Consider the following 56,096-nt stretch of genomic DNA (forward strand, 5'->3'; position numbering starts at 1 on the left):
TGCTGCTCTACGTGACGGCACTGGAGGACTACACGAGGCGCGAACCGCTGCCTTGGGCCGAGCTGTTCGCGGCGCGCGGCCGCGCGCTCGCGCACGTCCTGCAGGCGCCTGCAGACGAAGCGGTGCGATGCGAGCTTGGGCGCGTGCGAACCGTGCTGCTGCAGGCAGGCTTCACGCACTACCTGGCCGCGGTCGATGGAGCACTCGCCGCGTGAGGCGAGCGTCACGCCTGTGCCGTGTCTATCCGGCCGGCCGGATGAGGTCCGCGCGTTCGCTAGTCGCAGCGCCGAAGGGAACGATAGTGCTCGCGCGGAATCGTTTAATGGGGCGAACTTCAGCTTGGGTTGGTAGGCGCATCCGCTGCAGCGATCCGATGCTCGCGTCCACAAAGGTGCGAATGTCAGGAAAGGAACCCGTCGGCAAGTCTGATGCGTCTGGCCACGATGCCCGACATGAACGAGTATTGTCCCCTTGGAAGCTGCCCTTGATATGACGCCCGCGGCAGCCTTCTCCCGCCCGGAAAGCCAGCTCGCGAATGGCGGCTTCCACGCCCGACGCGGTCATTTGGTCCCACGCAGGTTCGCCGGCCGCGTTCACAGGTGAAGCGGCCATCCGTCTTACCGGCAGTGGGACCAGAAAAAACATGCGTCCGTATCACTGATTTTTGTATCCTCCTTACCGGAAAAAGGATTCCTTGTGGAGTCAGCAAGGCAGATTTCAGTCAAAAAGTCGATAACTCCATGAATGGCATCCAAGCCCGCCGAATAATAGATGAAGGTCCCTTTCCGGTTGCTGGATACAAGGTTCGCGCGTGACATGTCCTTTAGGTGGAAAGACAGGCTGGACGGAACAATTCCTAATTGCGCAGAAATCTCTCCCGCGGGCAACCCACTAGGCCCCACGGCAGCGAGCAGCCGAAAGATAGCCAATCGCGAGTGGTGTGCTATCACGCTCAAAGCAAGCAATCTGGTGTCTTCGTCCATTTCCGTAGCTCAGCTGTTGTCGAAGGTCGTTTGCTCTCGCAGACGCGCGCGGCGACAACGTGGGAACCGCGTGCGAATACTTTTGCGCCCGCACGCGCTCCGGACCGACGCGCACGTCTGCGAGCGAATCAAGCCTTCCAGCGTGCCAGCGAAAACGCCCGTCGGTTTCCTCAGGCAATCCATCCACCATCGACCGTCAGACTCTCGCCGGTCGTGTAGCCTGCTTCGGGGCTCGCGAGATAAGCTACAGCCGCGGCGATTTCCGCCGGTTTGCCGAAACGCCCCACGCTTGCGAGCTTTGTCATCGTTGCGTGGTCTTCTGTGCCAGGCTGCGGAGCCAGTTCTGTATCGATCGGGCCGGGCTGGACGGCATTCACGGTTACGCCATATTTGCCGAGTTCGCGCGATAGCCCGCGAGTGAAGCCTCTGAGGGCGAACTTCGATGCGATGTAGAGCGTCACACCAGGCAGTGGCGCGGCTTCGCCGAAGGCCGAGCCCACGTTGATAATGCGTCCCCAGCCGGCCGCCATCATTCGCGCCGCCGCGTCTTTTGCCAGTTCGATCGGCGCACGAACATTCAAGTTGAAGTGTGTGTCGTATGACGTCTCCGAAGAATCAAGGAAGGGTCCGTACTCCACCGTGCCAGCGTTGTTGACAAGAATGTCGAGCCGCCCCTCGAAGCGGCCACCGAACGCGCCGTTCAGCGCCTCAATGAGACTCTTGACGCCTTCTGGTTGCGACAGGTTGGCGCCGACAGCTTCAGCCTCGCCGCCGGCATCGCGGATCTCCTTGACAACTGCGTCGGCCCGCGCCGGACTCGACGCATAGTGAACGATCACCGATGCGCCGTCCCGCGCAAGACGTGCCGCGATAGCTGCACCGATTCCACGCGAAGCGCCCGTAACGAGAGCAAGTTTGCCTTTCAGAGCCTGGGTCATGTTTTCCTCAACAGATAGATTTCGAAGCGGTCCTCCGGGCTGAACAGCCGGAAGAGACCGCTGCATCGGAGCCAATGTTTCGTGCATTGGTTGATGCGTATCCTCCGCTCAGGTGGCGTCGCCTGGTAGTCGCGGGTGAGGAATAGCTCCTATTCCTACTGCGAAGAGGCAGCCCGGGGCATTGGCGCCCTGGTACGAAGCGGCTAGGCGATGAGGTTCTCGCTGGAGCGCTCATTGAGAAGGTGCTCGACAAACATGACGAAGGCACGCGCTTTCATGGTCGCCATGCGGCCGGACGGAAATACTGCCCACAGGTCAATCGGCGGCAACATCCAGTCAGTCAGGACGGCCTGAACCGCGCCGTTCGAGAGTTCAGGAGCGAACATCCATTCCGAAGCGACAGCAAGGCCCATGTGAGCGAGTACCGCCGTGCGCATGCCTTCAGCTGCGTTCACGCTTATTCGGCCGGACAAGGTTACGTTTGAGTCGGAACCGTCACTCCGGCTGAACAACCACGATTCACCGCCGCCTCGCACCGAGTAGACGACCGCCTGATGACGGCTAAGGTCGACAGGCGTTTGCGGAAACCCGGCCTCCGCGAAATATGAGGGTGTGCCGACGACGACCCGCCGCCCGGTGGAGATGCGACGCGCCGTCATGTTCGAATCGTCCAGGGCACCCATACGTAACGCAACATCGACACCCTCTTCGAGCAAATCGACGGACCGATCGTCAAGTACGATATCGATGCTCAGATTGGGGTGTTGATCCAGGAAAGACTTTAATGCTGGCAAGACGTGTAGCCGGGCGAAGGTGACGGCTGCGCCAATGCGCAGTCGCCCGGACAAGCCATCCGACGATTCACGTACTGCCTGTTCTGCCCGCTCCGCCTCATCAATGGCCCTGAGTGCGTGATCGTAGAACCGTTGACCGGCATCGGTCGGCGCCAGGCCACGTGTCGATCTCAATAGCAAACGGGCCCCCAGACGTTCCTCCAACTGTGCGACTGTCTTTGAGACGGCCGGTTGGCCCAGCTTTAACCGGCGTGCCGCGGCGGAAAATGAACCCGCATCGACAACAGTTATGAAAGTCTCCATCGCCACCATGCGGTCCATGTGCAGCCTCCTGCCAGGTTGTCAGCGAAAGTGCGCAGTGTAGCGAAACGACGAGCCTCTTCGGACAAGGCACGCGTTATAGGACGCCGACGGCCCGTAGCGCAATCAGATGCGGCGGACCACTTGTTGTTTCGTGACCGCCGACTGCTTTCGAATGGAACGCGGCCCCTTGACAACTCGATCTCAAAGGCTCGCGGACGTCACCTTATGGCCAAATACGGGCGGAAGCGATTGCGCCAAACCGACCCTGAACCGCCACTCGCGCTGCGCCGGCGGACGTCCGTAGCGCAATCACAAGGCAGACGCCCGCGCCTCGCGGCCGAGCATCCGATGCGGCCATTGCCGACAACCGCGCAAAAACGCTCTTGTGGTATCCAACGAGTTGCTAGGCGACCGAGGTCACATATCCGCCTTCGGGCGCGTCGTGCGGAAGGGACCAGCCGAAATAGACCTCTGCCTCGACGATTTTGCCACCGCGGACGGTTAGCCGCTCCGTATTGCGGAATCGTCTACTGCGAAAACTCGTTCCTTCATAAACGACGAAGACCTGTTCGTCATGAACAACGACATCGATGAACTGAAAGTCGGTGATCGTCTCGCTGTTGGGCCAACAACGCGTGAAGTAGGTGTTGCGATCCAGGCGGTTATCCAAAGGGCTGGTGAAATGGAAGTCTTCGCCAATCAGAGCCTCGATGGCGGCGCGGTCCTTATGTACATAGGCGAGATAACTCGCACGGGCGATGTCGGCAGGATCTTGCTGCATATACGTCGTCTCCATTGAATGTTTTGAGAAGCACCTAAACGGCTTGTTCCTGCACATGGACCTGCAGAAAATTCAGGTGCATCGCAAGCTTCTGGCCCTTGTCGACCGGCGCCACCTTCTTTGGCCCCTCATACGTCCACGATCACTTCAAACCCGCCGTAGATCAGCCGCTTGCCGTCGAAAGGCATCGGGTTCGTGTCAGGCTGCAGCCGTGGGTCGGCCATCACCGCTTTCATTCCGTCGTCTCGTGCCTGACGCGAAGGCCAGACAACCCACGAGAACACCACCGCCTCGTCATCCTGTCGTTTGACCGCCATCGAAAAAGACGTCACCTTCCCTTCCGGGACATCATCTCCCCAGCACTCGACCACCTTCAATGCGCCGTGCTCCTTGAAGACGGCCGCTGCCGATTCGGCATGCTTCCTGTACGTTTCACGATTCGCCGTGGGCACCGCGGCGACAAATCCATCTACGTAAGCCATGAACGACCTCCGTTCGCGTTAGTAATGAAAAGGGGCGCAAAAGCGACGTCGGGACCGCATTGCCGCAATCTTGCCGCCCTATACGCACGACGAACGACGCTTGAGGAAATCGACAAAGATCACGATATATTTCGAGGTCCCCCAAAACTTACACTTGCGGGGGAACGCATCTGACCATACTGAGGTGCGGAGCCGTACGTTCTGGCGGTCGTGGAGTCAACTACACAACACTCTTTAGCCTTCTGCTTGCTCATACATCGACCAGTGCAAACCCAGGCAAAGCCTCCGGGACGAGTAACGGAAGTTTTAGCAACCCGGCAGGCGACGCTCGCGGGACCATCCCTCCCAGTCGAAGGGCGGCTCACTTAGTAGTCGCTATTGGCATGATCAGCTATTTCGGGAAGTTGAGGGGGAACTGGCGGCTGCATCGGCGAAGGGCGCCCAGGACAGAGATTTACCGGTTTAATTCACGCCGGCTTCTCGCCATCGATCCGCGCACCTTCGAAATGCATCCCAACATTGCAGTGGCGATCGTCCGCTCCCAAGCGCGGCACGATCGATGACCCTCTTCCGGAAGTGTGTTCGCGAGTGAGGTCCGGACCGCTCCGGGTGATCCGGCATCCATCACGATGCACGTTTTGTCCGGGCGAACGTCGCCTCTGTCCGTTGAGTGCGACGCGGCTCAGGCTCTAAATTGGCGGCATTAAACCCAACGGGCGTTTGCGAGAAGCAACGTTACCTCGCGCGCCACCTCGTCCGAGCAAACCGCCAGCGCAGGGGAATGGTCGGGCGACTCTAGAGGAGACACCGCCATGGCCCATCAGATAACCTTCCGTTTTGAGGACGGAGTGACCCGCTTCATCGAGTGCAAGGAGGGCGAGCGTGTCACCGATGCAGCCATTCGCGCCAGGATCAATATTCCACTCGACTGCCGTGATGGTGTGTGTGGCACCTGCAAGGCGGTCTGCGAGTCTGGCGACTACGTACTAGGTGACTGCGTGGAAGATGCGCTCAGCCTCGAAGAGGCGAGCGCCCGCCAGGTCCTCACCTGCCAGATGAGCCCACGTTCCGACTGCGTGATTCTGCTCGCCACGGATTCCGATGTCTCCGGGACCGGCCCGTCCTCCCACCAAGGACGGGTCGTCGCCTGCGAACGAGTGTCGGACACCGCGATCGCCTTCTCGGTCGAGCTTGAGAACCGCGCAGATCTCAGCTTCCTTCCCGGGCAGTACGTCAACATTCGAGTGCCCGGCACCGATCAGAGCCGCTCTTACTCCTTCAGCTCGGGGCCGTCCGAGTCGCGTATGTCCTTCCTCGTGCGCAATGTGCCTCAAGGGGTGATGTCGAACTGGCTGTCCGAATCCGCCAAGGTAGGAGACAAAATCGAATTTCGCGGCCCGATGGGAAGCTTCTACCTGCGCCCCATTGAGCGGCCGGTGCTGTTTCTCGCGGGCGGTACGGGCCTCGCTCCGTTTCTCTCGATGCTCGACAAGATCGTCGCAGACGGCGGCAGTCCGTACCCGATCCACATGGTCCTCGGTGTGAACACCGACGAGGATCTGGTCGGCATCGACCGGCTCGAAGCCTATATGCGGCGCCTGCCGAACTTCACCTATGCCTGCACCGTCGCCAGTCAAGAGAGTACCTATCCCAACAAGGGCTATGTGACCCACCACATCAGCGCCCTCCATCTCAACGATGGGGACGCGGATGTCTACCTCTGCGGTCCGCCACCTATGGTCGATGCGGTGCGCGATTTTCTGTCGTCCGAAGGGCTAACGCCGCGCAACTTCTATTACGAGAAGTTCGCGGGCACCGGCCTCGTGGTTCAGACCGGCGAGGAGCGCATCGCTTCTGTCGATGTCGATGAAGCCTTCGACCTGCGCATGGCGCTCGAACTGGGAGCGGCTCAACTGACCATGGGCCGGCTGTCGAGCGAGCAATTGATCGTGTTCCGCCAGCTCGCCGAGGCGACGGCGCGCTTCGTGTCCGGGCGGCGTTTTACCGACGTTGCGCGCTATATCGAGGCCAACCACGCTTTCCACCTGTTCACCATCGAAGCTTCCGGCAACGCCCAGCTAATCGCGCTCTACCGTCAACTGGCCGTACAGGACTACATCGCTCGCGCGCTGACCGACCAGATCGAGATCGTGGGCGATATCGTCCAGCAGCACCGGGATATCGTTGCCGCCTTTGAACTGGGCGACCTGAACGCGGCACGGGACGTGATTGCGCTGCATGCGCTTCATTCCAGGGCCACGATGAGCCGCGCGCTGGAGCGTATGACCTTGGGCAAGATGGCCCCCATCGTCGCAGCGCCACCCGCATCATCTGCCGCGCCTGTCGTGCCACAAAGTGCGCCGCAGATCTGCCCGTTCACGGCAAAGACCCTTCCGCCCTATTCACACGAACTGGACTGGCCCGAGGGGCTGGAACCATTCAAGGTGGTCGATGACGGCTCGCAAGGCGACCCGTACGAGCACTATCGCTGGATGCGGGAGAACGCGCCGGTGCTGCGTTGCCAGTCGACGACTTCGGACGTGTGGTTCCTGTCGCGCTATGACGATGTCTACCAGGCGATTCGCAACCCGAAGTTGTTTTCCTCTGAAGTCGTCAGCCCACCACCGCTGACGTTCCTGACGCTGTTCGATGCGCCCGACCATTCGCGCTTGCGCAAGGTCGTCCAGCCGTCCTTCCTGCCGCTGGCGCTCGATCCCTTTATCGAGCAGATCGCGCAGAGGGCGGAGCACCTCCTCGACGCGATGATTGCCAAAGGCGGAGGTGATGTCGTCGACGATTTCGCTATCCCGCTCAGCATTTCGACCATCTCCACGATGATCGAGGTGCCAAACGAGGACGAGGAGAAGATGAAGTTCTGGTCGGACGAGACCTTCAGCTACTTCGGGCGCCTCGCGCGCAATGCGCCGGGGACCGGCACCGACGAGGAGAGCGCGCAGGCTTTCTTCGCTTACCTGAAGCAAGCGCTGGAGCGGCTTGCTCGCACCGACAGCCAGTCGATCGGCGGGCATATCGCGCGCATGTGGAAGGACGGGTTGCTTTCGGAAAAGGAAGCGAAGGAGCTGTGCGCCTTTGTTTTCATCGCCGGGCACGACACGACGACCATCCTCGTCGCCAACGCTTTTCGGATGTTCGCCGAACAGCCGGAATTGCTCGGACGGATCCGCGAAAACCTCACCGACGCAGACCGTTTCGTCGAGGAGGTGGCGCGCTATCGTGGTACGGTCCAGCGCGTGAGCCGCATCACCACTGAGGCGACCACTGTCGCGGGCGTTGATATTCCTAAGGGCGCAGTGGTGCGATTGCTGCTGTCGGCTGCGAACCGCGACAGCCGCAAGTTCGCCGAGGGTGAGACCTTCGACATCGACCGCGATTCCAGCGGCCACCTGGGGTTCGGCAACGGCATGCACAAATGCCTGGGTGCGCCGCTCGCCAAGCTTGAGACGCTGATCGCGACGAAGGCTCTGGCCAGCAAGGTCGGCGATATTGCGCTCGACCCGGCACGACCGATCCAGTATGTGCGAGGCAACAATCTGACCAACTCCGGACCGGAGCATCTGTTCGTGAAGCTGAGTGGGTTATCGCCCTCAACCAATGAGGAGGCGAGCTCGGGTCAGCCCGCTTGTCCCTTTTCCGGCGGCACGGATCGATCATGGGCCGCATAGCGGTATTCGGTGGGTCGCAGCCCGGTCTGCTTGCGGAAGAAGCGACCGAAATAGGCCTCGTCCTGAAAGCCCAGTTCACTGGCGATCTGCTTCACGCTGAGCGTCGAATAGCCGAGCAGCCGCTTGGCTTCATGGACCGAGCGCGCATCGATTGCCTCGATTGCCGAGACTCCGAAGGTCGCGCGGCAGATGCGCGAGAGCTGACCCGTGCTCACGCCCATCTCGTCGGCATAGCTGGCGACCGGGCGCCGCTCACGGCAATGGCGGTCGAGCAACGCGCGGAAACGCTCGATCCGTCCGGCCATGGTCCGTTGCTCGGAACTGGTTGAGAGCCGGGCGCTCTCGCTGAGGCGCCCGATCTTGACGAACAAGGCGATCGTCAGTGCCGCGCCGGCGGTGAACTGCCAGCGCTCCTGGATCTCCGCCTCGCGCCCGATCGACTCGAACAGGTTGCCTAGAGACGTGCCACGCTCGACCACGGGATCGACCGACAGCACTGTCGGTGCGCGGATGAATTCCAGCAGTTCCGGCGCGGCCGCCATCGCCAGCGATTCCAGTGCGGACTGCGCGGCAGTGATGACGTGACCGTCGACGTCGCTGCGAAAATGAAAACCGTGAACCGAGCGCGCTGGCACGACGATCAGGCATGGAGCTTCGACTACCCAGTTCTTGCCGTCGATGAACGTTTCTCCGCCCCCGGCGGTGACGTAGAGCACCTGGATCAGCGCGTCATGGACGTGCGGCTTGATGTCGAAGTCGAAACGGCCGGCACGCATCGGAATGCGTTCGTAATGGACCATGTCGACCCAGGATTGGTCAGCTTCCGCGCCGTAGAGCGAGAAATGCAGAACGGTCCGTCGGCGCTGTGTGTCATTGGCCATGATGCACGTTATGTCCTGCTCTATGTGATCTCTGTCCATTGTTCCATAGGTGCCGTGGGCGTTCAATGGCCATGCGGATTTCCGCTACCGAAATCGCATCGAAAATTTCAGAAAGGATAACTACATGAGACAGGAACTTGAAAATAGCGCCGCCGCGCCGGCCCCCTACTCGCTGACCGTGGACGGAAAGGTCTGCGTGATCACGGGCGCGGGCAGTGGCATCGGCGCCGGAATCGCGCGCGCGTTCGCCAAGGTTGGAGCACATGTGGCGCTCATGGATCGGAATCTCGCCGGTGCTGAAGCTGTCGCCGCCGAGCTTCGGGCGGCCGGTGCGGTGGCTCAGGCGTTCGGCTGCGACGTGTCGGACGAAGCCTCGGTTGCCGAGGCTGCCGGCTCGGTTCGTGCAGCGCTCGGCCCGGCCAGCGTGCTTGTCAACAACGCGGGGCTGCTGCGGGCCGGACCTCTCGACACGGTGTCGATCGCGGACTGGAACCAGGCCATCGCCGTGAACCTGACCGGCTATCTACTGTGTGCTCGAGAGTTCGGGTCCGACATGCTGGCCGCAGGGAAAGGCAGCATCGTTCACGTCGCCTCGATTGCGGCACTCAATCCGCAGACCAACAGCGGTTCGTATAGCCCAAGCAAGGCGGGCGTGCTACTGCTCTCGCGTCAGTTAGCGGCGGAATGGGGTCCTCGCGGGGTGCGCAGCAACTGCGTGCTGCCCGGCATGATCCGCACCGCGCTGTCCGCGAAGTTCTACGAGGAGCCCGGCTTCGAGGCGCGCCGCGCCGCCGCCACCGCGAGCCGCCGCATCGGCGAGCCGGAAGACCTCGCCGGTCCCGCCCTATTCCTCGCCTCCGATCTGGCTGCCTACGTCAATGGCGCGGAGGTGCTGGTCGACGGCGGTCTCGATTGCATGCTGATGGACATGGTGCCGCGACCCGGCTTCAACGCCGCGCCGGCGTCCGCGTGAGCACCATCACACCATAACGACAGGGAGAATGAATATGGCGAAGGAGATGACTTACGATCTGGTCGTGGTCGGATCGGGCGCAGCGGGCCTTGCTACTGCGATCACTGCAAAGAAGCGCGGCCTCGACGTCGTCGTGCTCGAAAAGGAGCCCGTGTTCGGAGGTACCACCGCGCTGTCGGGCGGCGTATTGTGGATTCCGCTGAGCAAGTATGGCCGGCAGCAGAACCCGGCCGACACCGTCGAGCGTGTGCGCGAATACATGATGAGCGAGACCGGCGGCAACTACGATGCGGCCGCGGTGGAATGCCTTATCGAGAACGGGCCGAAAATGGTCGAGTTCTTCGAGCGGGAAACCGAGATGAAGTTCGTGCCCACGCTCTATCCGGACTATCACCCGGATGCGCGTGGCGGCGTCGACATCGGCCGCTCGATCCTCGCCGCGCCCTATGACATTCGCGGGCTCGGCAAGGACATGCGCCGTCTCAAGCCGCCGCTCGAGACGATTACCTTCATGGGAATGATGTTCAATTCCTCGAACGCGGACCTCAAGCACTTCTTCCGCGCGACCAAGTCGATTGTTTCGTTTTTGTACGTAGCCAGGCGTCTGGCCACGCACGTCAAGGAACTGGCGCTTTACCGGCGAGGAATCAACGTGACGAGCGGCAACGCACTAGCCGCGAGGCTCGCGAAGTCAGCGCTGGCGCTCGACATTCCGATCCTTACTTCGACGCCCGTCAAGGAACTGCTGAACGAGCACGGCAAGGTGGTCGGCGTGCGGGCTACAGCAGCGGACGGCGAGTTGCGGATCACCGCACGGCACGGCGTCGTGCTGGCTTGCGGCGGCTTCCCGCATGATCTCAAGCGCATCGCGCAGGTCTATCCGCATGTGAAGCGTGGCGGGGAGCATCTCTCGCCTACTCCCGCGGCCAATACGGGCGACGGACTGAACATGGCGGAAAAGATCGGGGCGGCCGTGGCGCTCGGCTTCGCCGATGCGTCGGCCTGGATGCCGGTCTCGAAGGTGCCTTTCGGCAAGGGCCGCACAGGCGTGTTCCCGCACCTGCTCGACCGCTACAAACCCGGCGTGATCGGCGTGCTGAAGAACGGCCGGCGCTTCACGAACGAATCGAACTCCTACCACGACGTTGGCGCGGCGCTGATGCGTGCCTGCGAAGGTGAACGGGAGACGGCAATGTGGCTGATCTGCGATAAGGTCGCGCTCGGCAAGTATGGACTCGGCTATGCGAAGCCCGCGCCCATGCCGGTGGGGCCGTTGCTACGCAAAGGCTATCTCGTCAAGGGGGAGACGCTGGGCGACCTGGCGCGCAATTGCGGGATTGCTTCCGAGGCGCTCGAGAAGACGGTCTCTGCCTACAATCGCGACGCCGAACGCGGAGAAGACCCGTCGTTCCAGCGCGGCAGCACCTCGTTCAATCGCTATCTCGCCGATCCGGACCACAAGCCCAATCCTTGTGTTGCGCCGATCGCGACCGGCCCTTTCTATGCGGTGAAGGTCGTGATGGGCGATCTGGGCACGTTCGACGGTCTCAGGACCAGCGTCACCGGCGAGGTGCTGCGCGCCGACGGCAGCCAGATCGACGGTCTTTATGCGGTCGGCAACGACCGGCGCAGCGTAACGGGCGGCAACTATCCGGGCGCCGGCATCACTCATGGGCCCAACATGACATTCGGCTATGTCACCGGCAACGTCATTGCCTCCAAAGCGGTGACTCACAGAGAGAAAGAGTACGCATGAATACCCGTCCCTTGTTTCTGGCAAAGCCCTTGGTAGATTTCCGGGTCTACACCATCGCGCTGCGCAAGATGCCTGAATTTCTCGATGTGTTCGACACGCTCGCGATGCCGATCCTGCGCGAGACACTAGGACATCCGTTCGGATTTTGGACAAGTATGGTCGGGCCGCAAAACCAGTTCACCCACCTGTGGGGGTATGACAATCTGGCGGACTACGAACGCCGGTGCCTTGCACGCGATACGCATCCGGATTTCCCGGCCTATCTCAAGGCGTCGGGCCATCTGATCGTGGCGCAGGAGACACGGCTCATCCGTGCCGCCGCGCTGGCCAGCGCCGCGGAGTAAGCCGATGCCTGAAGGTTTTGTTGTTATCCGAAGCCCAGAATCGTATTGCGCCGGTCTTTGATTGTCACAGAAATTCGAGTGATAGTGCGTCGGACATGGTGAGCAGACGGACAACGATTGCGGATCCGTTTCGACGGGGGCGGCGCGCGGTTGTTGACGATCTGGGCCGCACAGTCGACCGTATCTTCTTGGCCGATCGGTGCCTCGTGCAGATGCATGAGGTGGCCCGGTCAGCGGTCGGCGGGACGCGACCCGTGACCGTGCTTCGCGGACTTTCTCTAGACGTTTCTATCTTGGTGCAAAGCGCCCGTACCGGCTCGTTCCCGTAAATTCCACCAGAGACGCTCGTCAGCACCGATCTGCCCGATCTGCACTCCAGTCGAAAGTGCTAGCGTTGGTGTGGTGGGTCTTTACAGATGTCGGGAGCTACACGAGGTAGTCGAACGGTGAAGTCCGTTTCCGATTCGTCGGACCGTGCGGCTATTTCGCCGCCGCGAGCATGGGCAATTTCTCTTGCAATATAGAGCCCCAGGCCGAGGCTGTCCTCCGAGCCCGGCCGCGTTTCAGCGCCCGGACCGCGCTCAAGAGGTTCAAACACGCGACATAGGAAGGACGGCGATATGGCCGGCCCGCAGTTCCTGACGGCGATGATATCTCCCGGTCTCCTCCAGTGACAGTTACCTGCACGGCCCCCGCCGGCTCCCCGTACTTGATCGCGTTTGCCACGAGGTTGCCAAGCATCTGCTGGATGCGCCGGCCGTCGCACAGAGCCGCAGTGTCCCCAGTCACATCCAGTTCCACCCTCTGTGTCCCGTGCGTCACGCGCAGCTGCTCCAGTTCGTCGGCAACGAGCGGCGACGTCGACGGGCGCAGGCGCGACCACTGGAGCGCCGAGCGGCTGGGTAACGCAATCGACGCCGTCGATCGCGGCGCCAAGCTCGCATCCCAGCTGCTTGCCTTCGGTCGTCAGCAACCTCTCGCCCGGTCGTCATCAATCCCGCACGTCAGCTTCGCGCACTTGACGATCTTCTGCGACGGGCGCTGGTGAGACGATCGAGATCGAGTCGGTCGTTGCCGGGGGCTGTGGAATACCGCCGTCGATCCACATCAACTGGAAAACGTTATCCTGAGTCTGGCGATCAATGCGCGCGACCCAAATGCCCGACGGCGGCAAGCTCTCTCTTGAGCTATCGAATGCGACGCTCGACGACGAATATGTGCTGGCGTTTCCGGACGTCGCAGCTGGGCAATATGTGATGCGGCCGTGACGGACACCGGAGCCGGCATGAGCCCGAAAGTGATGGAGCGTGCGTTCGACCCGTTCTTCAGCACCAAGCCGGACGGTCAGGGCACGGGGCTAGGTCTGAGCATGGCCTACGGCTTTGTCAAGCAGAGCGGCGGCCATCCGCCTGTATAGCGAAATCGGCGATTGATCAACTGCGTGTTGCGCTGCAGCCCGCTGACAAGCGGCAGGCGAGCCGTCCCCGCCGGTGACAGCTAGTCCGTTACGACCGGCGCGACAAGCAAATGCACGCGGACCCGTTAGCGCGTCGCATCTACGGCTGAAATCCGCCGTTTGAATTTCCGAGGCAGCAACCAGGCGTATGACGGCCAGTGGCCGCACTGCGTCCTACGACCGAGCCCTAGAGCGCCTCTGCGCGCTTTCCGCCGATATGCAGGGCGATCACGCCGACCGCCATCGCGACGAGGGCGCGCGAGAACCAGATCCTAAACGGGCTCGGGAGATCGAAAACGTCGAATGCTTGAATCAGGCTGTAAAGTCCGAAACAGATCGACGCGATGCCCAGCGCGAGCAGGGAAACGACAAGCATCTCGGGCGCCGACCGACGACGCACATCATTTACTTCGTCTGAAGCCTTTGCTGTCGCAGATGGCTCGTGACGCGGCTTGCAAACCGGCTTCATATACTTAGCTTCCGCAACTGCGGGCCGCGACTGATAGGCGAACCGCTCGTGTCATCCGTACGCTTGCCGACCTGAACAAACTGTGCCATGAGGCACAGCACAAAGCAGAGAATCATGACGCACCGGACTGTCGAGAAGAATGCACTTTTCCCTGGCACGACGATGTTCACGACGGCTACCCTATTGTGGGCGACGACGCCTTGTGCGACGGTGGATCGTGAACTCGGCCCCTGCAGTGCGGCGGGAATGCCCTGGATGAAACGAGTGATGGCAAGCGCGCCGACGAATGCGCAAGCCACATGTAAATAGATCAACCAGGACGGCTGCGGATAATCCGGACTGTCGAGTACCAGGTTCAGGCATGCCACGATACCGGCACACGCTGCGCTCAAGGCGAACGCCAGCAGCCATGATTTGAATCGCTGGGTCATGAGTTTCGGCTTCAATGAAAGGACGCTCGACTTTAATATCGGCAAACAGTCGAAATTCTTGAGTGATCCACACGCTGCACGCGACGCTTCTGGCCGATGCACGACTAGTAGTTCAATCGTCGGACGTGGAGCGCGCGATCAACAACGCGTGCAAATCTCGCGCAATTTCGACTGGTCGTTAGCAATTTGGACAGCGAAGTCGAGCGTCCCAAATTGGCCGCGTGCTGTCCGATGCAACTGGCATATCGCGACCCTTCAAGAGCCCTCCGCTCTCCATAGTCGACATTGAGCGGTCAAAAAAGTGGGTGTGCAAGAATTGACACCTTTTTAAGGGCTACAAGCTATGAGTCGGAGTCGCCGCAACAATCTGAAAGTTCGACGGCTTACCCCAGCCGAATGGGCACAAGCATTTCCAGTCATTTCCCAGCTACGCTCCCTGGACGAAGCAGAGTTCTTGAGGCGAGTGCGGCAACAATCATATTCTGGTTACGAGCTCGTAGGCGCGTTTACGAACAGCGAGCTGATCGGCGTCATGGGCATTCGGCCGGTCCATACGCTAGCGCGGGGTGCGTATTTGCATATCGATGATATTGTCGTCACTGCGCAAGCTCGGGGAAGCGGTACGGGCCAAGCGTTGCTTGAATATGCAGAAGCCGACGCCCGTGCTCGTGACATGAGTACAGTGTTTCTCGACGCCAGACCCGAGGCCGTTTCATTTTACGAGCGTCAAAACTATGCGCTTCACCCCGCGCCCTCGATGAAGAAGACACTGTAGGTCAGCATGTCACATGCCGCAAAAGCTTGGATCTTCGAATTCTTCGCAAATAGGCGACCACACCGAACGATTCCAGCGTGCCGTCGCATTCCGCACGCAGCGGCTTACGGACTTGTCCGGGACATGCTGTCCCGAGTGGCGAATCTTTGCCACCAGTCGGTCAGTTTGCCGCACCCTTGCATCAGTAACGCGGCTTCAGGTGCCTGCATGAAGCATGCGAAGATTGGAGCGGCGTACAGATCCGCAAGTGTCACGCCATCGCCGATCAGAAACCCTCGGCTGTCCGATAGCCGGGTCAACTCGGATAAACATACAGCGGCACGTGGCAGCGCGGCGGCGATCTTGGCTTGATTTGCCAACCGGCCTTCGCGAACTGAAACCACGCTTTCAACATATATGTCCCAAACGAGCGTTCGGTATGCGTAGGCGTCCAGCATCCCAACGATCTGGTTTACCTTGGCGCGGGCTCTCGGATCTGTCGGCTGTAGTTTGCGTCCCGGAAAAGCGTCGTCGATATAGCGAACAATCGCGCCCGTCTCATAAAGACGGAAATCGCCATGTTCAAAAGCTGGAATACGGCCGAACGGGTGCCGTGTCAAATGCTCCTTTGGGACCCCCGTCTCTGCGAAGACATCCACTTCGACCAGGTCATATTTGACCTCCTTCTCTTCCAGCGCAAGCCGGGCGATCCGCACATAGACACTCCATGCGGCGCCGTATAGTTTCACCACTTCGATTGTCGGCATAGCATCGCCCCTGTCGCGCATGAGAGGCGCGGATACAACAGTCTATTTTAACGAAGCCTACGACCGCTGATTCGGTGCCCCCGATTCGCATTCGCAGGCGGCAGAATTGTCAACGGTCTACGGGCCGACACCCTTGGCTACGCGTCATACAAATCGCATCAGACTCATGTCGACCCTAAGTCGCCGTCCAATTCGCACGACCTGAACGGCTCCTTCGGAAGTGCACCTGCCATCCGCTCGTCCGGTGTGCCGAGCGAACGCTCTGCCGCCACCAGTTCAACAACAGCGAAATTTAACGCCGCGACCATGGCTCAGACGAACGGCCCGGTTTCATGCGCTCCAACCCAATCCATCGATCCTTCCGAACGCGCGCTCCAGACTTAAATCACCATGGGATCGTTTCCCCTTGCCAGCGAGTGAACGTCCCTGTGGGGCCGTCCGGACCCAGCAGCGCAACGCGCACCGCCTCGCGAGCGCCTTCCTCGACGGTCTCGGTGCCCGCATATCCGTTGAGGTTCGTCCTGGTAAAACCCGGGGAGACGGCATTGACCTTGATACCTTCTGGCTCAAGTTCGATGGCCATGGCAACCGTCAAAGCGTTGAGAGCCGTCTTGGACGCCGGGTAGACGGGGCCGAAGATCGCGCGGTAGGGGAAGGCCGAGTTCGAGTTCGTCGTCAACGACCCAAGGCCACTCGACACGTTAACGATGCGGGAGCCCGGCGTCTTGCGTAACAGTGGCAGCATTGCCTGGTACACAGCCAGCACGCCAAACACGTTGGTGTCCCACACCGCGCGCATTTCATCGAGATCCACGTTGCTGGGGCGCGTCGTCTTCGCATATTCCTCAACGGACTGACCGGGCTGCTTCCTCGTATTCGAAATGGCCGCGTTCTGGATAAGCACGTCAAGGCGGCCGAACTCGTTTCGAATGCGCTCTGCCGCAGATGTGACCGAAGCCCGGTCCGTCACGTCGAGTTGGAGCGCGACGGCACCCCGCCCGACTTCCGTGGCCGCAGCCTCGCCGCGTTCGAGGCTGCGCGACCCGACCAGCACAGTCAAACCGCGTGCCGCGAGATCCTTCGCAACCTGAAGACCGATTCCTTGATTCGCCCCGGTTACGAGGGCAACGGATTTGTCGTGCATAGCAATCTCCTGAATGTAATGCGCTCGCGCGAGTACAAGCCTTCTTCAATTCATGTCGCCGGGTCAGCGAGCCTCCGCCGCCCATGCTTCGGCATCTGCGCCGGCCGGGATGCGCATGGGCGACGACGGGTCTGTCGCCGCGCGCCAAACGGCCTCGGCGACGTCCTGCGCGCGGGTGATCGGCGAAGAGGTATTCTGCAGTCCTGCGATAACTTTGCGGGCGAGATCAGCGTACGCCTCATGGTCGAGACCATGCATCCGGGCGCGGGCGTTCTCGCCGAACCGGGTGTCGGGCGCGCGGCCCGGCAGCACCAGACGCACCTGCACGCCAAACTGCTCCAGTTCCAACGCCATTGACGCCGTGAATGCGTTCACCGCCGCCTTGCTGGCGCTGTACGCGGCAATTAGAGGCAGCGCCTTCAGCGTGACGCTCGACGTGACATTCACGACGACGCCGGCTTTGCGCTGCCGGAACTGAGGCAGCACGGCCTGCGTCACGGCGATCGTGCCGAAGGTGTTGGTCTCGAAGATATCGCGTACCGTCTCAAGTGCGACCAGTTCCGCCGGCGAAGCCGCGCCGAAGCCCGCGTTGTTGACGAGCACGTCGATCGGGCCGGCCGCCTCGACCGCTTTGCTGATACTTTCCGGATCTGTGACGTCGAGCGCCAGCACGCGCAAACGCTCTGAAGGCGCCAGCAGGTCGGTGCGCGGCGTGCGCATCGTCGCGACGACCTGCCAGTCGCGGGCCAGAAAATAGCGGGCAATCTCGAGGCCAAATCCGGACGAGCAGCCGGTGATCAGTACGGTTTTCATGGACACTCCGGTGTGAGGTGGTTTGCGTATGCCCTTACGATAGACGACCCTGACCGTACCTGCTACCATCTAAAATCCGAATTTCATTCGCAAGAGTCCAGCGATGATCGATCCCTTGGCCGAAGTCGTGACGTTGCTGCAGCCGGGCGCGCGATTTTCCAAGCTGGTTCTGGGTGCAGGCTCATGGCGCGTTCGCCGCTCGGATAGCGGGCAGCCGCTCTACTACGTGATCCTTGAGGGCGCATGCCGCATGGCGATCGAGGGACACGAGCCCATCGAGCTTGTCTCGGGAGACTTCGTGCTGATTCCCGCGGCCTACGGCGTGTCGATGTCCAGCCTCGTGCCGCCACCGCCTGGCGTTGAAACGCTCGCGCCACTCGTGCTTGGCAACAATGAATTCGGCATCGGCGATCCGGATGGTCCGGTCGATTTGCGCATGATGGTCGGCCACTGCAGCTTCGGTTCACCCGACGCATCGCTGCTGGTCTCTTTGCTACCGCAAATCGTGCATGTCCGCGGCGTCGATCGACTGGCCACCCTCGTGCAACTCGTACGGGACGAATCGCGCGCGCAGCGTCCAGCGCGTGAGGTCGTGCTGTCACGACTGCTGGAAGTGCTGCTTATCGAGGCGCTACGGTCGACGGCGGAAACGACAGCATCACCGGGGCTGGTTCGTGGACTGTCCGATGCCCGCCTTGCGGCCGCGATCCGGGTGATGCACGAACACCCTACACGCGCGTGGACGGTTGCTGACCTCGCGAAAGAGGCCGCCCTCTCGCGCTCGACCTTCTTTGAGCGCTTCAACCGCGCGGTGGGCGTAGCGCCCATGGAATATTTGCTCACCTGGCGCATGGCGCTCGCGAAGAACCTGCTACGTCGTAATGAAGGCCGTGTCGCCGAAGTGGCACAGCGCGTTGGCTACAGCTCCGCCAGCACCTTCAGCGTCGCCTTCACGCGGCACGTCGGGCGGCCACCTTCTCAATATGCGCGCGAGGAGCAGGTGTCCACCGACGACACGTGAGCCATCGGAAGCACGCTGTTTCCGGTGGCCGTAAGGCCGAGGAGATCAGTGGCTCAAAGCGATTCACCAATGACGGCTGTTTGAGCAAACAGTCATCTGAATGTTCGAGCGAGGGGATAAACGAGTGACGCTTCCTGGCCGGGACAGCATCCCATCGTCGCCCGGCGTTGACGCCTCACACCTCGGTCTGCTCCGCCATCTCCAGCGCATAGTCGACCTCGATGCCAAGGTACCGCACTGTGCTTTCAAGTTTGGTATGGCCAAGCAGCAGTTGAACGGCGCGGAGGTTCTTGATTCGCCGGTAGATCAGTGACGCTTTCGTACGGCGCATTGTGAGGGTGCCGTACGCACTGTCGTCAAGCCCGATTGACGCGATCCATTTATGTACGCCCGCAAGTACTGGCGTGTCGAGACGTGCGTTGATGCTCGGGGCCGGCTTGGGAGCAGAAAGTCACCCGACACCAGCGCTGCCGCCTTTATCCATGCTTCGACGCTGAATTGCGTCTGCTCGGTAATCTCAAACCGAACTGGCCGTTGCGTTTTCTGCTGCATTACCGTCGCCCGGCTAGCGACGTGTGGCCCGTGGCAAACATCGCAAAACCGAAGCTTTGTTCGATCGCAAGCGCGCAGTTTGCTATCGATCGCCAGATTGCACATGGCGAGGTCGCGAACTCTCGCCCAAAGCTGAAGACGGATGCGAATGGCCCAGATTTCCTTGAGCTTCAGTGGAAGCTTCTGTCCTGTTAGCTTGCCCTTGTTCCAAGGTATCCTGGCGCCGATTATTTCATCAGTCGCGTTCATGACCATCTCCTTTCAAGTGAATGGAGAATTAGTCTGGCTCGCCGTCAACGGGCGCTGCTCGCCCCCACACCGGACGGTCGAGTCCGCGGGAAGCGGACGTTCGCGAACTCGCCTGGCAACGTGTGGATGGCAATATGAAGCTTGCGGCTGTTCTGAGCCGCAAGCCACGTCGGCATCGGCGCCCGTTACACAAGCCCTTGAGCGGTCATCGCCAACAATAGTCTTTCAACGCCGATGCCGAAGCCGGCACCCTCTTGGTATGCGCCACCACCCACCACTTGCTGCTGTGCTCCGAGTTCAATACAGCGCATTTCGAAGCCCCGACCGTTCAGATAGTAGCTGAGGCCTCTACGGGCCGATCCGTCGATTTCATAGCGAAGGCCAAGCGAATCGAAAAAACCGGTCGCTATTTCCTGGCTACGTTTGACCGCCGATTTTGGATCGGGGCAGAGATACTCAAATCCCAGTTGGGAGAATTCACGGTAACGGCCGGCTTGAGGTCGTTCATAGCGGTAGCATCGAGCAATATAAAACAACATCCGTTCCCGTTGGCGGCCCCGCAGTTCGCTGCAACGCTCCTGAAAAAGTGCAGTCGCCTCTGGAATCAGGCAGCAAGCCCGTCCCTTCTTATCGGGAAAGGCCCACATCTGCCCGATGATCTCGCTACCACCGGCCTTTTGAATAAATGTATCTTGCGACCACAAGGTGGGGACAATCGCCTCCTCTGCTCCGACGTTAATGAAGATAGCTCCGATATTGGGTTTCCAGGGCGCGAATCTGAGCGGCTTCCTTGCCAACGATGAAACGTGTTCCGCGAATCATGGTCATGAGAATTCTCTTTGAAGTTGAAAATAAAAAAGGCGCCGGTGGCGCCTTGGTCATTTGTGCATGGAGAGGGAACTACGATCCCGTATTCCCTGCTATGGACGTAACGGACCACGGCGCGTTGGATGTCGACCGTGATGGTGATGGGGCAGATTTGGGACGTTACGAAGTTCCATGGCGTCGATATTGACACATAAACTGATGCCTGTGCAACGACGGCAATGCTTCCACCGTCCGATTAAGGCTGGCCGAACAGGCAGACGGCTTTCTCAGTTGTTTAGCTCAATACGATAGCGAAGAGTCTCAGCGAATCCGTAGGCCGCCGTCTTTCTGAAGCGCTCGATCAAGACGCCGCTGCACGCCGCGATAACCCCCTGCGAGGCAATATTTTCAGGATCAACCGTTAGCTCAACGTGGGGCAAGCCTTGTCGCCTCGCTTGGCCCAGCATCAAATTGAGCGCCTGCTTGGCGTAGCCGTTGCCCCTCTTCCACGGCACGACTGAGAAGCCGATATGTCCGAGTACATACGGCGGCAATTCGGCAGTTCCAGCCTGCCAACGAAATCCGATTGCCCCGCTAACATCACCGTCCCAAATCCATCGGACAACGCTTGGAAGACGGACGATGGTCGAGCCATCAGGTAGAGGAATCGGGCCGCCCGATGCGGTCGGGTCATCTAGGCCGTCGACAAATGCCTCTGCGTTCACTTCTATTGCGTGCAACTGTTCTCGCGCAGCGACCTCCTTACGAACGTTGTCAGGTGACCATCCCGCCTTGAGGGCCGAAATGTAGCTTGGCAGCAATGCGGTCGTGGGTCTCAGCAGTTCAATTGCGCTCATTTTGTTCGGTGTGTGCCACGGAGCAATGTCAATAGTTTAAGCGCTGCCGTCGAATGTCTCAAAATTGCCGAGTCCGGGCCGCCGACGAACGCACCAAACCGACCCGGACCGGTCACTCCCGCTTTCCGAAAGTGGACCTTCAAAGGCTGTAACGTCCGCTCCTGGTGACCGACGTTTGGATGCATTCTCAAGGAATATGCGGCCTCTCGTTGCGATTGAGCACAGTGGGCTTTGCGCGTTACTCCGCGGCGGATGTCGCTCGGGCAGTGGCACGCCGTATTGCTGGCTTCGTGGCCAGTTCATCCAGTGTGATGAAGAACTCGAAGCCCTTGTCATTCTCACTCGTCACCAGAAATCCAAGCCTGCGATGAAAAGCAACAGACAATCGGTTGGTCTTATAGACATGGCTTCGTAGCTCACCGATCCCTCGTTCGATCGCCAAGGTCGCGATCTTCGCGAACAGCTCATTTACCACGGTGTACGTTCGATGCAAGGGGTGCATACCAAAGGCACCAACGAACCAGCACGCTCCTGCTTCCGGGCGAAGCATGGCATAGGCCACGAGTTTCCCGTCCCGTCGCACAGAGCACACCTCATTAATCTCCATGGACTTGCACAATTTTCTCCGGTGCTCGTCTACGTCAAAGGCGTCGCCAGCTCGTTCTGTGTGCTCACGCAATGTAAGTACGTCAAGCGCGAGAAATTCATCGACAGAATGCGACATAAGGGAAGTTCAGGTAAGGGGGAGGCATGGAGAGGCACGCTGCAAGAGTACTTCAGAAAATAATTGCCGCCTGTTCGGACCACTTCAGTAGCAGACCGCGACTGGGCGCCTGCAACTGCATGCAGATCTAATAAGGTGACCCGTCCGCCTTCCGCTTGTTCGAGAATCAACCGTTCACGCGGCGCGGATTGCCTGGCCGTTCCTCACCGAATCAAACCGCGAGTCGAGCGATCAAGAAAATCGTAAAAAGGCTTAACCTCGGCATGGGCTGTTGCAATCTCAGCAATCTCCGGCTTCGCTTCGTCAAGCGTCTTCCCGCTACGGTAAAGCAGCTTGTAGGCATTCCGGATGGCTTGTATCGCCTCCTTGCTGAAGCCACGGCGTTGTAGCCCCGTGGTATTCACTCCGACAGGTGAAGCGTGATTGCCTTGCGCAATAACAAACGGCGGCACATCTTGCGCGACACCAGAACAGCCGCCCACCATAACGTGCGCTCCGATGACGCAGAATTGATGGACTGCGCACATACCGCCGATGATCACGTGATCATCCAGGATAACGTGACCGCCTAGCGTCGCATTGTTTGCCAGAATGCAATGGTCGCCAACGATGCAATCGTGGGCAACGTGCGCATTGACCATTAGAAGGTTGTCGTTTCCGACCTTGGTGATACCGCCTCCTTGGACCGTGCCGCGATGGATCGTGACACTTTCCCGGATTCTGTTGCGATCGCCCACTTCTACGACGGTTGGCTCTCCAGCGTATTTCAAGTCCTGGTTGTCTTCTCCGATCGTGGCGAAAGGGTAGATCGCGTTGTCTCGGCCAATGCGGGTGTGCCCGCTTACGACAACGTGCGACTTAAGGACGGTGCCTTCGCCAATCTCGACGTCACCGCCTATACAACAGTAGGGGCCAATGCGAACTCGAGCCCCAATGACGGCACCTTCTTCAATAACCGCAGTCGGGTGGATGACAGCCGTTTCGTCAATCACAAATTTAACCTCTCAGGAATGTCAGCATTGGACTCTAGCTCAAATTAAATCCTTGAGCAGCGCGGTGTGATTCGCTTTGCGGGCTGAATAAATAAATCTTCGATTTCGCTCGGCTATAGCTTTCAACTAGCTATCGACAACTGAAACCAGGAGAGATTGTTTACGATCATGGCGCATGCCCCGACCTCCGGAATTGGCCGGTTATCGAATTGTGCAAACTGCATGCACCGTGAATCTCGCGAGGTCGCGATCGATAGCGCGCGCCCGACAAGGGACGGTCGCATTGATTGAAAACCGGACTTCCAAACTAATGCAGCACGCAGAACTTCCCACCTGTGAGACCGTCATCAATACTTGACGCAGTAAGATTTGGAACGCCCGAAACCAGAGTGATGGAGCCCACCCGATGACAATAGCTGCAAGTCCGATTGATCCGATCACCGGTATTCTGGAAGCTTTCAAATCCAACGATGTCGTCGCGATTTGCGACGGCGGCCACGGATGTGAACAAGCTTATGCTTTTCGGATTTCGCTGATTCGGGACCCCAGATTTGCTTGCATCGTGAACGATATCGTAGTTGAAAGCGGAAATTCCCTTTACCAGGAGATGATGGACCGGTTCGTTGCGGGAGAAGACGTACCCGAAAATCAACTCCGCCAAGCGTGGCAAAACACTACGCAACCCCACGATGTGTGGGATCGTCCAGTCTTTGAGGGGCTTTTTCGTGAGGTGCGCGATGTGAATGCCTCGCTCCCTAAAGACCGTCAGATTCGTGTCTTGTTGGGCGATCTGCCGATCGATTGGTCGAAAATCAAAAACGCTGAGGAGTTCGATGAAGCTTCGAGGGCCGTAGGCGACCGCAACAGCTGTGCAGTAGAAATCATCCAACGTGAAGTGCTGGCCAGGCAGCGCCGCGCCTTGGTCGTCTACGGTGGCATGCACTTGTTGCGTAAAAACCTGTACTGGCAAACGACAAACCAAGAGAAGGCGGAACAACGATTCAATCCGCTACCGAATAGCATCGTTTCGTTGCTGGAAAGCCAAGGAGTCAAAGTCTATTCTGTTTGGGTTCCAGTGTTTGTTGATCCGGCGACCTTACAGCCCGACGTCAACTCCTGGCCGACCCCTAGCCTTGCGGACATTCGCCGCACCCCGCTCGGGGAGGCGAGTTTTCGCTCGTATTATCCGCACGCCATGTTTATCGAGCATGATGATGTCATTGTAGAGATCTACGTCGATCCTATTCGCTCTCCGGTGATGCAGGAGCAGTTCGACGCCATCCTTTATCTTGGGTCGCCTTCGGGGCTGACCTGGAGTCAACTCTCTCCCGCGTTGTCCTCAGATCCGGAATACATCAAAATGCGCTCGGACAGGCTAGCATGGGCCAGCTTCGGTGGAGGCCGCTAACTCGTTCACGTCCGTCCGATTGGATTCCGGAAGAACTGCATCACGCTGCTCGTCAGTTGCCAGCGAGCCACGAGGGGAATTTTGTCGACGAGTTGGGTGGCACCGTCGAACGTCCCAAATTGGCCGAACGCCGCTTAATGCGCTACGCATAAGCCGGGCAAGACGGAAAGTCAAATTCTTCAAAGGTGGTGATTGCGGTCGGCGGTCGACGAATGGGCGGCCGTCCGAGCGACTGGCGAAAATCTTGGTGCCAGACGATATCCCCGTCCCTACACGTTGAGCCACGTATGCCTAAAACCGACCGCAACCCACAAGCGTCCCACTCGCATTTCCCCACCAACGATGAGATTCTTTCAATTCTTTCGGATCGCGTCGATGGGAGGAGGCAAAGCGTAGGAATCGTGGTCGGCATGATCGATGGTGGCAGGCGGCGTGTCGTGAGCTATGGCCGCCACAGCGCCGACAACACCAGCACTCCTGATGGCGACTCTGTGTTCGAGATAGGGTCAATCACAAAGGTCTACACGGCATTCCTACTCGCCGATATGGTCGGGAGAGGAGAAGCAACATTCGACGAGCCGGTTCAGGATCTGCTTCCAAGCGGCGTAGCGGTACCTGAGCGTAACGGCCGGAAAATAACGCTGCAGCAGCTATCAACACATTTGTCCGGCCTTCCCAGAATGCCCGACAACTTCAATGGCGACGATCCCGATCCTTATCGGCATTACACCGTTGACGCGCTCTACCAATTCCTCGCAGCGCACGAACTCACGCGCGATGTTGACACGGTTGAAGAATATTCCAATCTTGGTGTCGGCCTGTTGGGCCACGCGCTGACGTGCCGTGCCAACAAAGACTATGAGACCTTGATCCGCGAGCGCGTCACTGGTCCGCTGGGTATGCGTAGCACATCGATCGAGTTGTCAGATTCCATGAAAATCCGTCTTGTACCCGGACATGACGCCTCACTGCGGCCGGTACTAGGATGGAATCTCGGTCCTTCACCCTTTGCCGGAGCAGGCGCACTTCGCTCGACAGTAAACGACCAGCTGACCTTATTGGAGACCATCTTCGGGCAGCGTAAATCCAGCCTCGACCAGGCGATTGAAGAAACGATGACGCTGCGCCAACGCGTAGCGGATCAAGATATTGCACTCGGTTGGGGAGCGAAAGCACTAGGCGACGACGTACTGTACGGTCACGACGGTGGCACGGCGGGCTATCGCTCGATGATGTTGTTCTACCGCCGCGCGCGGACCGGCGTGGTATTAATGTCCAACGCAGCGGGTGACGTGGGCGACATTGCGCACCATCTTTTGAATCCGGCTAAGCCGTTGAACAAAGCACGGGTGATCGTCCCGGTTGATCAGGCAGTGCTGCAATCCTACACAGGTCGTTATGAACTGCGAGCGGACTTTGTGATCATTGTGACGGAAGCGGATCAACATCTGATTGCTCAGGCGACAGGTCAAGGCCCGTTCGGCATCTTTCCCGAAAACGCCCAGGAGTTCTTCGCGGACTTCGACCTAAATGTTCAGGTCATTTTTAATGTTGATTCTCATGGCGTCGTCGTTTCCATGACGCTGCGTCAGCATGGAAAGGACACTGAAATGTTGAAAATCGGATGAGTTAGAGCAACTTCGACATCGGCGCACAGTCTGGCGTCCGGCAGAAGGAATGAACGGGATGCGGTGTATTCGCCGATCGTCGACAATCTAAACGTTACTCGCGGATGTCTTAAATTGGCCGGACTGAGCCTGAAGCCGACTGGATCATGTTCAGACAGGTGATCGGCTCCCGAGACAAGCGATCTGAGCACCACCCGTCCGGCATTAATTCAGGGATCGTTAGCGCCCGCCCATCTTCCGCTCGCGCCATAGGCGAAGCAACTCTTCCTGCTCGCCGACACTTCCTTCAAAACTAGGAATGCCATCTGGAATCAGAAACCATGGCTGCTTGCTGCGGGTGAATATGTGCGCTATCGGGGAAAATTCGCTTTGGTTTTGCAGTGTGCCTGGTCTGAGTATCGCCAGATCGGGCTGATCGATGGGCTCGGCCCAAAGCCGCGTGTCACAGCCCGCGCATGCCTTGCTGCGCCGCTGCCGCCCGCGACCAAAATCAAACGTCAGCATGATCGGCTCACCTTCCAGGACATGTAAATCCCCTCGACGGACCCACATCACAGACAGCGCAGCCCCGCCTGTTCTTCGCTGACAGGTGGTGCAATGACAAACATAAAAAGTGAGTGGTTCGCGCCGGAGCTCAAACTTGATCCGACCGCAGAGGCAGCTACCGGCATAGGGTGCGGGCATACAAGGTTCCTAAATACCGCAGATTAAAAACGGTAAACTTTGTTAGCCCGGAACGTGCGTGAGCCAGCGAGAATTGTCGACGATCCGCCGACGATTGTCGAACGGCCGTTCCTGGCCGGACAGGCCCCGTCGCCGCCCGGCGTTGGCACTTCACATCTCGGTCTGTTCCGCCATCTCAAGCGCATCGTCGACCTCGATGCCGGGATACCGTACGGTGCTTTCGAGCTTGGTGTGTCCTGGCAGCAGCTGAACCGCCCGCAGATTCCTGGTGCGGCGGTATATCAGTGACGCCTTCGTTCGCCGCATCGTCGGATGCGTACCGTAAGCCGTATCGTCGAGCCCAATTGATCCGATCCAGCGATGGGCCAGTCGAGCGTACTGACGTGTCGAGAGATGCGGCGAGCCGTGAATCCCGCTCTGAAACAGATCGTCGCCCGACGAAAGTCCCGCCGCCTGGATCCAGGCTTCAGCACTCGCGCGAGTCTGCTCAGTGATTTCGAACAACGGACCTTCGCAAAGCGCAGTGTGATTTCCTGGCTCAACGTCCCTGGCTCGCTCGCATGATGCCGAGGAGGCTTCAACTGCGCACCGCCACTGTAACCACGACAAGAGCCGAGAAGATCAGCGCCGGGGCGAGATGCCGGAACGGCTCCCTGTTTCGTAGCAACGTGAAGAGCGCGCCGGTCATGATCACACCGGCCAGCGCTAGCCCCAGCACTCTGGTTTGTTGTCGAGAAAGAAGTGCTGCACTGAGCAACTCGAGAGCACCACAAAACAATCGGAACCATGCCGGGTAACCCCAGCGTGCAAAGTCGCGCGTCACCGTGCCGAGCCCTGCCAGATTAACCGCTCCGGCAATCGCAAACAGGACCGCTACAGTCGTCGCGAGGATCGATTCGAAAAATACCGTGGTGAGCACCATCGTCATGCTCCGGTGCTTTGCTGAAAGTGCTTCTGTGAAGAAAGGTCCGCAACCAGGCCGGGGCCGCAGGGCTCCCACCCAAGAACTCGCCGGGCGTGCTGGCCACTTGCCGACTGGTCTAGCGCCAATGCGTCGGCAAATGGTCCAAGCGATTTGCGCGCGTCGTCGAGCGGCCAGAATTCGACGCGGTCGGCGCCGATCGAGGCTCGAATCGCTTCGCCTATTTCGGCAACGGCAACGGCATCTTCCGCGACAACGTTGAAGATCTGTCCCGTGACTCGATCGTCCCCGCTTGCCGCCCGCTCCACCGCGCTCAGATAACCTGTGGCGAGATCATCGACATGCACGGCGGGCCAGTGATTACGACCATCCCCGACGACTCTTACACTGCCGGTCTGGCGGACCATGCCGGCAAGCATGCCGAAGACGCCGCCGCCGTGACCGTGCACCATCGCCGGCCGGAGGATCACTGCAGCAATCGAGCGGCGTGCCGCCAGCGTCTGCACGTGTTGCTCAACTGCGGGACGCCAGGCGACGAGTGGTGTCGGGTTCAACGCCGTTGCTTCAGTCGCGGCCGCGCCCTCCGTGTTGCCGTACACCCATGTGCCCGATGTATAGACGAACGACGCACCCGGATGCAAATGTGCAAGCATCGCATCAACCGCGGCCTTGTCAGCCGCAGCGGCGGAGGCATCGTTGGTCGACGCCATGTGCATCACGCCATGTGCGGCACCGGCAATCGCAGCGAAAGACTGAGGCCTGTGCAGGTCACCGCGATGCAGTTTCACGCCGAGATCTGCGAGCGCGCTGGCGGCCACCGATGTGTCGTTGCGCACCAGCGCCGTCACATGATGGCCCCGACTGATTGCCTTACGAGCGACCGCTTGCCCGATGTAGCCCGTGCCACCTGTAATAAATAATTCCATAGCGTTTTCCTCGACGGATTGCCTGCGAAGTTGACCGACCACGAAAACGAGACTAATGAGTCTCGTTTGACTTCAATGTAAACGAGACTGGTCAGTCTTGTCAACCGTGCGACGATCTGCTATTTATCGGACATGGACATGAACTCTTTCTCCGACCTGAGCCCGCTGCAGCGCCGTAAGCGGTCCGCCATCCTCGACGGCGCGAAAACCGTTTTTTTAAGCCAGGGCTTCAGCCTGGCAACGATGGACGATGTCGCCGCGGCCGCGGGCGTCGGCAAACAGACGGTCTACCGCCACTTCAAGTCGAAAGAAGCACTCTTCGTTGGTCTGGTGAGTTCGATGTGCGCTCAGGTGGGTGAACTTCTCGCCAGCGCTCTGGACGAGCAATCCGATGGATCACCGGAAGTCGAGTTGCACGAATTGGGATGGGTGTTGGCACGAAGCCTTATCGAGCCGGATTATCTAAGGCTTTACCGGGCCATCGTGGCTGAGGCCGAGCGCCTTCCCGAGCTAGGTCGGGTCTTTTATGAAAATGGTGCGAAGGTCGTGCGCGTCTTCTCCGCAAGAATTCTGGGAAAGCGATTCGACGAATCGACTGCTGCATTGCGGGCGGCGACATTCGTTCAGTTGGTGCTCGGCGACGCGTATCTGGAACTGTCCATTGGCTACACGGTGCCCGATGTTGAAGCGCGCTTTGCGCTGCAGATCGACGAGGCGGTGTCGGCCGCGCTTCGGTAAAGGAATGCGGCATAAAGATGTCGAGCAACCGCATGCGAAACGCAATGGCCATGAAACGCGACCTGCCGCCTCGAAGGTACGGATACAGCCAGGCCGAGGTGCTCGATGCGTTACTTCTAACATGCTCAGGCCGTGTCATTGACATGCCGATCGACGCTTTCGCGCGGCCAGACCGCTCCCAACTTCGCGGATGCTTCCTGCAAAAGCGCGTGGAAGGCGTCGTAACGCTCCGGCGCGATCCGTAAGACCGGTCCAGCGATGCTAATTGTCCCGACTACCGCCCCGTCAATCAGCGAACGCACGGTCACCGCCATAGCGACGACGCCTGGCTCCGCCTCCTCGACGACGAGACCATAGCCGCGCTGCCTCGTCAGTTCGAGCTCCGGTATCAATTGGTCGACACTAGTGATCGCCTTCGGTGTTCCCGCGCCGTTGGGCTTGCCGAGTCCTCCACGCAATGCGTACCCGATGGCTTCGTCATTCGACATTGCCGCCAACCATGCCTTTCCGACTGATGTCGCATGCAATGTGATGGGACTATGCATGGACGGCGAATACATGAGACCCGGTGCCGCGCCCTGAGACGCGGCAAGCCACGCAAGCGTCCCTTCATTGACCACCGTCAGCCGGACCAGCTCATGGCACTGGGCGGCGACCTCGTCGAGGATCGGCTGCACCAGGCCCGGCAGACCAAGCCCATGCAGATACCGCTGACCGAGCAAAGAAAGTTTTAAGGTCAAACGGTATTGGGAAGTCTGTTCGTCTTGTTCGGCCCACCCCTGCTCGCACAACTGCGCAAGCACCCGATGGGCCGGACCTTTCTCCAGCTCGAGTTGAACTGCGATGTCGGACATTCGCATCCAGCGCGCTTCGCGCGCCAGCAACTCGATGGCTTGAAGCGAACGATCAACTGCTCCCTTGACAACTCTCATAATTTACGTAATATAGTTCTTAGTGGAACGGTGTTACAACAATAAAAAATACGCACTGAAAAGTCAATCCAAGACGGAGACAAGTCATGAGTGGAAGCACCCAGATTGAGGCCCATCGTCAGCGCCAGTCGAAGATAGCCGCGGCCAGCGGCTGGATTGGCTCAGCACTTGAGTACTACGATTTCTTCATTTATGCGACCGCAGCGTCGTTGCTTTTCCCGCAGCTCTTCTTCCCTTCTCGGAACCCAACAGTAGCTATCATCGCATCCCTGGCGACTTTCGGTGTCGGCTATGTTGCCCGGCCCATAGGCGCTATGGTGCTCGGCCACGTCGGCGACCGGCACGGCCGGAAGACGGTACTGATTTTCTGCATGTGTTTAATGGGCTTTTCGACGATGGGCGTGGGACTCCTGCCCACGTATCAGCAGGTCGGCATCTGGGCTCCGTTGCTGCTCGTCATCCTCCGGCTCATTCAGGGATTCGCGGTAGCGGGAGAGGTCTCCGGCGCCAGTTCCATGATCCTTGAGCATGCACCGTTCGGCCGACGTGGGTACTTCGCGAGCTTTACCCTACAAGGGGTGCAAGCCGGGCAGCTCCTCGCGGCAGCGGTCTTCTTGCCGTTGGCGCATTTCTTACCGAAAGATCAATTTGTCTCCTGGGGATGGCGCATCCCGTTTCTCCTCAGCTTTGTCGTCATCATCATGGGGTACATCATTCGCCGCCAGGTTGAAGAAACTCCCGCTTTTCGCGAGGAGCAGGCTCACGGCGAGGTGCCCTCCTCACCGGTTGTCGAGGTCCTGCGACAGAGTTGGGACGATGTCTTGCGCGTCGTCTGCATGGCGCTCGTTGCGGTCATCGCGCTTCTTGCTACGGTGTTCGGCGCCGCGTATGCAGTCCAGCCGGCCTACGGTATCGGCTTTCCTGTTGGCGTCTTTCTTTGGATTCCGGTTCTCGGAAACATCTGCTCGGTCATACTGATTCCCTTCGTCGGCAATCTCTCTGACAAAATCGGCCGCAGGCCGCCAGTTCTTGCCGGCGTGCTCAGCGCCGGGCTGCTCTCTTTTGGTTACCTGTACGCCATCAGCATCCATAACCTCTGGCTCACGATACTTCTTTCGGTGCTGATGTGGGGCATCGCCTACCAGGGCTTCAACGGGGTGTTCCCGAGCCTTTTCCCAGAACTATTCCGCACGCGCGTGCGCGTGACGGGGATGGCCATCGGACAAAACGTTGGGACGACGCTTGCGGCACTGACGCCCACACTCTTTGTAGCCGTCGCGCCCCCCGGCACCGCCAACATTCCGCTGAAGATCGGCTTGCTAACGTTCGGCATCTGTCTTATCGCCGCGTTCGCTGTATTCACTACGCGAGAGACATATCGGATCCGCCTTAACGATCTCGGCGACCGCGATGCGGTGCCCGTCCCTAAAGCGGAGTACGAGCGCTTGCGCGGCGAAGCGATTGCCGGAACGACCAGAAATGCCGATGCGCAGGATCTCGCAAAACAGCTTCGCTCGTAGGCTTTTACGACGGCTGTATTCGTTGCGACCATCGTGTTGGCGCAACTCAGCACGAGCCAAGCCGAAGCGACGCGACGCTTGCGAACACATTGACGCTATACATAGGGTATGCACATGCACAACGAAGACACCCCCCGTTACGACGGCCCACGCGAGCTCGCGCAATCTCTGAGCGCATTTGCGCGCATCAGCGCGGCCGAGGCGCCCTGGAACCAGGAAGGCCTGCGTGCCGATTCTGAGTACCGCGACCTCGGACTCGCCGCGGTGACTAACGGTCGCATCGGCGCGAAGCACATTCGTGCGCTGAAGCCGTTCACCGATCCTACTGGCTGGCATTGGCACGACATGACCGGGCACTACCTGTATGTGCTCCGCGGATCCGTCACGTTCCGTTTCGCGGGAGTAGAAGGCGACGTGACGCTCAAGGCCGGAGAGGGTCTGTCGCAGCCCGCCGGCGTGCCGCACAACGTCATGTGGCGCTCCGACGACCTGGAGGTCATCGAGATCAACGAGCCCGCCCACTACGGGACCTGGGATCTTGACGTGCCACCGGCGCCATGGAAGTGACGGGCATTACACCGGTTCGTAATCAAAGTGGCCTGGTCTGAAAACGCATGATCCATCCCGCCCTCAGTAAGCCCAATTTCCGAGCAGTCAGATAAGACTGCGTCAACAGTCAACATCGAAGGCCACGCAGCAATGGATCCACATATCACAGGAAAAACGCGACTTTATGGGTTGGTGGGCGATCCACTAACGGCCGCCAAGTCGCCACAGTTATTGAACCAGCTTTTTACTGAACAGCGCGTGGACGCGGTTTGCGTTCCGTTCTGGGTCAACGCGGAAAATCTGCCGGCCTTCGTCAGCGGTGCGCGAGCGATGGGCAATCTGTCCGGCGTGCTGGTCACCATGCCTCATAAACAACGGATGCTCGCGCTTGTCGACGAACTTGATCCGACTGCCCGTCAGGTCGGGGCGCTCAACGTCATTCGCTGCGAACCAGATGGACGCTGGGTTGGCGCGATATTCGATGGCGTCGGCTGCGTTCTTGGGATGCAGTGGGAAGGCAACCATCCGGCGAATAAGTCCGTGCTTCTCGTTGGCGCCGGAGGCGCTGGTAGCGCCATCGCATTTGCCGTCGCAGCCGCTGGCGCCAGCAAGCTGACCATATCTGATGTCGATGAGAACCGGGCTGGCGACCTTGCGGCATCCGTCGCCGCCGAAACACGATGCGACGCTCGTTCGGGGCCACCCGACCCGCAAGGATTCCAGGTCGTGATCAATGCCACGCCGCTCGGCATGAGAGCGAACGATGCCATTCCGGTCGATCCGGAGCGGCTCGCGCCCGGCGCCATCGTCGTCGACATCATCAATGCGGCCGAGCCAACGCCGCTTCGCCGCGCCGCGCAAGCGCGTGGTTGCCGCACGCAGGACGGCGGCCCGATGCATCAGGGGCAGGCTTTCTATGCACTCAGGTTTCTGGGCTTCGATTACCACCCCAATGGACGATCAGCACCAGACGACGGCCCGCGATAAGCGCCGGGCAGGAATGCCTGACGGTCAAGTCAAAAAATATGCGCAAAGCGCCCGAGCGCCGACAGTCGCCCGCAAGTTCGGTTTCGCTTTCGAAGCATGAAGTGATTGAAAATTTTTAAAGGAGAATGCGTATGAGAGTCGCCTTGCTGGAGGTCAGCCATTGGCATGTCCCGCTCTATCTTGATGCGCTGGAGGCGCCGGGGATTGAAGTGGTCGCCGTGTCGGATGCAGAGCATGTTAAGGGAGAGGCTATTGCCGCGCGCTTCGGCAGCAAGTTGTATTCGTCGGCCTATGAACTGCTGGAGCGCGAGCAAGTCGATTTCGCATTTGTGTTCGGGCGGCATTCCGAAATGCCGGCGCTCGCAGAGGCCGTGATCGCAAAAAACATTCCGTTCGCGCTGGAGAAACCGTGTGGCATCAACATGTCGCAGGTCACCCGGCTTCGTGCACTGACCGAGGAAGCCAATCTTTATTGCGCAGTACCGTTGATCTTTCGAATGAGCGAATTGCTGAACTCGCTCGAAGATGCCGAGGGGCGCATACCGTCGGATTTCAATTACATGTCCTTCCGGTTCATCGTGGGACCACCCAGCCGGTACGAAGCAGCAGGCGCCGGCTGGGCGCTCGATCCCGAGTATTCCGGAGGCGGATCGACGATCAACGTCGCTACTCATTTCATCGACATGTTCAGATTGCTCACTGGCAAGGAGATCGTCCGAGTCTCCGCGACGATGAACTCAAGAACGCATCGAGGCGCGGTTGAGGACTATTCCCTGCTGACCATGCAGACCGAAGACGGCGTGATCGGCCTGGTGGAAACGGGATACAGCTTTCCCAGTACCGCCGACGAGCAGCGCGAATTCTCGTTCACTGTGGCATCCGATCGTATGTACGCGAAATCCGGCCCGGACCGAATCGAGATACGCGACAGAAACAACCTTTCCGCAGGCACGCGAAGCCGCCGCCTCCAGCTTGAAACTGACATCTACTACCCCTTGTTCGTCAAGCGGGTACTCGCCGAGTGCCGTACTGGCGTAACGCCAATCGCGTCATTGCGCGATGCAGAGTTGATGATGCAAGTCATGGATGCGGCCTACGCATCGGCCAGGCAAGGGGGTGCGCTTCAAACTCTCGAGCCGATTCCCAAGTGACGGATTGCCCGGATCGCAAGCTCATGCTGCAAACAGGTCATTGCAATGCAGGCAACTACCCTTCGCCGAAGGAAGGGGACTGGATCGCGCGCGAATTCCGCTTCAACACCGGCGAGGTGATGCCGGAGTTGAGGCTCCACTACCGTACCATCGGCGACCCGTCCGGTGAGCCGGTCCTAGTCCTGCACGGCACGGCGGGCACTGGTGCCAGTATGCTGACGCCTGATTTCGCGGGAGAGCTGTTCGGTCCCGGACAGCCGCTCGATGCCGACAAGTATTTCATCATCCTTCCGGACGCGATCGGAGCCGGTGGATCGTCCAAACCGTCGGACGGACTGCGCACACGATTTCCGGCTTACCACTACGACGACATGGTGCTCGCGCAGCACAGGCTATTGACCGAGCATCTGAACATCGGGCACCTGCGCCTGCTGATCGGTAACTCGATGGGCGGCATGCACGCATGGATCTGGGGTGCGCGGTATCCGGAGTTTATGGATGCGCTCGTGCCAATGGCGTCGCAACCGACGGAGATGTCCGGCCGCAACTGGATGCTGCGCCGCATGCTCATCGAGATGGTCCGAAACGACCCGGAGTACCGGGACGGTCAATACATCAGCCAGCCAAGTTCCTTGCGCTTTTCCAACGCCTTTTTTGCGCTGGCCACCAACGGCGGGACGCTCGCCTGCCAAAAGCAGGCGCCGACGGTCCACCTGGCCGACAAGTACGTCGACGCAAGGTTGGCACAGCCGTTCACATTGGATGCCAACGACTTTCTATATCAATGGGGTGCCTCGCGCGGCTATAATGCGGCTCCCGGACTGGAAAACATCAAGGCTACGGTCCTGGCCATAAACGCCGCTGACGACGAACGCTACCCGCCGGAGACCGGCCTAATGGAGCGCGCGATGCAACTTATCCCGAACGGCCGGCTGCTTCTGATCCCTGCGAGCGAGGACACGTGCGGCCACGGCACCAGTGGACTGGCTCGCTTCTACAAGCGTGAGTTGCACGAACTGCTACAAACGACGCCGCGCAGAATCGGTGAGTGACGCCCTTATAGGCCTACAGATCACCGCGCCTGCTCAGAGACGTCTTTGTCTCCGGTATCGAAGCCGGCAGTCTGAAAAAGACGGTCGCCGCTATGACACTCTCCACGCGGCATCGACCGTCTCCGAATGGCCAACCCGAGCGACGGCCATTGCACCAGACAGACCCGATGCAGACGGTTAACCTCCGGATGCCCGGCGGCAGATGTGCGATGCGGAGCAGCCTTTCAGTCGCGCTTACTTGCTTACACCGGCCGGCCCCAGGCAAACACGGCGCGGGGAAGTCACGGTCGGCTTAGCAGCATTGCGAGGCTCGAATGATATTAATGTGCGCTCACATGATTGCGCTAATTTGCCAAGGTACGAATTCGTTCTGTCCGTAACCATGCAGCTCACTGCGAGTACGGTTCCCCGAAGCGACATCTAGCAGCAATTCGAAAAGCACTCCGCCCAGTTGCTCGATCGTCGTTCTCCCTTCCAACACTTCCCCGCAGTTCAGATCCATATCGTCGGACTGTCGTTGCCAAAGTGCCGTGTTCGTTGCAAGCTTGACGGATGGCGTGGGCGCGCAGCCGTAAGCTGAACCGCGTCCCGTCGTGAAGCAGATCAGGTTCGCGCCGCCGGCCACCTGGCCCGTAGCCGACACCGGGTCGTAGCCCGGCGTGTCCATAAAAACCAGGCCGCGCGCCGTGATTGGCTGAGCATATTCGTACACCTCGGTCAGATTGGTAGAGCCGGCTTTCGCAATGCCGCCCAGCGATTTTTCAAGGACGGTCGTCAACCCCCCTGCCTTGTTGCCCGCCGACGGGTTGTTGTTCATTTGCGCCCCTTGGCGATTCGCGTAGGCTTCCCACCACCTGATGCGATCAAGCAGCTTTCGACCCACCTCGGGCGTCGCGGCGCGGCGCGTGAGTAAGTGCTCCGCGCCATAGATTTCGGGCGTCTCCGAGAGAATCGCGGTGCCGCCGTGCCGCACCAGCAGATCAACGGCTGCGCCCAGCACTGGATTGGCCGTAATGCCAGAATACCCGTCCGACCCTCCGCATTGAAGACCGACCGTGAGATGACTTGCGCTGACCGGCTCCCGCCTCACGTTGTTTGCCTCGGGCAACATGTGGCGAACCAGTTCGATACCCTTCGCGATTGTCAGTGTGGTCCCACCGCTGTCCTGGATCGTGAACGTTCGCAAGCGGTCGTGTTCCCGGAGTCCCTGCGTCTCAAGAAGTCGCGGGATCTGATTCGTTTCACAACCGAGGCCGACGACCAGCACGCTTGCGAAGTTCGGATGGCATGCATAGCCTCCAAGCGTCCGCTGCAAGATCGCCAGACCATCGCCTTCAGAGTCGATCGCGCAACCCGAACCGTGTGTGAGTGCCACGACGCCATCGACGTTCGGGAATGCGGCCAATTCATCTGGATGAATGTCGCGGCGAAAATGATCAGCAATGGCCCGCGCAACGGTGGCTGAGCAATTCACCGAGGTGAGGATCCCGATGTAGTTGCGTGTGGCCACACGGCCGTCTTCCCGGACAATGCCCCAAAATGTTGCCGGCTCATTCGACGGAACAGTCGGACGCGCAGCCTGCCCGAACGCGTAGTCGCGCGCAAAGTCGCCCATCGCGAGGTTGTGGGTGTGTACATGCTGCCCCGAGCGAATTGACTGACTCGCAAAGCCGATTACCTGGCCGTAGCGGTGCACCGCCTCGCCCTGACGGATGTCACGTGTCGCCACTTTGTGACCGGGCGGAATCAGTCCTGAAACCGTCACCGCTTCTTTGTCGATCACCGTGCCGGAAACAAGCTGTTCGAGCGCGATAACAACATCGTCGGCAGGATTGAGCCGTATGACACGAGCCGACATCGACGCAGTGGATGGCTCGGACGTGTCGGCAATATTCAACGACATGGCACTACTCCTACGTTTCTCAAGGGAAAGACCAGTCGCGTCTGGTTATTATGATTCGCGCGAACGGCCGTGCAGCGGTCCTCGGACAACGCTTGACCGCTTAGCCAGCGCTCCAGGGCGTTTTACAGCGCGTGTACTCAAGTTGATAGAGCGTCGTATCCGGTGCTGTTGCGCCGGGTTTGGGCAACGCCGCGAGTCCCGAAACTAAACGGTCCACCGCTGAACGGACATAGTCCGACCGGCACCCTTCGACTAACACGATCCATGTAGGTACCTGCGTGCCTTCCGAACGCGCCTTCTTCTCCGCCGTTTCCACCTTGCTGATCGCTTCGTCGGCAAGGCACAGGTGCACGCCCGTGATACCCGGCAGATCCACGAGGGACGGCAACACGCGCTGACGCAAACCCTTTACGACGTCTGCCCGCGCATCCGAAGGCACGTCGAAGCGCACGGTCATGAGATAGGCACCCTGCCCGACACCGTCCGAATAGGCGACGTGACAGATTGAGCGTGCGACGCTGCGAAAGGAAGCGACCACCTGCCGGGTCCACGGCGTCGGCGTATTGAGTCGAGAAAGGTAGTCTTGCGCGCCAAGAACCTCGACCGTATCGGCCTCGTAAAGATTGAAGTACTCAGGACCTGCATCCAGTGCTATGAAGCGCCGACCGCGCCTGAACCCGGGTATCCCGGCGCGTTCGGGCATGTGCTCACGGTTGTGCCACTCGTAGAATTCATCCTTCGCTTCCGGCAGCAGGTCATGCCAGATTGCTACGACGCCAGTTCCAGCAAGGCTCATATCTCCTCCCTTTAACAAATCGAATAGTCTTATGCCGAGGGATACTCGCCGCGGCCCCAAGCCGCGCCGAGTGTATCCACGTACTGCACAACCTTTTGTGTCTGCTCGCCGAGTCCGCTGCCGCCGAGCGTCATCGTGTCGCCTGCTTTGAGAAAAACCGGCGGTTTCTGACCGAGGCCTACGCCAGGAGGCGTGCCCGTAATAATCACGTCGCCCGCCATCAAAGGCATGAAGCGGCTGAGATACGTCACGATGTGCGCGATATTGAAGATCATGGTCCGCGTGTTGCCGGTCTGACGACGCGTGCCGTTGACGTCGAGCCACAGGTCCAGAACCTGCGGGTCGGGAATTTCATCACGCGTGACAAGCCACGGTCCGAGCGGAGCGAACGAAAATCCGCTTTTACCCTTGGTCCACTGGCCTTCGCGTTCGAGCTGATATGCGCGTTCGGAAACATCATTCGCGAGGCAGTAGCCTGCCACATGTTCTAACGCGTCGGCTTCGTCGATCTGCCAGGCGGGTTTGCCGATCACCACGCCGAGTTCGACCTCCCAGTCCAGCTTTTGCGCGTCTGCGGGCAAGACGACCGGGTCGTTCGGGCCGCTGATGGAGCCCGTATGCTTGTTGAACACCACAGGTTCGCGTGGTATCGGCGTGTCAGTTTCAGCAGCATGATCGGAGTAGTTCAGACCAATGCACACGAGATTACGGACGTTGCCGACGCAGGCGCCGAGACGCGTGCCCGCTTCAACGACGGGTAGACGATCTAAATCGAGTTGGCTCAGCTTTGCAAGAGCGACTGGCGAGACAGTCGTTCCATCAATGTCGCTCACGATGCCGCGCAGATCGCGGATCGCGCCGCGCGAATCGATGATGCCGGGGTGCTCCTGGCCAGGCTGGCCGAAACGGACGAGACGCATCTGATGCTCCTATCAAGACAAAAAAGTAATCGGCAATGTGCCGAGGTTGCCGAAGCCAACACGCAACTCACAGCCGATTGGCAAGTCCAGCACACCCGCGTAAGAGCCGGTGATAACAGCCTGGCCCGCAAGCAGTCCGAGGCCGCGGACACGAAGGAAATTGATGAGCCACACGATCGGCGCCAGTATGCTGCGATCAGGGTGGCGGCCTGCGAACGTGACTGCTTCTTCCCCGACGCTGGCCAGACTGATGTCCAATTCGACGGGGAGATCGGCCAGCGTCGCGCCTTCGATCGAATTAACGCGGGGTCCAATGACAAGGCCGGCATTGAACAGGCCGTCTGCCAGTAGTTCAGGGAACGTCAGCGTTTCGGGATGCGAATAACGACTGCCTAGCAATTCAAGCGCGAGGTGCGTGTGCCCAAGAGCGGCGAGCACCTCAGCTTCGCTATAGGCTTCGCGTCGTGGGGGCAGGTCGCGGTTCAGCAGACAGGCCAGTTCCGGTTCCGCCCGCACAAAGGCACGCGGAGGCCCACTCATGCGACATACGCCGCCTCGATGGATATCAGCGTCATAGATCGGCGCGGCGATGACTTTGCCTTGCTGCGGAAGCGCGCATTTCCATGCGCCGATCCTCTGACCTAGCTGGTAGCTGACCTCTTGCTGGATTGCAAAACCGTCGTCCACATTTGCAGGCAACAGTTCGACAGGTAGCCGCTCGACGAGCTCGCCTTTTTGGCGCGCTGTCACAAGAATGCGTGCTGCCTCTGCACGCGGACTGGCGATAGCCTTGGCGCCCTGTGTTGCAGCTGGCGCGTTCATGCCGCCCTACCTTTGTCAGTGCTGTTTCGACAGCGCCTGACAGAACGAACCAGTTCCCGGCACTGCGCCGCCACCGCATCGAGGATGGGCTGCACCAGCCCCGGCAAGCCGAGCCCACGCAAGTACCGCTGACCGAGCTCGGAAAGCTTCAAAGTCAGACAGTCCTGGGATGTGTGTTTGTCCCGTTTAGCCCAGCCCTGGTCGCACAGCACCGCAAGCACTCGATGGGTTGGGCCGTTCTCCAGTTCGCGTTCACCGCTGACGTTGGACATGCGTATCCAGCGTGCTTCACGTGCGAACAACTCGATGACTTGCAGTGAACGGTCAACTGCGCCCTTGACAACTCTCATAGTGTTGATAACATTGTTCTTAGTGGAACTGTGTTACAACAATAGAGAACACGCACAGAAAAGTCAATCGAAGACGGAGACAAGTTATGAATCGAAGCACCCCAGCTGACGTAAATCGCCTGCGCCAATCGAAAACAGCAGCGGCCAGCGGCTGGATTGGATCAGCGCTTGAGTACTACGATTTCCTCATTTATGCGACCGCAGCGTCATTGGTCTTTCCGCAACTTTTCTTCCCCTCTGGCAATCCGACGGTCGCGATCATTGCATCACTGGCGACTTTCGGTGTCGGCTATGTCGCCCGCCCGGTAGGCGCTATGGTGCTCGGCTACGTCGGCGATCGGCACGGTCGAAAGACGGTGTTGATTTTCTGCATGTTCCTGATGGGCATTTCCACGATGTGCGTGGGACTTTTACCCACGTATCGGCAGGTCGGCATCTGGGCTCCGGTGCTGCTCGTCATTCTCCGGCTCGTTCAAGGGTTCGCCGTCGCAGGAGAACTCTCCGGTGCCAGCTCCATGATTCTTGAACATGCACCGTTTGGTCGGCGCGGCTACTTTACGAGCTTCACCATCCAGGGGTCTCAGGCTGGGCAGCTTCTGGCGTTTGGGGTCTTCCTGCCCCTCGCGCATTTCATGCCGAAGGACCAGTTCGCTTCCTGGGGATGGCGGATTCCGTTCCTGTTCAGCGTTGTCGTTATCATTGTGGGTTACATCATCCGCCGCCGGGTTCAGGAAACCCCCACTTTTGCCGAGGAGCGAGCTCACGGTCAGGTCCCCGCCTCACCGGTCGCCGAAGTCCTGCGACAGAATTGGGGCGATGTTTTGCGTCGTCTGCATGGCGCTCACCGCCGTCGTCGTGTTTCTCGCTACGGTGTTCGGCACTGCGTACGCGGTACAGCCGGCGTACGGTATCGGCTTTCCCGCCGGTGTCTATCTCTGGATTCCGGTTCTCGGTAACGTCTGTTCGGTCCTACTGATTCCTTTCGTCGGCAGTCTCTCAGACAGGATTGGCCGCAGGCCGCCAGTACTTGTCGGGGTCTTGAGCGCCGGCCTGCTTTCCTTCGGCTTCCTCTACGCGATCAGCATTCACAGCCTCTGGCTCTCGCTGATTTTTTCCACGCTCATGTGGGGCATCGCCTACCAAGGCTTCAACGGTGTGTTCCCAAGCCTGTTCCCAGAACTCTTCCGACCGCGAGTGCGCGTGACGGGAATGGCCATCGGACAGAATGTCGGGACGACCTTATCGGCCTTGATCCCCGCACTTTTCGTCGCAGTCGCGCCCCCTGGGTCCACCAACATCCCATTGAAGATCGGTTTTCTCACATTCGGCATTTGTCTGATCGCCGCGTTCGCCGCGTTCACCACTCGGGAAACGTACCGTATCCGCCTTGACGAGCTCGGCGACCGCAACGCTATTCCTGTACCAACGGCCGAATATGAACGCCTGCGCAGTGAGTCGATGGTCGCGACGAGCAAGAATGCCGCTGAATCCGGGTTTGCCCACAACGTGCGGTCTTAAACCGTCGTCGGCCGCCTGCTCCGCGTAATCGCTCCTTGGGCACAACGCAAATCGGACATCCATGCAAACGTATAACTCGGCGCCGGACGCCGGTTCGAATGTGCACGAGTCCTCGCCTCGTCGTGCGCCGGCGGATCGCCATCGGTCGGCGCAGCTTGGGGCACGCGCGCATTCACGCCAACTCGGGTATATCGGTCTACTGATTTATCGCGTGCCCGAGTTAATTCGCAAGTTCATATATCCGAGGACGTGCAGGCTGGCGAATGCGGCTTCGATGTAGTCGAAACGTAACCGGCGGCTATTAGCAGCGCACTTAAGGTGTCGGTGCCGACCTCGTTAAACAGACGTAACTCGCTTGATCCACAATAGGAGACGCTATGAGGACTTTTGACGTGACCAAGGCCGCCGTCGTCGCGGTAATGGCATTCGCGGCCGCAGCGCCGGCGTTCGCACAAAGCAGCGTCACGCTGTACGGCATCGTCGATGATTCGATCGTTTATCAGAGCAGCCAGACCTCGCTCGGTTCGACGAGCGGTGGTCGCTCGAACGTCAAGATGGCATCGGGCATCTGGGCGGGCAGCCGCTTCGGCCTGAAGGGCGCGGAAGATTTGGGTGGCGGCACCAGGGCCATCTTCCAGTTAGAGTCGGGCTTCAACATCAACAACGGCGCGCAGCAATACGCCAACGCGATGTTCGGCCGTCAAGCCTGGATCGGTCTGACGAACCAGACCTTCGGTACGCTGACATTGGGTCGCCAGTACACGTCTTACTACACACTGATGGCGCCGTACAGCCCGACCAACTGGCTCACGGGCTACTTCGGCGCGCATCCGGGTGATCTGGACGCATTGGACACGATCTACCGCGCGAACAACTCGATCGTCTATACGTCTCCAAAGCTCTACGGCGTGACGGTCAGCGGCTCGTACTCGCTCGCAGGCGTGCCGGACAGCGTGTATCGCGGTTCGACATGGTCGGCGGCGATCCAGTATCAGCAAGGCCCGATCGGCGGTACGGTTGCGTTCTCACGCATCAACAACTCGACCGTCGGCGGCGGCATCTACGGTGCGGATTCGACGATGAATACGGCCGGCCAGTCGGGCGTGTCGGCGGTGACGAACGGCTATCAGGGCGCGCAGGCGCAGAATCGCTTCGCGGTCGGCCTCGGCTATGTATTCAATAGCGCGTGGGATCTCTCGGCGACGTACACAAACGTTCAGTACATCCCGGGTGTGCTGTCGAAGTTCACCGACGAGCAGGTTTTCAACACCGCCGGCACCGTGCTGCACTGGAAGCCCGCGACGGCATGGGACTTTGCTGCAGGCTACAGTTACACGTGGGCGAGCAAGGCGAACGGAATCGACGACGCAGCGTCGTACCACCAGTTCAACCTGTCCCAGTACTACGCGTTGTCCAAACGTACCGGGTTCTACGCGCTTCAAGCGTTCCAGCGCGCGAACGGCCGGACGCTCGGCACGCCGACCTTCACGGCGGCAGGCGCGACGAACCGTCAGATCGATGCAACCGCATCAATCGGCGACGGCTTCCAGTCGGCTCCCTCGTCCTCGCGCAGCATGTTTGCAGCAGGCGTGGGTATCGTCCACCGCTTCTAGCATCACCAAAGTTTTATCCTTATTCCGGCTACGATCGCCAACACTTTCAATGCACATTGGATCCGTACATGACCTCATATTCCAGCTATCTGCCTGACGATCTCGACGGCGCCCTGCTCGTTGGCCGCGTGTGGCGTCAAACGAAACACGGCGCGGGACCGTGCGTCGTTGCGGTTCGCGGCGGCGAAGTATTCGATATCTCTCGCATCGCATCAACCGTGTCCGATCTTTTCGATCGCCAGGATTTGGTCGAACTCGTCAGGCAGGCTTCCGGCGAATCTCTGGGTCATGTCGGCAATCTGATCGAAGCCACCGTCGCGGCACAACGGAAAGAGGATGAACCCTACCTCCTGGCTCCCTGCGATCTGCAACCCATCAAAGCCTGTGGCGTGACGTTCGCCGTGAGCCTCCTTGAACGCGTCATTGAAGAGCAGGCAGGCGGCGAGCCTGCGAAGGCTGAGGAAGTGCGCGCTGCGATCACGCGTCTGATCGGCACCGATCTGTCGAAGATCAAGCCCGGCTCAGAAGCTGCCGTCAAGCTCAAGGAAGAACTGCAGCGACGCGGTGCATGGTCGCAGTACATGGAAGTCGGAATCGGCCCCGATGCAGAGGTATTTTCGAAGTCGCAGCCTATGTCCTCAGTCGGACTCGGTGCCGATATCGGCTTGCTGCCTGCTTCAAAGTGGAACAACCCTGAGCCGGAGATCGTCCTCGCAGTCAACAGTAAAGGCGAGGTGGTGGGCGCCACACTGGGTAACGACGTCAATCTGCGCGACATCGAAGGCCGCTCCGCGTTGCTGCTGGGCAAGTGCAAGGACAACAACGGCTCATGCGCGATCGGTCCGTTTGTCCGCCTGTTCGACGGACGGTTCACGCTGGACACGATCCGGGAAACAAGTGTTTCGTTGCGCGTCGAAGGTACCGACGACGGCTTCGTGCTCGAAGGCGTCAGCCATATGCGGGAGATCAGCCGTGACCCTCTTGATCTGGTGAGTCAGACCTGGGGCAAGCACCATCAATATCCCGATGGCTTCATGTTGTTCCTCGGCACGATGTTCTCTCCGATCAAGGATCGAGATGCGCCGGGTGGCGGCTTTACGCATCACCTCGGCGACGGCGTGACGATCAGCGCCCCTCCGCTTGGCGCACTCGTCAACACCGTGCGGCTGTCGACCGAAATCGCTCCGTGGACATTCGGCGTGCGTGCGCTGTACGCCAACCTCGCCGGGCGCTCGCTGCTGAACCTCGGTTGATCAAGCAAGTATTAATCATTGACGGATTTACGATGACACAATTCAAGAATTTCATTGGCGGCGAATGGGTCGATGGCAACGACTTCGCTCCTAATGTGAACCCTTCGGACACGAGCGACGTGATCGGCCATTTCGCACGGGCCAGCGCAGATCAGACAGAGAAAGCAATCGCGTCTGCGCGCTCAGCCTTTCGCACATGGTCGCTCAGCACCCCACAACAGCGCTTTGACCTGCTCGACCAGGTCGGCAGCACCATCCTTGCGCGCAAAAACGAACTCGGTAAGCTGCTGGCACGCGAGGAAGGGAAAACGCTCGCCGAAGCAGTCGGCGAAGTGGGACGCGCCGGACAGATTTTCAAATTTTTCGCGGGCGAGGCATTGCGGGTCGGCGGCGAGATTTTGCCGTCCGTTCGCCCGGGACTGACGGTCGAAGTCACACGCGAACCGGTGGGTGTCATCGGTCTGATTACGCCGTGGAACTTCCCGATCGCTATTCCTGCATGGAAGATCGCGCCCGCGCTCGCCTATGGAAACTGCGTGGTCATCAAGCCGGCGGAACTCGTGCCGGGCAGCGCATGGGAACTTGTCAACATCCTCGATGAAGCAGGCGCTCCGGCGGGCGTCATCAATCTCGTCATGGGCAATGGTTCGATCGTCGGAGAAACACTCGTCAAGTCAGCCGACGTGGATGCCATCAGCTTCACCGGCTCGGTTGGGACCGGCCAGGCGATCGCAGCGAAATGCGTCGCCACCGGGAAGAAGTTCCAGCTCGAGATGGGTGGCAAGAACCCAATGGTCGTGCTCGACGACGCGGATCTCGACGTCGCCGTCGAAGCGTGCATCAACGGTGCGTTCTACTCCACCGGCCAGCGCTGTACAGCATCTAGCCGCCTGATCGTGACGAGCGGCATCCACGACCGCTTTGTCGAGGCCATGCAGGCGCGCATGCGCAGTCTCAAGATTGGTAACGCGCTGGATGCGTCGACGCAGATCGGTCCCGTTGTCGATGCCAAACAGCTAGAACAGGACGAGCGTTATATCGAAGTCGCACTCACCGAAGGTGGTTCGGTGTTTGGCGGGGGTCGTGTTCCTTCGGCAACCGAAGGATTTTTCCTCGCACCCGCTCTCGTGACCAACACGACCCCGGGGATGACGATCAACAGGGAGGAGGTGTTCGGTCCTGTCGCTACCGTCATCAAGGTCGCGGATTACGAGGAAGCGCTTGCCGTAGCCAACGATTCGCCATTCGGCCTTTCCGCTGGCATCTGCACCATGTCGCTGGCTCATGCGAGTCATTTCAAGCGTCACGTACAGGCCGGTATGGTAATGATCAATACGGCGACCGCGGGCGTCGATTATCACGTTCCGTTCGGCGGCCGCAAAGGTTCGAGCCTGGGTCCCCGTGAACAGGGCACCTATGCGCGCGAGTTCTATACGACCGTGAAAACCGCTTACGTCGCTCCTGGGAACGTTTGAGCAAGCGATGAAAGAGCGGGCGAGAACTGGCAGCCTCGTAAGAAGTGCTGGAGCCCTGCCTGCACTTAACACGACTGCACGGCAGACGTGAACGGTACCCGGCGACCCGTCAGCCGGTTACTCGACAGTTGACATGCGTAAACAAACAGTTCCATCGAGAAAACATTCGACGGCTGCAGGTTACCGAGAAAGGCCGTTTATAGCCGAACACGGTCCGGTGCTGAATGGATGAACGAGCCGGCGGTGCTCAGCCGGCGTCCGGCCGCCTGTCGCAAGGCACTGACGGAAATGGCCGGTCTGAGATACCACCGGACGTGAACAACGCATGCGTCATCAGTCTCGCGCACCGTGCGCCGTAGCATCGTGCCGAAGCAAATCAGGTGGCAGAAGATGATTTGCGTTTCCGATTACTACGCGCGACGGCGGGCCACGTCGAGAGCGCCTGCTCGGCAACAGCCTCTAGCATGTCACGACCGAAGCCGGCCTTCGCCTGAACCGCCATGCCGTGGGCCACGGCGCACACGTACGCGGCCAGAGCGGCACAGTTGGCTGTCTTTGGCAAATCCCCTTCCTGCTGCGCCCGTTCGAGCCGCTCGCGCAGCGACGCTTCTCCGTTTGCGCGCGCCTTGATGACCGCACGGCGGACGGGCTCTGAATCGTCCGAGACCGCGAGAGCACCATGGACGCCGAGACACCCCTTGCGATCCGGATAACGGGTGTTGAGTTCGGCCGTGCCTTTGAGAATGTACTCGGCCACTTCTCGCGAAGTCGGCCGCTCCAGTGCCGTCGAGAAAAAATCCAGGTAGTGCTCGTAATAACGCTCAAGCGCTCGACGGAACAAGTCCTCCTTGTTGCCAAACGCCGAGTAAAGCGCTGGACGCTCGACACCCGTGGCCTGCGTCAGGTCCGCGTACGACGCGCCCTCGTAGCCCTTGCTCCAGAACACGCCCACTGCCGCGTCCAGCGCCTGATCCACATCGAATTCGCGGTGACGTCCCATAACTCAGCTTGCCTCGCTTTTCTCGTAACGGTCGTGATCAATCAACGACCTTTTCCGAATATCATACCGATCGTTATCGTAACATACGTTACAGTTCACCGCCTTCTTCGCGAGGCCCCGACACATTGAAGAATCTCATCAACGAAATGGGCTCGTCCTCACGTGCAGCCACTGCTGTCGAGGCTGCTGCGGCGGCCGACTTCGTTGTCGTGGCCGTCCCGCTCAAGCTCGTCAATGACATGCCTGTGGAAGCACTCGCGGGCAAGATCGTGCTGAACACGGACAACTACATGATCTGGCATGACGGTCACTACCCGATCGTTCACTCCGGCGAAAAGTCCGTGCGCCAGCTTCGCCAGACGAAACTTGCCGCCTCCAAGGTGTTGAAGGCTTTCACACACATCCATGCTGCCAGGAGTATCAGCCTGGACGCACTCCCTGGTTCCCCGGCCGTCTTGCGCTTCTGCTTTGAGCGACTTTCCTGAAGCCATTGCACTAGAGACGCGAGTATGTGACCAGTTCCGCCTCGACACCGTCGACAACAGTTCGCTGATCGACTCCTGGCACAGTGCCCCCGGTCAGCCCGCATGGAAGCAGGAACGCCAGACGCGCTCAGAACTCGCGGCCGATCTTGCGATGGCGCGACGGCTCATCCCAACCTGACATCAATCGACGTTTCGACGACGGACCGCTTGACAGCCTCACGTCCAATAACGTAACGTTCGTTATCGTAATGAATGTTATGAAATACTTCCGATGTTGGAGGGCGTGGGCATCCAGTCACCCTGTCTGGCTTTTAACCCGCTGGCCAAGGCACCAATGTGATCTTTCAACGTGCTGGATCCTGTACTGCCGAAAGCGCTCGTCGGTACGTGAGGATCAGCCAGAAGAAGATCAAAGCCTTTAATAAACACGAAACCCAAGGAAAAGAAATGACCGAGAAATTTGGTGCGAAGACGACCACCGATGAACTGCTCTCCGGAGTCGATCTCAAGGCAAAGCGCTTTCTTGTCACAGGTGCATCATCGGGCATCGGGCTCGAAACCTCACGCTCACTGGTTGCTCACGGTGCCAGCGTCGTCGGTGCCGTCCGGGACCTTGCCAAAGCTGAACGGGCGCTTGCTTCTGTCCGTGACGCCGCGCTGCAAGCCGGCGGTAGCCTGGAGCTGATCGAACTTGATCTTGCATCGTTGCAGAGCGTGCGCGCCTGTGCCGACAAGCTGCTGGCTGACGGCCGCCCCTTCCGTGCCATCATCGCCAACGCGGGCATCATGGCAACGCCATTTGGTCGGACGGCCGATGGCTTTGAGCTTCAGTTCGGGACCAATCATCTTGGCCATTTTGCTTTGGTTAACCGGATCGATCCGCTGCTCGTCGATAACGGGCGCCTGGTCGTATTGTCGTCACAAGCGCATCGCGTCGCAGACGTCGACCTGGACGATCCGAACTTCGAGCATCAGGCCTATGACCCGTTTGTCGCCTACGGCCGGTCAAAGACAGCCAACGCTCTATTCGCAGTCGAATTCGATCGACGACATCGCAGTCGCGGCGTTCGGGCTGCGTCGGTGATGCCTGGAAACAGTCTCACTGACCTCCCGCGTCATTTCTCTCAGGAAGATTTGCAGGGTCTATTCGAGACCGTCGGCAAAGCGCGCGCCGCTGCAGGTCTGCCCCCGCCCGAGCTGAAAGAAATTCCTCAAGCAGCGGCGACATCGGTGTGGGCCGCAGTCGTGGCGGACAAAGCCGAGATCGGCGGACGCTATCTCGAAGACTGCTCGGTCGCACCGATCAACGACAAGGAGAACCCGTTTGCCGACGGCGCGCGATCGTATTTGTTCGACGTTGAGAAGGCCGGCCTTTTATGGGCGAAGAGCGAGCAGTTGATCAACGCCGCGTCCTGAGATGATCAAGGGCATGACCTCGGGTCGTCCCGCGCTTCTTGATTGTGCCAGCCGTTTCTGAGCTAAAGAGACAACCACGCTCGCCAAGACGGCGCTGTCATAAAAAGCCGCCACAAGCTGCTGCCGAGTCGACCCGTCGACGTCTTTTTCACAGATACCGGTCCCGGACGCGAACTCGTCGCTCAGGTAATCGAGCGCGTAGTCGATGAACTCATGCGGGGAGAAATGTCGGCGCGGCAACAGTAGCCGCCCCACAGTGCCAATGGGTCGCTCGACGAGCGCCGTGACATGGATCCACGCCTGGACGATGCCAACGTCATAGCGGGTCTCGTCGAAACCGGAACCGACGGATCCCTCGGCGAGCGTCAGGCCGATCGCGTTCGACAACCGTGTTTCGGCCGCCGTTGCCACGACACGAGCAACACCTCCGCCCGTCAGTCCATCAGCCGAAAGCCACTGTAACTCCTGTGAAGCGCGGAAACGCTATGGTGTATAGCGCGCTTCACGCCTTATGGTCGCGGAGAAATCTAAAGAACTCCACACCTTCCTGCAGGCGCCGTTTCATCATCTCCCAACTCACCAGCATTTCGCGGACGATTTCCCAGATTTTTGTCGGTCTGAAATAAAACCGCTTGTAAAACTCCTCGACGCCAAGAAAAATCTCTTCGCGCGACAGATGCGGATAGCCGATAGTCGATTGCTGGGTGCCCGCGGAATTGACAAGCATGATGTGCTTGCTTTCTTCCAGCCATCCATTCTCGACCGCTTGCTTATGGAGGACCGTCCCCGGATACGGCGCAGCGAGCGATACCTGGATCGTGTGTGGATTGATTTCTTTCGCATACTGGATCGTCTTCTGTATCGTTTCGTGCGTTTCCCCTGGAAGCCCAAGAATGAACGTGCCGTGGATCTTGATGCCGAGCTTGCGGCAATCCTCACTGAAGCGGCGCGCCATATCAGTGCGCAGCCCCTTTTTTACATTGACGAGAATCTGGTCGTCGCCCGATTCGTAGCCGACGAGCAAAAGCCGTAAGCCGTTTTCCTTCATCACCTTGAGGGTTGAATACGGGACGTTCGCTTTCGCGTTGCATGACCACGTCACGCCTAGCTTGCCAAGGCCACGAGCGATCTCTTCAGCCCTCGGCCTGAGATCGGTGAAGGTGTCGTCGTCGAACATGATCTCCTTCACTTCGGGCATGTTGTCCCTGATCCATTTCACCTCTTCAAGGACATTCTCGACCGAGCGGGTGCGATATCGATGTCCCCCCACCGTATGCGGCCAGAGGCAGAACGTGCACCGCGATTTACAGCCCCGGCCCGTGTAGAGCGAAACATACGGATGTTTGAGGTAGCCGCTGAAGTAGTTCTCGGTCTTGAGATCACGCTTGTAAATGGGCGCTACGAACGGCAACTGATCCATGTCTTCGAGAATGGGCCGGGCTTCGTTGTGCATGATTCCACCGTCGGGCAAACGATAGCTCAGCCCAAGAATCGACTCGAAGGGCAGTCCCTGTGCGATGTCGCGACAGGTGAAGTCGAACTCTTCACGGCACACGAAGTCGATCGAATCGCTCGCAGTAAGGGAGCCGTGGGGATCGACAGCTACCTTTGCCCCGATCATCCCGACCAGCACGCTAGAATTGCGACGTTTTAAACGTTCCGCGAATTGTGCATCGCTCTGAAACGACGGCGAGCTCGTATGGATGATGACCAGGTCGTATTCCTGAGCAATGTCCAGCGTCGCATCCACGGACAAGCGGTCTGCGGGAGCATCCACGACACGGCTATCTTCGACGAGGGCGGCAGGCTGGACAAGCCATGTCGGATACCAGAATGATCGAATCTCGCGCCGTGTCTGGAAACGCGAGCCCGCTCCACCATCGAAGCCGTCGAACGAAGGTGCCTGAAGAAACAGCGTTTTCATAAGTGCCCTCAAAGATAACAGTTCGCTTGCAGGGATCATTCGCCCGCAGGGAATCGCCAGGTTCTGACGATGTTCTCGAATTGATTCAGGCCTAAAAACTGTGCTGGTCAGTGGACCGTCGGCATGGACGCCCTCCGATCGGAATTCGGGATCGTAGTGAGGCCGCTCAAGAATACTACGACTCACGAGTTACGAATTGCAATCGTGTGGGGCATTTTTTGCGCCAACCTTCGCGCCCGATGAAACGAGATCGCTTTTACGCGCCGGAAAGTTCGACCGCGCACGCCGATTGGCCCATACTGGCAGCGAGTCAGGGCATCCAATGAAGCAGCAGCGATGGCCAGAGGCACTCTCGACGCGGAGGCGCGTGTTCACACGCTCAGTGTTCGAAAGCGGGAGGCGATGGATGACACAGAGTCGACACGATGTGGGCGGTGTTCCCGTTGGAAAAGGCGAATACATCAGCCCAGCCGAATTTTTATTGATGGCAGGCTTTCTTGCATATCGCGCTCCGCTGGCGTCGCCCGATGCGCGGGCGGCGGCCCGCCGCATATTGGTTGCCGTTCTCGAGGCCGCGGCCGCTCGTGGGTTCGCTGAATCAGATGTTCTCGAAGCGATGATGACGAATGCCGAAAAGTCTTCGCGCATGTGGAAGCTGGCAGAGCAAGCGACGGCTGCTGTCGGCAATACGGCCACGTACCTGCAAGTGATTCGCAGCGCTGGTGTCATCATCGAAGATGACATGTGAACGCTGCCGGTAACGGACGTTCTGCAGCGCGACGTTCGAAAGGTCGTTCCGTGTCGCATCGCTAGTGGCTGTTCCCCGCACCCATGAAGGGCATTGGAAGCCTACGAGCTTCGAGATCGTTCCGAGGCGCGGCAGCGGCCGGCCGTGGCCGGAGAGGCGTACAGTTCGCATCCGTCATGGAACCTCATTACCGCGGTTCTCCTCCTACGCGTTCAGCGCCACGTAGCGATGGCATTCGTCATCCCCGTCGACTGGAGGAACGTCTTCGGAGACGCGCCCGTTCTAGCCTGCTTCATGGCTGAGAAATGGCCCCGCTAGTCTGCGGTGTACAAGCAACAGTAAAGGCGTCGAGACCATCGACAGGGCGACGACCAGTGTGACAAGTGACGATTGGCGCTGATCGATGACATGTGCCGCCATTGAGGCCGCCATCACCACGAACGCGAATTCGCCCCCTTGTGATAGCAGAATGGCGAAATATCCGCGTTGCTGAATTGGCACCTTGAAACTGTCCGCCAGAAACCACTGCGCGATCGTCTTGATGCCGACTAGCGCTACGACGAGTACCGCGACACGAAGGGGCTCGCGCATCAACACGCCGAAATCGATCGACATGCCTACCGCAATGAAAAACAAACCGAGCAGCAAACCTTTGAACGGAGCCATGTCGGCTTCGATCCGGTGACGATAGTCCGAGTCCGCGAGAAGCAGGCCCGCGACAAAGGCGCCCAAAGACATCGACAGATGGACGCTCTGCATGAGCAACGCGATACCGGTGATCCAGAGCAACGCGAACGCGGTGAAAATCTCCGGTACTCCGATGCTTGTGATTACGCGCAGCACGACGTGCAGCAGATAGCGGCCGGCAAGCGCCACCGCACCAAGCATCGCAAGTGCTTTCAAGGCTACAAGCCAGCCTGGTTCCGCCGTGGGTGTGATCACCGGTGGTCCTAGCAACGGCAGCAGCGCAATCAGGGGGATAGCTGCCATGTCCTGAAACAGGAGAATGCCGAATCCGGCACGGCCGGTAGGCATGTCCATCAGCTTCCGTTCCTGAAGTTCGGACATAACCATTGCCGTCGACGACAGTGAAAGCGCAAGGCCGCCCGTCAACGCGATGCGCCACGGTAACCCAAGCCCAAGGAAAACTACCGACAGGATCGTAGCGCAGACCGCCATTTGCAACGTGCCGTAGCCGAAAATGGTCCGACGCATCGCCCACAGTTCGTCGATCCGCATTTCAAGTCCGATCACAAACATCATCAGCACGATGCCCAACTCGGAAAAATGCAGGATGGCGTCGACGTCGGTAACCAGCTTCAATACCCATGGCCCGATGAATATGCCTGCTACCAGATAACCGAGCACGGCGCCGAAGCCAAGGCGTACTGACAGGGGAACGGCAATCAGCGCCGAAACGAGAAAGATCACCACGTCTATCAGCAACTTGGTCATCCTGCCTCCCTGAAACAGACCGAAACTTGTCGATGCGGCGTGCAAAACAGCCGATCATGCACCCTGCGCCACGAGAGAAGACTGCTCGTCCGCCCGACCGTGACTCTCGTTGCTGGCGCTTCCGCCCTCGGGTGGCTCTTACAGATGAGGTCGCTCATCAGCACGCATCGAGGCGGCAACACATCCGCCTGGCGCCCCATTCGCCTGTCATACCTGCTCGAAATCCGATCGAGCAGTGCGGGATCGCGGGCGTTGGTCGAATCGAACCGCACGACAACGCTGCCATCGGCTTGCTGCCGCACGCTAGTGTGCACTCCAGTCAGAGGCGGCACGGTGCCCAACACGCAAACAGGCAGGCGCCCCATCAACGCGACGCTTGCGCACGGGCCCGTTCTGCTTCTCACCGTCTCCCTACTGCGGCATGTGGCTGGCGCCAGGCGTCACGCTGATCGCGACGATGTTGCCTGCGCCCTGGTGACATCCGGCTAACCGGTTCTACCCTAACGTATCGGGGAACAAGGCGACGGCGCCAGATCGGTGGACGCTGAGCAGGGCGTCTCACATACCCCTCAATGACGCGGGAGGTACGTCAAAAACCAGTCTACGCACTGACTGCCACGCAAGGTATTGGACCTTGGTCTCATACGTCGGGCCCGACTGGCTGACCTATCCTTCATTTGGAAATGGCTGTGCGGCACACTCAGGATCGCGACTCCTTCGCTTCAACCATCCGACAAATGCAATCCGACCATCCTATTCCCGAAGGTGGACAGGCCGCGGTGCCGGCGCGGCGATGGTTGCGTTGGCTGCCCGGCCTGATGATGCTTCAGACGTATCGGCTCAACTGGCTACCTAACGATCTTGCAGCGGGACTGGTGCTCACCACGATGCTGGTACCCGTCGGTATCGCGTATGCCGAGGCGTCTGGCGTACCCGGCGTTTACGGACTCTATGCGACGATCGTTCCGTTGCTGGCCTATGCCGTATTCGGCCCCAGCCGGATTCTGGTTCTCGGTCCCGACTCCGCGCTGGCCGCGCCGATTCTTGCCGTCGTCATCGCTACCGCCGGCAGCGACCCGTCGCGCGCGATAGCGACGGCCAGCATGATGGCCATCGTCTCCGGCCTGTTCTGTATCGTAATGGGGCTCCTGCGGCTGGGCTTCATCACGGAACTGCTCTCCAAGCCCATCCGATACGGCTATATGAATGGCATTGCGCTGACTGTCCTGATTAGCCAGCTACCCAAACTCTTTGCCATTTCGTTTGACGATCGCGGACCGCTGCGCGATCTGCTGGCGCTCGGTGCCGCCATCGCCGCCGGCAAAACCAACTGGTACAGCTTCGCAGTCGGTGCGGGAAGCCTGGTGCTGATCCTGTTGCTGAAGCGCTTCGACAAGGTGCCGGGCATCCTGATCGCCGTCGTTCTCGCGACGCTGAGCGTCATCGTGTTCCACCTGGACAGCGTCGGCGTCAAGGTGCTTGGCAAGATCCCGCAAGGTCTTCCGTCATTCGCGCTGCCGTGGATCGGCGATGCCGATCCCGTCAAGATTCTGCTTGGCGGCTGTGCGGTCGCGCTGATTTCATTTGCGGATACGAGCGTACTGTCGCGAACCTTCGCTGCGCGTTTTCATACGCGCGTGGACCCCAACCAGGAGATGGTCGGTCTGGGCGCGGCCAATCTGGCGGCTGGCTTCTTTCAGGGCTTTCCGATCAGCAGCAGTTCTTCGCGGACACCGGTGGCCGAAGCAGCGGGCGCCAGAACACAGGTGACGGGCGTAGTCGGCGCGGTGGCGGTAGCGATTCTGCTCATCGCTGCACCCAATCTGATGCGCTATTTGCCCAATAGCGCACTCGCCGCCGTCGTCATTGCCGCCGCCCTCGGCCTGTTCGAATTTGCCGACCTCGGACGCATCTATCGAATCCAGCAATGGGAGTTCTGGCTGTCCGTTGTCTGCTTCGCAGGCGTCGCCGTCTTCGGTGCGATTCCCGGGATCTGCATCGCAATCGTTATCGCGATCATAGAGTTTCTGTGGGACGGATGGCGGCCTCATTACGCCATTCTCGGGCGTGTCGAAGATCTGCGCGGCTACCATGACATCAAGCGCCATCCAGATGCCAAGCGAATTCCGGGGCTGCTGCTATTTCGCTGGGATGCGCCGTTGTTCTTTGCAAACGCCGAGCTTTTTCAGGAATGCCTGCTGGAAGCCGTCGATACGTCTCCAACGCCCGTGCGCACGATCGTCGTGGCTGCGGAACCTGTGACCAGTATCGACGTGACTTCGGCAGACATGCTTAGAGAACTGATGCGAACACTTGGCGAGCGCGAAATTGCGTTGCACTTCGCCGAAATGAAAGATCCGGTGCGTGACAAGCTTAGACGTTTCGAAATGTCCGATGTCATCGGCGATGAGCGATTTCATCCTACCGTGGGCAGTGCCGTCGATGACTACATCGAGCGGCACCCAGCACGGTAACCCATCCGCTATGAATCCGTCACGCGCGCGTCCCAGCACGAACCGGTTGGGACGGGCAGGCGCATTCATTCCTTCGCATGCTTCGTGATCGAGCGAGACCGGTACCTTCTAAAAACTAACCGCCAGGCCAAATGACACGCCATGTACGTTGTGTCCGAACACGTAACGAACGAGCGCACGCGTGCGCGTAATGACGATCGGATATTTGCTGCTGCCGAGCTCCAGGCCGACGCCCAACGACGTGAGGTCGTTTAAACCCAGCACACCCGCGCTATCGCCAAAGTAGTGCGAGTAAGCGAGCTCGAGCAAGCAGCGGACAGGTATCCGTAGTTACATGCCCCATCACAGGTTCCTGTCAGGATCGCCGAAGCGCTTTGCGCCTGGCTTCATCCACCCTCGCCTCCCGCTGCTCAAAAAACAGAAGCATCAAACACGCGTAGGCGGTCACCGCCAGAAAGAGCCCCATGCGCACGGCAAAAGCGGTATACACATC

At 59.5% G+C, this 56,096-nt stretch carries 53 protein-coding genes and 5 pseudogenes (1 of these 58 running past the window's edge); 25 read left to right on the top strand and 33 right to left on the bottom strand.

The window, feature by feature from the left end; all coding sequences use genetic code 11:
- On the top strand, nt 1-215 hold a 215-nt coding region (locus tag B0G75_RS40575), incomplete at its 5' end, for a hypothetical protein (RefSeq protein WP_181309256.1).
- Nucleotides 216-617: 402 nt separating this feature from the next.
- On the opposite strand, the gene B0G75_RS09550 is transcribed toward B0G75_RS40575, so the two are convergent.
- The 5 genes from B0G75_RS09550 to B0G75_RS09570 all read right to left on the bottom strand — a co-directional run bounded on the left by B0G75_RS09550 (nt 618) and on the right by B0G75_RS09570 (nt 4,281).
- Nucleotides 618-983, bottom strand: coding sequence for a helix-turn-helix transcriptional regulator (locus B0G75_RS09550; RefSeq protein ID WP_106303763.1), 366 nt, complete (start codon nt 981-983; stop codon nt 618-620).
- 170 nt (nt 984-1,153) lie between these two features.
- On the bottom strand, nt 1,154-2,008 hold the full coding sequence (locus tag B0G75_RS09555) for an SDR family NAD(P)-dependent oxidoreductase (protein ID WP_258194302.1): 855 nt from the start codon (nt 2,006-2,008) through the stop codon (nt 1,154-1,156).
- Between the two features lie 116 nt (nt 2,009-2,124).
- The gene (locus B0G75_RS09560; RefSeq protein ID WP_106303769.1) at nt 2,125-3,036 is read right to left on the bottom strand and encodes a LysR family transcriptional regulator; all 912 of its coding nucleotides are present in this window, start codon (nt 3,034-3,036) and stop codon (nt 2,125-2,127) included.
- 385 nt (nt 3,037-3,421) lie between these two features.
- Entirely contained in the window at nt 3,422-3,799 is a 378-nt protein-coding gene (locus tag B0G75_RS09565) for a nuclear transport factor 2 family protein (RefSeq protein WP_106305534.1), read from the bottom strand.
- 128 nt (nt 3,800-3,927) lie between these two features.
- The gene (locus tag B0G75_RS09570) at nt 3,928-4,281 is read right to left on the bottom strand and encodes a DUF1428 domain-containing protein (protein ID WP_106303772.1); all 354 of its coding nucleotides are present in this window, start codon (nt 4,279-4,281) and stop codon (nt 3,928-3,930) included.
- An 812-nt stretch (nt 4,282-5,093) separates the two neighbouring features.
- On the opposite strand from B0G75_RS09570, the gene benC reads away from it, so the two are divergent.
- Nucleotides 5,094-7,964, top strand: coding sequence for a benzoate 1,2-dioxygenase electron transfer component BenC (gene benC / locus B0G75_RS09575; RefSeq protein WP_258194303.1), 2,871 nt, complete (start codon nt 5,094-5,096; stop codon nt 7,962-7,964).
- Here benC and B0G75_RS09580 read toward each other — a convergent pair.
- Nucleotides 7,913-8,845, bottom strand: a complete 933-nt coding sequence (locus B0G75_RS09580) for a helix-turn-helix domain-containing protein (RefSeq protein WP_106303775.1) — start codon at nt 8,843-8,845, stop codon at nt 7,913-7,915. The genes benC and B0G75_RS09580 overlap by 52 nt on opposite strands.
- A gap of 124 nt (nt 8,846-8,969) precedes the next feature.
- Between B0G75_RS09580 and B0G75_RS09585 the strand changes: the two genes are divergently transcribed.
- From B0G75_RS09585 to B0G75_RS09595, 3 genes are read left to right on the top strand one after another with little or no spacing between them, the layout of a single operon-like run.
- A complete protein-coding gene (locus tag B0G75_RS09585) occupies nt 8,970-9,818 on the top strand; it encodes an SDR family NAD(P)-dependent oxidoreductase (RefSeq protein ID WP_106303778.1) in 849 nt (282 codons plus the stop codon).
- Between the two features lie 34 nt (nt 9,819-9,852).
- Entirely contained in the window at nt 9,853-11,574 is a 1,722-nt protein-coding gene (locus tag B0G75_RS09590) for an FAD-dependent oxidoreductase (protein WP_106303781.1), read from the top strand.
- Nucleotides 11,571-11,918: an NIPSNAP family protein gene (locus B0G75_RS09595; RefSeq protein WP_106303784.1), complete on the top strand. Its 348-nt coding sequence runs from the start codon at nt 11,571-11,573 to the stop codon at nt 11,916-11,918. The genes B0G75_RS09590 and B0G75_RS09595 overlap by 4 nt, the downstream gene beginning before the upstream one ends.
- Nucleotides 11,919-12,306: 388 nt before the next feature.
- On the opposite strand, the gene B0G75_RS41995 is transcribed toward B0G75_RS09595, so the two are convergent.
- A complete protein-coding gene (locus B0G75_RS41995) occupies nt 12,307-12,801 on the bottom strand; it encodes a sensor histidine kinase (RefSeq protein ID WP_374956882.1) in 495 nt (164 codons plus the stop codon).
- Here B0G75_RS41995 and B0G75_RS09600 point away from each other — a divergent pair.
- Nucleotides 12,793-13,345, top strand: a pseudogene (locus B0G75_RS09600) (ATP-binding protein); the annotation flags it as partial. The gene B0G75_RS41995 and the pseudogene B0G75_RS09600 overlap by 9 nt on opposite strands.
- A gap of 216 nt (nt 13,346-13,561) precedes the next feature.
- Here the strand turns inward: B0G75_RS09600 and B0G75_RS09605 are convergent.
- Both B0G75_RS09605 and B0G75_RS09610 read right to left on the bottom strand, forming a co-directional pair.
- Nucleotides 13,562-13,750: a hypothetical protein gene (locus tag B0G75_RS09605; RefSeq protein WP_106303787.1), complete on the bottom strand. Its 189-nt coding sequence runs from the start codon at nt 13,748-13,750 to the stop codon at nt 13,562-13,564.
- An 89-nt stretch (nt 13,751-13,839) separates the two neighbouring features.
- Entirely contained in the window at nt 13,840-14,274 is a 435-nt protein-coding gene (locus tag B0G75_RS09610) for a hypothetical protein (protein WP_106303791.1), read from the bottom strand.
- A 343-nt stretch (nt 14,275-14,617) separates the two neighbouring features.
- Here B0G75_RS09610 and B0G75_RS09615 point away from each other — a divergent pair, with 343 nt between their 5' ends.
- Nucleotides 14,618-15,049 carry a GNAT family N-acetyltransferase gene (locus tag B0G75_RS09615; protein WP_106303793.1) on the top strand — a complete coding sequence of 144 codons (432 nt, stop codon included), beginning with the start codon at nt 14,618-14,620 and terminating at the stop codon, nt 15,047-15,049.
- 104 nt (nt 15,050-15,153) lie between these two features.
- Here the strand turns inward: B0G75_RS09615 and B0G75_RS09620 are convergent, their stop codons facing one another.
- From B0G75_RS09620 to B0G75_RS09630, 3 genes are all read right to left on the bottom strand, one after another.
- Entirely contained in the window at nt 15,154-15,795 is a 642-nt protein-coding gene (locus B0G75_RS09620; protein ID WP_258194306.1) for a glutathione S-transferase family protein, read from the bottom strand.
- Between the two features lie 385 nt (nt 15,796-16,180).
- The gene (locus B0G75_RS09625) at nt 16,181-16,939 is read right to left on the bottom strand and encodes an SDR family NAD(P)-dependent oxidoreductase (protein ID WP_106303799.1); all 759 of its coding nucleotides are present in this window, start codon (nt 16,937-16,939) and stop codon (nt 16,181-16,183) included.
- Nucleotides 16,940-17,002: 63 nt separating this feature from the next.
- Nucleotides 17,003-17,752: an SDR family oxidoreductase gene (locus tag B0G75_RS09630; RefSeq protein WP_106303802.1), complete on the bottom strand. Its 750-nt coding sequence runs from the start codon at nt 17,750-17,752 to the stop codon at nt 17,003-17,005.
- Nucleotides 17,753-17,855: 103 nt separating this feature from the next.
- Between B0G75_RS09630 and B0G75_RS09635 the strand changes: the two genes are divergently transcribed.
- A complete protein-coding gene (locus tag B0G75_RS09635; protein ID WP_106303805.1) occupies nt 17,856-18,773 on the top strand; it encodes an AraC family transcriptional regulator in 918 nt (305 codons plus the stop codon).
- 175 nt (nt 18,774-18,948) lie between these two features.
- Here B0G75_RS09635 and B0G75_RS09640 read toward each other — a convergent pair.
- A pseudogene (locus B0G75_RS09640) lies at nt 18,949-19,574 on the bottom strand (tyrosine-type recombinase/integrase).
- 185 nt (nt 19,575-19,759) lie between these two features.
- The gene (locus tag B0G75_RS09645; RefSeq protein ID WP_106303808.1) at nt 19,760-20,371 is read right to left on the bottom strand and encodes an ATP phosphoribosyltransferase regulatory subunit; all 612 of its coding nucleotides are present in this window, start codon (nt 20,369-20,371) and stop codon (nt 19,760-19,762) included.
- Nucleotides 20,372-20,400: 29 nt separating this feature from the next.
- Here B0G75_RS09645 and B0G75_RS40135 point away from each other — a divergent pair, with 29 nt between their 5' ends.
- Nucleotides 20,401-20,589, top strand: coding sequence for a hypothetical protein (locus B0G75_RS40135; protein ID WP_146142491.1), 189 nt, complete (start codon nt 20,401-20,403; stop codon nt 20,587-20,589).
- A gap of 79 nt (nt 20,590-20,668) precedes the next feature.
- Here B0G75_RS40135 and B0G75_RS09650 read toward each other — a convergent pair whose 3' ends face one another.
- From B0G75_RS09650 to lpxA, 3 genes are all read right to left on the bottom strand, one after another.
- A complete protein-coding gene (locus B0G75_RS09650) occupies nt 20,669-21,238 on the bottom strand; it encodes a GNAT family N-acetyltransferase (RefSeq protein WP_106303811.1) in 570 nt (189 codons plus the stop codon).
- Between the two features lie 238 nt (nt 21,239-21,476).
- Nucleotides 21,477-21,962, bottom strand: coding sequence for a GNAT family N-acetyltransferase (locus tag B0G75_RS09655; protein ID WP_106303814.1), 486 nt, complete (start codon nt 21,960-21,962; stop codon nt 21,477-21,479).
- Nucleotides 21,963-22,165: 203 nt separating this feature from the next.
- Nucleotides 22,166-22,951, bottom strand: coding sequence for an acyl-ACP--UDP-N-acetylglucosamine O-acyltransferase (gene lpxA, locus B0G75_RS09660; RefSeq protein ID WP_219908276.1), 786 nt, complete (start codon nt 22,949-22,951; stop codon nt 22,166-22,168).
- A gap of 409 nt (nt 22,952-23,360) precedes the next feature.
- Between lpxA and B0G75_RS09665 the strand changes: the two genes are divergently transcribed.
- Complete coding sequence (locus B0G75_RS09665; RefSeq protein ID WP_106303820.1) at nt 23,361-24,362, top strand: hypothetical protein; 1,002 nt, start codon at nt 23,361-23,363, stop codon at nt 24,360-24,362.
- A gap of 287 nt (nt 24,363-24,649) precedes the next feature.
- The gene (locus B0G75_RS09670) at nt 24,650-25,990 is read left to right on the top strand and encodes a serine hydrolase (protein ID WP_181309219.1); all 1,341 of its coding nucleotides are present in this window, start codon (nt 24,650-24,652) and stop codon (nt 25,988-25,990) included.
- Nucleotides 25,991-26,209: 219 nt separating this feature from the next.
- Here B0G75_RS09670 and B0G75_RS09675 read toward each other — a convergent pair whose 3' ends face one another.
- The 4 genes and pseudogenes from B0G75_RS09675 to B0G75_RS09690 all read right to left on the bottom strand — a co-directional run bounded on the left by B0G75_RS09675 (nt 26,210) and on the right by B0G75_RS09690 (nt 28,564).
- Nucleotides 26,210-26,674 (bottom strand): GFA family protein, encoded by a 465-nt coding sequence (locus B0G75_RS09675; protein ID WP_106303826.1) that lies wholly within the window; start codon nt 26,672-26,674, stop codon nt 26,210-26,212.
- A 150-nt stretch (nt 26,675-26,824) separates the two neighbouring features.
- A pseudogene (locus B0G75_RS09680) lies at nt 26,825-27,181 on the bottom strand (integrase); the annotation flags it as partial.
- A 70-nt stretch (nt 27,182-27,251) separates the two neighbouring features.
- Entirely contained in the window at nt 27,252-27,602 is a 351-nt protein-coding gene (locus tag B0G75_RS09685; RefSeq protein WP_258194309.1) for a DoxX family protein, read from the bottom strand.
- The gene (locus tag B0G75_RS09690) at nt 27,599-28,564 is read right to left on the bottom strand and encodes an NAD-dependent epimerase/dehydratase family protein (protein ID WP_258194310.1); all 966 of its coding nucleotides are present in this window, start codon (nt 28,562-28,564) and stop codon (nt 27,599-27,601) included. Before B0G75_RS09690 ends, B0G75_RS09685 begins: the two co-directional genes overlap by 4 nt.
- A gap of 96 nt (nt 28,565-28,660) precedes the next feature.
- Between B0G75_RS09690 and B0G75_RS09695 the strand changes: the two genes are divergently transcribed.
- On the top strand, nt 28,661-29,260 hold the full coding sequence (locus B0G75_RS09695) for a TetR/AcrR family transcriptional regulator (protein ID WP_258194312.1): 600 nt from the start codon (nt 28,661-28,663) through the stop codon (nt 29,258-29,260).
- 125 nt (nt 29,261-29,385) lie between these two features.
- On the opposite strand, the gene B0G75_RS09700 is transcribed toward B0G75_RS09695, so the two are convergent.
- Nucleotides 29,386-30,192, bottom strand: a complete 807-nt coding sequence (locus B0G75_RS09700; RefSeq protein WP_106303838.1) for an IclR family transcriptional regulator — start codon at nt 30,190-30,192, stop codon at nt 29,386-29,388.
- A gap of 86 nt (nt 30,193-30,278) precedes the next feature.
- Between B0G75_RS09700 and B0G75_RS09705 the strand changes: the two genes are divergently transcribed.
- From B0G75_RS09705 to B0G75_RS09725, 5 genes are all read left to right on the top strand, one after another.
- On the top strand, nt 30,279-31,712 hold the full coding sequence (locus B0G75_RS09705) for an MFS transporter (RefSeq protein WP_106303841.1): 1,434 nt from the start codon (nt 30,279-30,281) through the stop codon (nt 31,710-31,712).
- A gap of 114 nt (nt 31,713-31,826) precedes the next feature.
- Nucleotides 31,827-32,279, top strand: a complete 453-nt coding sequence (locus B0G75_RS09710) for a cupin domain-containing protein (RefSeq protein WP_106305537.1) — start codon at nt 31,827-31,829, stop codon at nt 32,277-32,279.
- 132 nt (nt 32,280-32,411) lie between these two features.
- On the top strand, nt 32,412-33,248 hold the full coding sequence (locus B0G75_RS09715) for a shikimate dehydrogenase (protein ID WP_106303844.1): 837 nt from the start codon (nt 32,412-32,414) through the stop codon (nt 33,246-33,248).
- A 131-nt stretch (nt 33,249-33,379) separates the two neighbouring features.
- Entirely contained in the window at nt 33,380-34,399 is a 1,020-nt protein-coding gene (locus tag B0G75_RS09720; RefSeq protein WP_106303847.1) for a Gfo/Idh/MocA family protein, read from the top strand.
- Nucleotides 34,400-34,422: 23 nt separating this feature from the next.
- Nucleotides 34,423-35,451 (top strand): alpha/beta fold hydrolase, encoded by a 1,029-nt coding sequence (locus B0G75_RS09725; protein ID WP_106303850.1) that lies wholly within the window; start codon nt 34,423-34,425, stop codon nt 35,449-35,451.
- A 331-nt stretch (nt 35,452-35,782) separates the two neighbouring features.
- Here B0G75_RS09725 and B0G75_RS09730 read toward each other — a convergent pair whose 3' ends face one another.
- From B0G75_RS09730 to B0G75_RS09750, 5 genes are all read right to left on the bottom strand, one after another.
- Nucleotides 35,783-37,354 carry a UxaA family hydrolase gene (locus tag B0G75_RS09730; RefSeq protein WP_106303853.1) on the bottom strand — a complete coding sequence of 524 codons (1,572 nt, stop codon included), beginning with the start codon at nt 37,352-37,354 and terminating at the stop codon, nt 35,783-35,785.
- A 100-nt stretch (nt 37,355-37,454) separates the two neighbouring features.
- Nucleotides 37,455-38,150, bottom strand: coding sequence for a hypothetical protein (locus B0G75_RS09735; protein WP_106303856.1), 696 nt, complete (start codon nt 38,148-38,150; stop codon nt 37,455-37,457).
- A gap of 29 nt (nt 38,151-38,179) precedes the next feature.
- Nucleotides 38,180-39,070, bottom strand: coding sequence for a fumarylacetoacetate hydrolase family protein (locus B0G75_RS09740; RefSeq protein WP_106303860.1), 891 nt, complete (start codon nt 39,068-39,070; stop codon nt 38,180-38,182).
- A 12-nt stretch (nt 39,071-39,082) separates the two neighbouring features.
- On the bottom strand, nt 39,083-39,892 hold the full coding sequence (locus B0G75_RS09745) for a 2-keto-4-pentenoate hydratase (RefSeq protein ID WP_106303864.1): 810 nt from the start codon (nt 39,890-39,892) through the stop codon (nt 39,083-39,085).
- Entirely contained in the window at nt 39,889-40,242 is a 354-nt protein-coding gene (locus B0G75_RS09750; RefSeq protein ID WP_146142492.1) for a helix-turn-helix domain-containing protein, read from the bottom strand. Before B0G75_RS09750 ends, B0G75_RS09745 begins: the two co-directional genes overlap by 4 nt.
- 86 nt (nt 40,243-40,328) lie before the next feature.
- Here B0G75_RS09750 and B0G75_RS09755 point away from each other — a divergent pair.
- The 4 genes and pseudogenes from B0G75_RS09755 to B0G75_RS09770 all read left to right on the top strand — a co-directional run bounded on the left by B0G75_RS09755 (nt 40,329) and on the right by B0G75_RS09770 (nt 46,101).
- Nucleotides 40,329-41,760, top strand: a pseudogene (locus B0G75_RS09755) (MFS transporter).
- 377 nt (nt 41,761-42,137) lie between these two features.
- Complete coding sequence (locus B0G75_RS09760; RefSeq protein ID WP_106303867.1) at nt 42,138-43,373, top strand: porin; 1,236 nt, start codon at nt 42,138-42,140, stop codon at nt 43,371-43,373.
- A gap of 68 nt (nt 43,374-43,441) precedes the next feature.
- Complete coding sequence (locus B0G75_RS09765) at nt 43,442-44,626, top strand: fumarylacetoacetate hydrolase family protein (RefSeq protein WP_106303870.1); 1,185 nt, start codon at nt 43,442-43,444, stop codon at nt 44,624-44,626.
- 32 nt (nt 44,627-44,658) lie between these two features.
- On the top strand, nt 44,659-46,101 hold the full coding sequence (locus tag B0G75_RS09770; RefSeq protein ID WP_106303873.1) for an aldehyde dehydrogenase family protein: 1,443 nt from the start codon (nt 44,659-44,661) through the stop codon (nt 46,099-46,101).
- 376 nt (nt 46,102-46,477) lie between these two features.
- On the opposite strand, the gene B0G75_RS09775 is transcribed toward B0G75_RS09770, so the two are convergent.
- Nucleotides 46,478-47,077, bottom strand: coding sequence for a TetR/AcrR family transcriptional regulator (locus B0G75_RS09775; protein ID WP_258194318.1), 600 nt, complete (start codon nt 47,075-47,077; stop codon nt 46,478-46,480).
- 32 nt (nt 47,078-47,109) lie between these two features.
- On the opposite strand from B0G75_RS09775, the gene B0G75_RS09780 reads away from it, so the two are divergent.
- Nucleotides 47,110-47,586: an NAD(P)-binding domain-containing protein gene (locus B0G75_RS09780; RefSeq protein ID WP_258194319.1), complete on the top strand. Its 477-nt coding sequence runs from the start codon at nt 47,110-47,112 to the stop codon at nt 47,584-47,586.
- Between the two features lie 447 nt (nt 47,587-48,033).
- Nucleotides 48,034-49,002: an SDR family NAD(P)-dependent oxidoreductase gene (locus B0G75_RS09785; RefSeq protein WP_106303882.1), complete on the top strand. Its 969-nt coding sequence runs from the start codon at nt 48,034-48,036 to the stop codon at nt 49,000-49,002.
- Here the strand turns inward: B0G75_RS09785 and B0G75_RS09790 are convergent.
- Together B0G75_RS09790 and hpnJ are read right to left on the bottom strand one after the other, a co-directional pair.
- Nucleotides 48,961-49,389: a hypothetical protein gene (locus tag B0G75_RS09790; protein WP_146142494.1), complete on the bottom strand. Its 429-nt coding sequence runs from the start codon at nt 49,387-49,389 to the stop codon at nt 48,961-48,963. The genes B0G75_RS09785 and B0G75_RS09790 overlap by 42 nt on opposite strands.
- A gap of 115 nt (nt 49,390-49,504) precedes the next feature.
- Entirely contained in the window at nt 49,505-50,926 is a 1,422-nt protein-coding gene (gene hpnJ, locus B0G75_RS09795) for a hopanoid biosynthesis associated radical SAM protein HpnJ (RefSeq protein WP_106303890.1), read from the bottom strand.
- A gap of 406 nt (nt 50,927-51,332) precedes the next feature.
- Here hpnJ and B0G75_RS09800 point away from each other — a divergent pair, with 406 nt between their 5' ends.
- Complete coding sequence (locus B0G75_RS09800) at nt 51,333-51,674, top strand: hypothetical protein (protein WP_106303893.1); 342 nt, start codon at nt 51,333-51,335, stop codon at nt 51,672-51,674.
- A gap of 282 nt (nt 51,675-51,956) precedes the next feature.
- On the opposite strand, the gene B0G75_RS09805 is transcribed toward B0G75_RS09800, so the two are convergent.
- Nucleotides 51,957-53,129, bottom strand: coding sequence for a monovalent cation:proton antiporter-2 (CPA2) family protein (locus B0G75_RS09805; RefSeq protein WP_106303896.1), 1,173 nt, complete (start codon nt 53,127-53,129; stop codon nt 51,957-51,959).
- A gap of 737 nt (nt 53,130-53,866) precedes the next feature.
- Between B0G75_RS09805 and B0G75_RS09815 the strand changes: the two genes are divergently transcribed.
- A complete protein-coding gene (locus tag B0G75_RS09815; protein ID WP_106303899.1) occupies nt 53,867-55,603 on the top strand; it encodes a SulP family inorganic anion transporter in 1,737 nt (578 codons plus the stop codon).
- 108 nt (nt 55,604-55,711) lie between these two features.
- Here the strand turns inward: B0G75_RS09815 and B0G75_RS41210 are convergent.
- Together B0G75_RS41210 and B0G75_RS09825 are read right to left on the bottom strand one after the other, a co-directional pair.
- Nucleotides 55,712-55,924: pseudogene (locus tag B0G75_RS41210) on the bottom strand (hypothetical protein); the annotation flags it as partial.
- A 34-nt stretch (nt 55,925-55,958) separates the two neighbouring features.
- Nucleotides 55,959-56,096 carry the 3' end of a DUF2955 domain-containing protein gene (locus tag B0G75_RS09825; RefSeq protein ID WP_106303902.1) on the bottom strand. 909 nt of this gene lie beyond the right edge of the window, so only the last 138 of its 1,047 coding nucleotides appear in the window; the start codon falls outside the window, past its right edge; the stop codon is at nt 55,959-55,961.

The sequence above is a fragment of the Paraburkholderia sp. BL18I3N2 genome, from assembly GCF_003001875.1.
GTDB classification, from domain to species: Bacteria; Pseudomonadota; Gammaproteobacteria; order Burkholderiales; family Burkholderiaceae; genus Paraburkholderia; species Paraburkholderia phytofirmans.

What these genes read in the sequence shown, in the direction of transcription:
- B0G75_RS09550 (WP_106303763.1), bottom strand. Translation starts at nt 983, where the DNA reads ATGGACGAAGACACCAGATTGCTTGCTTTGAGCGTGATAGCACACCAC.
- B0G75_RS09555 (WP_258194302.1), bottom strand. Translation starts at nt 2,008, where the DNA reads ATGCACGAAACATTGGCTCCGATGCAGCGGTCTCTTCCGGCTGTTCAG.
- B0G75_RS09560 (WP_106303769.1), bottom strand. Translation starts at nt 3,036, where the DNA reads ATGGACCGCATGGTGGCGATGGAGACTTTCATAACTGTTGTCGATGCG.
- B0G75_RS09565 (WP_106305534.1), bottom strand. Translation starts at nt 3,799, where the DNA reads ATGCAGCAAGATCCTGCCGACATCGCCCGTGCGAGTTATCTCGCCTAT.
- B0G75_RS09570 (WP_106303772.1), bottom strand. Translation starts at nt 4,281, where the DNA reads ATGGCTTACGTAGATGGATTTGTCGCCGCGGTGCCCACGGCGAATCGT.
- benC (WP_258194303.1), top strand. Translation starts at nt 5,094, where the DNA reads ATGGCCCATCAGATAACCTTCCGTTTTGAGGACGGAGTGACCCGCTTC.
- B0G75_RS09580 (WP_106303775.1), bottom strand. Translation starts at nt 8,845, where the DNA reads ATGGCCAATGACACACAGCGCCGACGGACCGTTCTGCATTTCTCGCTC.
- B0G75_RS09585 (WP_106303778.1), top strand. Translation starts at nt 8,970, where the DNA reads ATGAGACAGGAACTTGAAAATAGCGCCGCCGCGCCGGCCCCCTACTCG.
- B0G75_RS09590 (WP_106303781.1), top strand. Translation starts at nt 9,853, where the DNA reads ATGGCGAAGGAGATGACTTACGATCTGGTCGTGGTCGGATCGGGCGCA.
- B0G75_RS09595 (WP_106303784.1), top strand. Translation starts at nt 11,571, where the DNA reads ATGAATACCCGTCCCTTGTTTCTGGCAAAGCCCTTGGTAGATTTCCGG.
- B0G75_RS09605 (WP_106303787.1), bottom strand. Translation starts at nt 13,750, where the DNA reads ATGCTTGTCGTTTCCCTGCTCGCGCTGGGCATCGCGTCGATCTGTTTC.
- B0G75_RS09610 (WP_106303791.1), bottom strand. Translation starts at nt 14,274, where the DNA reads ATGACCCAGCGATTCAAATCATGGCTGCTGGCGTTCGCCTTGAGCGCA.
- B0G75_RS09615 (WP_106303793.1), top strand. Translation starts at nt 14,618, where the DNA reads ATGAGTCGGAGTCGCCGCAACAATCTGAAAGTTCGACGGCTTACCCCA.
- B0G75_RS09620 (WP_258194306.1), bottom strand. Translation starts at nt 15,795, where the DNA reads ATGCCGACAATCGAAGTGGTGAAACTATACGGCGCCGCATGGAGTGTC.
- B0G75_RS09625 (WP_106303799.1), bottom strand. Translation starts at nt 16,939, where the DNA reads ATGCACGACAAATCCGTTGCCCTCGTAACCGGGGCGAATCAAGGAATC.
- B0G75_RS09630 (WP_106303802.1), bottom strand. Translation starts at nt 17,752, where the DNA reads ATGAAAACCGTACTGATCACCGGCTGCTCGTCCGGATTTGGCCTCGAG.
- B0G75_RS09635 (WP_106303805.1), top strand. Translation starts at nt 17,856, where the DNA reads ATGATCGATCCCTTGGCCGAAGTCGTGACGTTGCTGCAGCCGGGCGCG.
- B0G75_RS40135 (WP_146142491.1), top strand. Translation starts at nt 20,401, where the DNA reads ATGAGAATTCTCTTTGAAGTTGAAAATAAAAAAGGCGCCGGTGGCGCC.
- B0G75_RS09650 (WP_106303811.1), bottom strand. Translation starts at nt 21,238, where the DNA reads ATGAGCGCAATTGAACTGCTGAGACCCACGACCGCATTGCTGCCAAGC.
- B0G75_RS09655 (WP_106303814.1), bottom strand. Translation starts at nt 21,962, where the DNA reads ATGTCGCATTCTGTCGATGAATTTCTCGCGCTTGACGTACTTACATTG.
- B0G75_RS09665 (WP_106303820.1), top strand. Translation starts at nt 23,361, where the DNA reads ATGACAATAGCTGCAAGTCCGATTGATCCGATCACCGGTATTCTGGAA.
- B0G75_RS09670 (WP_181309219.1), top strand. Translation starts at nt 24,650, where the DNA reads ATGCCTAAAACCGACCGCAACCCACAAGCGTCCCACTCGCATTTCCCC.
- B0G75_RS09675 (WP_106303826.1), bottom strand. Translation starts at nt 26,674, where the DNA reads ATGCCCGCACCCTATGCCGGTAGCTGCCTCTGCGGTCGGATCAAGTTT.
- B0G75_RS09685 (WP_258194309.1), bottom strand. Translation starts at nt 27,602, where the DNA reads ATGACGATGGTGCTCACCACGGTATTTTTCGAATCGATCCTCGCGACG.
- B0G75_RS09695 (WP_258194312.1), top strand. Translation starts at nt 28,661, where the DNA reads ATGAACTCTTTCTCCGACCTGAGCCCGCTGCAGCGCCGTAAGCGGTCC.
- B0G75_RS09700 (WP_106303838.1), bottom strand. Translation starts at nt 30,192, where the DNA reads ATGAGAGTTGTCAAGGGAGCAGTTGATCGTTCGCTTCAAGCCATCGAG.
- B0G75_RS09705 (WP_106303841.1), top strand. Translation starts at nt 30,279, where the DNA reads ATGAGTGGAAGCACCCAGATTGAGGCCCATCGTCAGCGCCAGTCGAAG.
- B0G75_RS09710 (WP_106305537.1), top strand. Translation starts at nt 31,827, where the DNA reads ATGCACAACGAAGACACCCCCCGTTACGACGGCCCACGCGAGCTCGCG.
- B0G75_RS09715 (WP_106303844.1), top strand. Translation starts at nt 32,412, where the DNA reads ATGGATCCACATATCACAGGAAAAACGCGACTTTATGGGTTGGTGGGC.
- B0G75_RS09720 (WP_106303847.1), top strand. Translation starts at nt 33,380, where the DNA reads ATGAGAGTCGCCTTGCTGGAGGTCAGCCATTGGCATGTCCCGCTCTAT.
- B0G75_RS09725 (WP_106303850.1), top strand. Translation starts at nt 34,423, where the DNA reads ATGCTGCAAACAGGTCATTGCAATGCAGGCAACTACCCTTCGCCGAAG.
- B0G75_RS09730 (WP_106303853.1), bottom strand. Translation starts at nt 37,354, where the DNA reads ATGTCGTTGAATATTGCCGACACGTCCGAGCCATCCACTGCGTCGATG.
- B0G75_RS09735 (WP_106303856.1), bottom strand. Translation starts at nt 38,150, where the DNA reads ATGAGCCTTGCTGGAACTGGCGTCGTAGCAATCTGGCATGACCTGCTG.
- B0G75_RS09740 (WP_106303860.1), bottom strand. Translation starts at nt 39,070, where the DNA reads ATGCGTCTCGTCCGTTTCGGCCAGCCTGGCCAGGAGCACCCCGGCATC.
- B0G75_RS09745 (WP_106303864.1), bottom strand. Translation starts at nt 39,892, where the DNA reads ATGAACGCGCCAGCTGCAACACAGGGCGCCAAGGCTATCGCCAGTCCG.
- B0G75_RS09750 (WP_146142492.1), bottom strand. Translation starts at nt 40,242, where the DNA reads ATGAGAGTTGTCAAGGGCGCAGTTGACCGTTCACTGCAAGTCATCGAG.
- B0G75_RS09760 (WP_106303867.1), top strand. Translation starts at nt 42,138, where the DNA reads ATGAGGACTTTTGACGTGACCAAGGCCGCCGTCGTCGCGGTAATGGCA.
- B0G75_RS09765 (WP_106303870.1), top strand. Translation starts at nt 43,442, where the DNA reads ATGACCTCATATTCCAGCTATCTGCCTGACGATCTCGACGGCGCCCTG.
- B0G75_RS09770 (WP_106303873.1), top strand. Translation starts at nt 44,659, where the DNA reads ATGACACAATTCAAGAATTTCATTGGCGGCGAATGGGTCGATGGCAAC.
- B0G75_RS09785 (WP_106303882.1), top strand. Translation starts at nt 48,034, where the DNA reads ATGACCGAGAAATTTGGTGCGAAGACGACCACCGATGAACTGCTCTCC.
- hpnJ (WP_106303890.1), bottom strand. Translation starts at nt 50,926, where the DNA reads ATGAAAACGCTGTTTCTTCAGGCACCTTCGTTCGACGGCTTCGATGGT.
- B0G75_RS09800 (WP_106303893.1), top strand. Translation starts at nt 51,333, where the DNA reads ATGACACAGAGTCGACACGATGTGGGCGGTGTTCCCGTTGGAAAAGGC.
- B0G75_RS09805 (WP_106303896.1), bottom strand. Translation starts at nt 53,129, where the DNA reads ATGACCAAGTTGCTGATAGACGTGGTGATCTTTCTCGTTTCGGCGCTG.
- B0G75_RS09815 (WP_106303899.1), top strand. Translation starts at nt 53,867, where the DNA reads ATGCAATCCGACCATCCTATTCCCGAAGGTGGACAGGCCGCGGTGCCG.